General features: G+C 65.5%; 55 protein-coding genes (1 of these 55 cut by a window edge). 26 read left to right on the top strand and 29 right to left on the bottom strand.

What is annotated here, in order from left to right:
- Positions 1–265, top strand: a 265-nt coding sequence (locus IPU70_RS26440; protein ID WP_207466016.1) for an electron transfer flavoprotein subunit alpha/FixB family protein, incomplete at its 5' end; no start/stop codon positions are given.
- 87 nt (positions 266–352) lie between these two features.
- Here IPU70_RS26440 and IPU70_RS26435 read toward each other — a convergent pair.
- Complete coding sequence (locus tag IPU70_RS26435; protein WP_207472089.1) at positions 353–1,084, bottom strand: enoyl-CoA hydratase/isomerase family protein; 732 nt, start codon at positions 1,082–1,084, stop codon at positions 353–355.
- 79 nt (positions 1,085–1,163) lie between these two features.
- Between IPU70_RS26435 and IPU70_RS26430 the strand changes: the two genes are divergently transcribed.
- Entirely contained in the window at positions 1,164–1,898 is a 735-nt protein-coding gene (locus IPU70_RS26430; protein WP_207472088.1) for an IclR family transcriptional regulator, read from the top strand.
- Positions 1,899–1,906: 8 nt separating this feature from the next.
- Here the strand turns inward: IPU70_RS26430 and IPU70_RS26425 are convergent, their stop codons facing one another.
- Positions 1,907–2,710: an enoyl-CoA hydratase/isomerase family protein gene (locus IPU70_RS26425; RefSeq protein ID WP_207472077.1), complete on the bottom strand. Its 804-nt coding sequence runs from the start codon at positions 2,708–2,710 to the stop codon at positions 1,907–1,909.
- Positions 2,711–2,730: 20 nt separating this feature from the next.
- Positions 2,731–4,860, bottom strand: coding sequence for an acetate--CoA ligase family protein (locus IPU70_RS26420; RefSeq protein WP_207472075.1), 2,130 nt, complete (start codon positions 4,858–4,860; stop codon positions 2,731–2,733).
- 104 nt (positions 4,861–4,964) lie between these two features.
- Between IPU70_RS26420 and IPU70_RS26415 the strand changes: the two genes are divergently transcribed.
- Genes IPU70_RS26415 through IPU70_RS26405 form a run of 3 tightly spaced genes read left to right on the top strand, consistent with a single transcriptional unit; the run spans position 4,965 to position 8,129 of the window.
- Entirely contained in the window at positions 4,965–5,930 is a 966-nt protein-coding gene (locus tag IPU70_RS26415) for a tripartite tricarboxylate transporter substrate binding protein (protein ID WP_207472073.1), read from the top strand.
- Between the two features lie 12 nt (positions 5,931–5,942).
- Positions 5,943–7,100, top strand: a complete 1,158-nt coding sequence (locus tag IPU70_RS26410) for an acyl-CoA dehydrogenase family protein (RefSeq protein ID WP_207472071.1) — start codon at positions 5,943–5,945, stop codon at positions 7,098–7,100.
- A gap of 30 nt (positions 7,101–7,130) precedes the next feature.
- Positions 7,131–8,129: a tripartite tricarboxylate transporter substrate binding protein gene (locus tag IPU70_RS26405; protein ID WP_013395561.1), complete on the top strand. Its 999-nt coding sequence runs from the start codon at positions 7,131–7,133 to the stop codon at positions 8,127–8,129.
- Positions 8,130–8,218: 89 nt separating this feature from the next.
- Here IPU70_RS26405 and IPU70_RS26400 read toward each other — a convergent pair whose 3' ends face one another.
- The 4 genes from IPU70_RS26400 to IPU70_RS26385 are packed head-to-tail and all read right to left on the bottom strand — an operon-like array spanning position 8,219 to position 11,309.
- A complete protein-coding gene (locus IPU70_RS26400) occupies positions 8,219–9,373 on the bottom strand; it encodes a CaiB/BaiF CoA-transferase family protein (RefSeq protein WP_207472062.1) in 1,155 nt (384 codons plus the stop codon).
- A gap of 15 nt (positions 9,374–9,388) precedes the next feature.
- Positions 9,389–9,808, bottom strand: a complete 420-nt coding sequence (locus tag IPU70_RS26395) for a MaoC/PaaZ C-terminal domain-containing protein (RefSeq protein WP_207472058.1) — start codon at positions 9,806–9,808, stop codon at positions 9,389–9,391.
- A 10-nt stretch (positions 9,809–9,818) separates the two neighbouring features.
- Complete coding sequence (locus tag IPU70_RS26390; protein ID WP_207472052.1) at positions 9,819–10,262, bottom strand: MaoC family dehydratase N-terminal domain-containing protein; 444 nt, start codon at positions 10,260–10,262, stop codon at positions 9,819–9,821.
- Positions 10,263–10,304: 42 nt separating this feature from the next.
- Complete coding sequence (locus tag IPU70_RS26385) at positions 10,305–11,309, bottom strand: tripartite tricarboxylate transporter substrate binding protein (RefSeq protein ID WP_207472045.1); 1,005 nt, start codon at positions 11,307–11,309, stop codon at positions 10,305–10,307.
- A gap of 229 nt (positions 11,310–11,538) precedes the next feature.
- On the opposite strand from IPU70_RS26385, the gene IPU70_RS26380 reads away from it, so the two are divergent.
- The 6 genes from IPU70_RS26380 (at position 11,539) to IPU70_RS26355 (ending at position 17,647) form a co-directional block, all read left to right on the top strand.
- The gene (locus IPU70_RS26380) at positions 11,539–12,288 is read left to right on the top strand and encodes an SDR family NAD(P)-dependent oxidoreductase (protein ID WP_207472043.1); all 750 of its coding nucleotides are present in this window, start codon (positions 11,539–11,541) and stop codon (positions 12,286–12,288) included.
- Positions 12,281–13,456, top strand: a complete 1,176-nt coding sequence (locus tag IPU70_RS26375) for an acyl-CoA dehydrogenase family protein (RefSeq protein ID WP_013395555.1) — start codon at positions 12,281–12,283, stop codon at positions 13,454–13,456. The genes IPU70_RS26380 and IPU70_RS26375 overlap by 8 nt, the downstream gene beginning before the upstream one ends.
- Positions 13,453–13,953 carry a MaoC/PaaZ C-terminal domain-containing protein gene (locus tag IPU70_RS26370; protein ID WP_207472041.1) on the top strand — a complete coding sequence of 167 codons (501 nt, stop codon included), beginning with the start codon at positions 13,453–13,455 and terminating at the stop codon, positions 13,951–13,953. The genes IPU70_RS26375 and IPU70_RS26370 overlap by 4 nt, the downstream gene beginning before the upstream one ends.
- On the top strand, positions 13,950–16,082 hold the full coding sequence (locus tag IPU70_RS26365) for an acetate--CoA ligase family protein (protein WP_207472039.1): 2,133 nt from the start codon (positions 13,950–13,952) through the stop codon (positions 16,080–16,082). The genes IPU70_RS26370 and IPU70_RS26365 overlap by 4 nt, the downstream gene beginning before the upstream one ends.
- A complete protein-coding gene (locus IPU70_RS26360) occupies positions 16,076–16,846 on the top strand; it encodes a citryl-CoA lyase (RefSeq protein ID WP_013395552.1) in 771 nt (256 codons plus the stop codon). Before IPU70_RS26365 ends, IPU70_RS26360 begins: the two co-directional genes overlap by 7 nt.
- 132 nt (positions 16,847–16,978) lie before the next feature.
- Entirely contained in the window at positions 16,979–17,647 is a 669-nt protein-coding gene (locus IPU70_RS26355; protein WP_013395551.1) for a Crp/Fnr family transcriptional regulator, read from the top strand.
- Between the two features lie 22 nt (positions 17,648–17,669).
- On the opposite strand, the gene IPU70_RS26350 is transcribed toward IPU70_RS26355, so the two are convergent.
- From IPU70_RS26350 to IPU70_RS26280, 15 genes are all read right to left on the bottom strand, one after another.
- Entirely contained in the window at positions 17,670–18,035 is a 366-nt protein-coding gene (locus tag IPU70_RS26350; protein ID WP_207472038.1) for a DUF4286 family protein, read from the bottom strand.
- On the bottom strand, positions 18,032–19,708 hold the full coding sequence (locus IPU70_RS26345; protein WP_207472037.1) for an ATP-dependent acyl-CoA ligase: 1,677 nt from the start codon (positions 19,706–19,708) through the stop codon (positions 18,032–18,034). Before IPU70_RS26345 ends, IPU70_RS26350 begins: the two co-directional genes overlap by 4 nt.
- A 9-nt stretch (positions 19,709–19,717) precedes the next feature.
- Complete coding sequence (locus IPU70_RS26340) at positions 19,718–20,734, bottom strand: tripartite tricarboxylate transporter substrate binding protein (protein ID WP_207472036.1); 1,017 nt, start codon at positions 20,732–20,734, stop codon at positions 19,718–19,720.
- A gap of 12 nt (positions 20,735–20,746) precedes the next feature.
- Positions 20,747–21,160 carry a Zn-ribbon domain-containing OB-fold protein gene (locus IPU70_RS26335; protein WP_207472035.1) on the bottom strand — a complete coding sequence of 138 codons (414 nt, stop codon included), beginning with the start codon at positions 21,158–21,160 and terminating at the stop codon, positions 20,747–20,749.
- Positions 21,157–22,326, bottom strand: coding sequence for a thiolase domain-containing protein (locus IPU70_RS26330; RefSeq protein ID WP_207472034.1), 1,170 nt, complete (start codon positions 22,324–22,326; stop codon positions 21,157–21,159). Before IPU70_RS26330 ends, IPU70_RS26335 begins: the two co-directional genes overlap by 4 nt.
- A gap of 170 nt (positions 22,327–22,496) precedes the next feature.
- Positions 22,497–24,938: a TonB-dependent siderophore receptor gene (locus IPU70_RS26325; protein ID WP_207472033.1), complete on the bottom strand. Its 2,442-nt coding sequence runs from the start codon at positions 24,936–24,938 to the stop codon at positions 22,497–22,499.
- A 74-nt stretch (positions 24,939–25,012) separates the two neighbouring features.
- Complete coding sequence (locus tag IPU70_RS26320) at positions 25,013–25,999, bottom strand: FecR domain-containing protein (RefSeq protein WP_207472025.1); 987 nt, start codon at positions 25,997–25,999, stop codon at positions 25,013–25,015.
- A 25-nt stretch (positions 26,000–26,024) separates the two neighbouring features.
- Complete coding sequence (locus IPU70_RS26315; protein WP_371819096.1) at positions 26,025–26,528, bottom strand: sigma-70 family RNA polymerase sigma factor; 504 nt, start codon at positions 26,526–26,528, stop codon at positions 26,025–26,027.
- 108 nt (positions 26,529–26,636) lie between these two features.
- Positions 26,637–27,287, bottom strand: coding sequence for an HD domain-containing protein (locus IPU70_RS26310; RefSeq protein WP_207472021.1), 651 nt, complete (start codon positions 27,285–27,287; stop codon positions 26,637–26,639).
- 82 nt (positions 27,288–27,369) lie between these two features.
- Positions 27,370–28,701, bottom strand: coding sequence for a cytosine permease (locus IPU70_RS26305; RefSeq protein ID WP_207472019.1), 1,332 nt, complete (start codon positions 28,699–28,701; stop codon positions 27,370–27,372).
- Between the two features lie 138 nt (positions 28,702–28,839).
- A complete protein-coding gene (locus IPU70_RS26300; protein ID WP_207472017.1) occupies positions 28,840–29,829 on the bottom strand; it encodes a biotin-dependent carboxyltransferase family protein in 990 nt (329 codons plus the stop codon).
- The gene (locus IPU70_RS26295; protein ID WP_013395530.1) at positions 29,822–30,694 is read right to left on the bottom strand and encodes an allophanate hydrolase subunit 1; all 873 of its coding nucleotides are present in this window, start codon (positions 30,692–30,694) and stop codon (positions 29,822–29,824) included. The genes IPU70_RS26300 and IPU70_RS26295 overlap by 8 nt, the downstream gene beginning before the upstream one ends.
- Entirely contained in the window at positions 30,691–32,091 is a 1,401-nt protein-coding gene (locus IPU70_RS26290) for an acetyl-CoA carboxylase biotin carboxylase subunit (protein WP_207472016.1), read from the bottom strand. Before IPU70_RS26290 ends, IPU70_RS26295 begins: the two co-directional genes overlap by 4 nt.
- Positions 32,092–32,099: 8 nt before the next feature.
- On the bottom strand, positions 32,100–32,342 hold the full coding sequence (locus IPU70_RS26285; RefSeq protein ID WP_207472015.1) for an acetyl-CoA carboxylase: 243 nt from the start codon (positions 32,340–32,342) through the stop codon (positions 32,100–32,102).
- Between the two features lie 38 nt (positions 32,343–32,380).
- The gene (locus tag IPU70_RS26280; protein ID WP_207472014.1) at positions 32,381–33,157 is read right to left on the bottom strand and encodes a 5-oxoprolinase subunit PxpA; all 777 of its coding nucleotides are present in this window, start codon (positions 33,155–33,157) and stop codon (positions 32,381–32,383) included.
- Between the two features lie 262 nt (positions 33,158–33,419).
- Here IPU70_RS26280 and IPU70_RS26275 point away from each other — a divergent pair, with 262 nt between their 5' ends.
- Positions 33,420–34,331, top strand: a complete 912-nt coding sequence (locus IPU70_RS26275) for a LysR family transcriptional regulator (protein ID WP_207472013.1) — start codon at positions 33,420–33,422, stop codon at positions 34,329–34,331.
- A 13-nt stretch (positions 34,332–34,344) separates the two neighbouring features.
- Here the strand turns inward: IPU70_RS26275 and IPU70_RS26270 are convergent, their stop codons facing one another.
- From IPU70_RS26270 to IPU70_RS26240, 7 genes are read right to left on the bottom strand one after another with little or no spacing between them, the layout of a single operon-like run.
- The gene (locus tag IPU70_RS26270) at positions 34,345–35,505 is read right to left on the bottom strand and encodes an acyl-CoA dehydrogenase family protein (RefSeq protein WP_207472012.1); all 1,161 of its coding nucleotides are present in this window, start codon (positions 35,503–35,505) and stop codon (positions 34,345–34,347) included.
- A 17-nt stretch (positions 35,506–35,522) separates the two neighbouring features.
- On the bottom strand, positions 35,523–35,915 hold the full coding sequence (locus IPU70_RS26265) for a MaoC family dehydratase (RefSeq protein ID WP_207472004.1): 393 nt from the start codon (positions 35,913–35,915) through the stop codon (positions 35,523–35,525).
- Between the two features lie 8 nt (positions 35,916–35,923).
- Positions 35,924–36,319: a hypothetical protein gene (locus IPU70_RS26260; RefSeq protein ID WP_207472002.1), complete on the bottom strand. Its 396-nt coding sequence runs from the start codon at positions 36,317–36,319 to the stop codon at positions 35,924–35,926.
- Complete coding sequence (locus IPU70_RS26255) at positions 36,316–36,717, bottom strand: Zn-ribbon domain-containing OB-fold protein (protein ID WP_207472000.1); 402 nt, start codon at positions 36,715–36,717, stop codon at positions 36,316–36,318. The genes IPU70_RS26260 and IPU70_RS26255 overlap by 4 nt, the downstream gene beginning before the upstream one ends.
- 1 nt (position 36,718) lies before the next feature.
- Positions 36,719–37,870 (bottom strand): thiolase family protein, encoded by a 1,152-nt coding sequence (locus tag IPU70_RS26250; protein ID WP_207471998.1) that lies wholly within the window; start codon positions 37,868–37,870, stop codon positions 36,719–36,721.
- The gene (locus tag IPU70_RS26245; protein ID WP_207471996.1) at positions 37,867–38,676 is read right to left on the bottom strand and encodes an enoyl-CoA hydratase/isomerase family protein; all 810 of its coding nucleotides are present in this window, start codon (positions 38,674–38,676) and stop codon (positions 37,867–37,869) included. The genes IPU70_RS26250 and IPU70_RS26245 overlap by 4 nt, the downstream gene beginning before the upstream one ends.
- Positions 38,673–39,821, bottom strand: coding sequence for an acyl-CoA dehydrogenase family protein (locus tag IPU70_RS26240; protein ID WP_013395519.1), 1,149 nt, complete (start codon positions 39,819–39,821; stop codon positions 38,673–38,675). The genes IPU70_RS26245 and IPU70_RS26240 overlap by 4 nt, the downstream gene beginning before the upstream one ends.
- Positions 39,822–40,048: 227 nt before the next feature.
- Here IPU70_RS26240 and IPU70_RS26235 point away from each other — a divergent pair, with 227 nt between their 5' ends.
- The 14 genes from IPU70_RS26235 to IPU70_RS26170 form a co-directional block, all read left to right on the top strand.
- Positions 40,049–41,050 carry a tripartite tricarboxylate transporter substrate binding protein gene (locus tag IPU70_RS26235; protein ID WP_013395518.1) on the top strand — a complete coding sequence of 334 codons (1,002 nt, stop codon included), beginning with the start codon at positions 40,049–40,051 and terminating at the stop codon, positions 41,048–41,050.
- A 1-nt stretch (position 41,051) separates the two neighbouring features.
- Positions 41,052–43,193: an acetate--CoA ligase family protein gene (locus tag IPU70_RS26230; protein ID WP_207471995.1), complete on the top strand. Its 2,142-nt coding sequence runs from the start codon at positions 41,052–41,054 to the stop codon at positions 43,191–43,193.
- Positions 43,190–43,966 (top strand): enoyl-CoA hydratase/isomerase family protein, encoded by a 777-nt coding sequence (locus IPU70_RS26225; RefSeq protein ID WP_207471993.1) that lies wholly within the window; start codon positions 43,190–43,192, stop codon positions 43,964–43,966. Before IPU70_RS26230 ends, IPU70_RS26225 begins: the two co-directional genes overlap by 4 nt.
- Positions 43,967–44,051: 85 nt before the next feature.
- Positions 44,052–44,825 carry an IclR family transcriptional regulator gene (locus IPU70_RS26220; protein ID WP_013395515.1) on the top strand — a complete coding sequence of 258 codons (774 nt, stop codon included), beginning with the start codon at positions 44,052–44,054 and terminating at the stop codon, positions 44,823–44,825.
- Between the two features lie 249 nt (positions 44,826–45,074).
- Entirely contained in the window at positions 45,075–46,046 is a 972-nt protein-coding gene (locus IPU70_RS26215) for a thiamine pyrophosphate-dependent dehydrogenase E1 component subunit alpha (RefSeq protein ID WP_041656034.1), read from the top strand.
- Between the two features lies 1 nt (position 46,047).
- The gene (locus IPU70_RS26210; protein ID WP_013395513.1) at positions 46,048–47,022 is read left to right on the top strand and encodes an alpha-ketoacid dehydrogenase subunit beta; all 975 of its coding nucleotides are present in this window, start codon (positions 46,048–46,050) and stop codon (positions 47,020–47,022) included.
- Positions 47,023–47,036: 14 nt separating this feature from the next.
- On the top strand, positions 47,037–47,822 hold the full coding sequence (locus tag IPU70_RS26205) for an enoyl-CoA hydratase/isomerase family protein (RefSeq protein WP_207471989.1): 786 nt from the start codon (positions 47,037–47,039) through the stop codon (positions 47,820–47,822).
- Positions 47,823–47,825: 3 nt separating this feature from the next.
- Positions 47,826–49,058, top strand: coding sequence for a dihydrolipoamide acetyltransferase family protein (locus IPU70_RS26200; RefSeq protein ID WP_013395511.1), 1,233 nt, complete (start codon positions 47,826–47,828; stop codon positions 49,056–49,058).
- A gap of 5 nt (positions 49,059–49,063) precedes the next feature.
- On the top strand, positions 49,064–50,239 hold the full coding sequence (locus IPU70_RS26195; RefSeq protein ID WP_013395510.1) for an acyl-CoA dehydrogenase family protein: 1,176 nt from the start codon (positions 49,064–49,066) through the stop codon (positions 50,237–50,239).
- A 73-nt stretch (positions 50,240–50,312) separates the two neighbouring features.
- Positions 50,313–51,806, top strand: coding sequence for an AMP-binding protein (locus IPU70_RS26190; protein WP_207471987.1), 1,494 nt, complete (start codon positions 50,313–50,315; stop codon positions 51,804–51,806).
- Positions 51,807–51,849: 43 nt separating this feature from the next.
- Positions 51,850–53,208, top strand: a complete 1,359-nt coding sequence (locus tag IPU70_RS26185) for an MmgE/PrpD family protein (protein ID WP_207471979.1) — start codon at positions 51,850–51,852, stop codon at positions 53,206–53,208.
- Between the two features lie 72 nt (positions 53,209–53,280).
- A complete protein-coding gene (locus tag IPU70_RS26180; RefSeq protein WP_207471977.1) occupies positions 53,281–54,492 on the top strand; it encodes an ABC transporter substrate-binding protein in 1,212 nt (403 codons plus the stop codon).
- 65 nt (positions 54,493–54,557) lie between these two features.
- Positions 54,558–55,442 (top strand): branched-chain amino acid ABC transporter permease, encoded by an 885-nt coding sequence (locus IPU70_RS26175; protein ID WP_207471975.1) that lies wholly within the window; start codon positions 54,558–54,560, stop codon positions 55,440–55,442.
- Positions 55,443–55,447: 5 nt separating this feature from the next.
- Positions 55,448–55,968: the 5' portion of an ATP-binding cassette domain-containing protein gene (locus tag IPU70_RS26170; RefSeq protein ID WP_207471974.1), read on the top strand. 1,294 nt of this gene lie beyond the right edge of the window; 521 of the gene's 1,815 nt are visible here — the first part of the coding sequence; its start codon is at positions 55,448–55,450; the stop codon falls past the right edge of the window.

The raw sequence follows: 55,968 nt of genomic DNA, 5'->3' as shown, positions 1-55,968 counted from the left end.
GGCACTCGGCGCCTCGCGCGCCGCGGTTGACGCGGGCTATGCGCCTAACGACTGGCAAGTCGGTCAGACCGGCAAGATCGTCGCGCCGCAGCTGTATGTGGCGGTTGGTATCTCGGGTGCCATCCAGCACTTGGCCGGCATGAAGGACTCGAAGGTCATCGTCGCCATCAACAAGGATCCGGAAGCGCCGATTTTCGGCGTGGCCGATTATGGCCTGGTGGGCGATCTGTTCCAGGTCGTGCCTGAACTGACCGGCGCGCTGTAAGCGCCGGAATCCCGGCGCATCCTGGTCCCCGTCGTTGATGGCGCCGCGGCGGTGGGGAGCCTTTCCCCGCGCCGCCCGGCCTCGCGTTCACTGCGTGCGGGCATCGCCGCCTTTGGCCAGGATGGCCGTCATGTCTTGTTCGTAGCGATAGCCGTCGCGCAGGCTCATGTCCTCTATTGTGTTGAGCGTGTGCTTGGCCAGCCGCGTCGCGGCTGGTCGTTTCGACGCGATGCGGGAGGCCAGCTCGCGCGCAGCGGGCAGCAGGTCTGCGGCCGCCACGCAGGCTTCCACGATGCCCAGGCGGTACAACTCGGCGCCGGGTATGCGCTCGCCGGTAAGCATCATGCGCCGCGTGCGCGAATGCCCGAACAGCCGCATCGCGTGCCGTCCGCCACCCATGGCGCCGACGTCGATCTCGGGCAGGCCCAGGAGCGCTTCTTCCGAGGCGATCAGGATGTCGCACGATGCGGCGATGGCCAGGCCGGCGCCCAGTGCGGGGCCGTTGATGGCGGCGATGACCGGCTTGGCGCATTCCCGTATGGAGTGGAAGCACTCGCGCGTGCGCCGCGAATGCATGGTCAGGCCGCCCAGGCCGGCCGTGTTCTCGGCGCGCTGCTTGAGGTCGGCGCCCGCGCAAAAGATCTTGCCCGCGCCGGTCAGCACCACGACATGCACCTCGTCGAGGTCGGAGAGCTGGTCCATGGCCGTGGTCAGCTCATCATTGAGCTTGCGGCTGAGCGCGTTGACCGGAGGATTGTCCAAGGACAGCGTCGCAACGTGGTCCTGGATGTGCAGCTGCAATTGGGAGAATTGGTCCATCGGGAATGATCCTGATTGGTTGCGCATTATGATATGAGGCGCCCGCGACTTCCCTGCGGGCAGGTTTAGGAAACTTCAAATGGCTACCCTGATTCCGGCAACGAGCCGTACGTTGGCCGCCTTCGAGATATTTGCGCGCGAACGGCGCGAGCTGTCCAATTCGGAGATGGCGCGCCTGCTTTCCTTGCCCGACAGCAGTTGCTCGGATTTGCTCGGCACGATGCATGCGCTGGGCTACCTGATGCGCACGCCCCGCACGCGCCGCTTCTATCCCACCGCGCGGCTGTATGAGATCGCGCGCCAGATCGCGGAAAACGATCCCTTGGCCAAGTCGGCCAAGGAAGCCGTGCAGCAACTGGTCGAGAAAACCAACGAAAGCGCTTTTGTCGGCATGCTGGACCGTTCCGCCGTCAAGGTGGTGGCGGTGCTGCCTTGCCGGCGGCCGTTGCGCTACATCATGGAAGTCGGCGATCGCGCGGCGTTGCACGCCTCGGCCATAGGCAAGGCGCTGCTGGGTCAGCTCGACACGGACGAATTGCAGGCCCAGGTCAAGCAGCTCAAGCTGGAGGCCGTGACGCCGCATACGATCACCAGCGCGAAGAAGCTGATGACCGAGGTGGCGCAGGGGCGCAAGCAGGGCTGGTATGCCTCCGAGGGAGAGGGGGTCGAGGGCGTGACGGCCCTGGCCGTCGCGGGCGTCCTGGGCGAACTGCCGGTGGGGCTGTCGCTGGCAGGCCCCACCGACCGCGTCCACAAGCACCGCAAGGCCTACCTGCAGGCGTTGTTCGAGATACGCGACACCCTGTCGGGCTGAAGGCGTATTCATTGCCGCACGGGCCACTGGAAGGGCGGGCCCTTCTTATCGAAGAAGCGTTGCAGGGCCATGGCGTGGAAGTCGGCGCTCATTGCAACCCCTTGGCCGTCGCTTTCCAGCATGAGCATGGTTTGCAGGTCGCTGCGCAGGGATACGTTCAAGGCGCGCTTGGTGATGCTCAGGGCGACCGGTGAAGCCTGGGCAAGGCAGCGCGCGATGGCGCGCGCACGCTCGGGCAGGTCCTCGGCTGGCATCGTTTCCAACACCAATCCCAGCTCCCTGGCTTCCGTGGCGCCGAACTCGCGCGCCGAAAACAGCAGCTCCTTTGCGCGCTGCACCCCGACCAACCGGGGCAAGGTATAGAAGGTGCCAAAGTCGGCGACCGCGCCGAGGCGTCCGAAGGCCATGCAGAAGCGCGCGTCGTCGGCCGCCAGCACCAGGTCGCCGGTCAGCGCCAGGCCCAGGCCCGCGCCGTAGGCTACGCCCTGCACCGCGGAAATCACGGGCCGGTCGAAATCCAGCAGCGCCGAGACCAGGTCGTGTAGATCGACCAGCCTCTGGCGGCGGCCTTGCGCAGTCGCTTCACCGTCGGCGGCGCTGCTGCGCAGGGCCTTGAGGTCGCCGCCGGAGCAGAAGTTGCCGCCCGCGCCGGTCAGGATCAGGACCTTCAAATCACGGTCGTGACGGAGTTCGTGCACCAGTTTGCGCAGCGAGGTGCGCATGGCAATGTCGATGGCGTTCTTGGATTCCGGCCGGTTCAGCGTGATGGTGCCCACGCCGTCCTCGATTTCATATAGCAGGCCTTCGTACATGATGGTTGGTCCTTGTAGGGCTAGAGTCGTTCAGGGGTAGGGGAGGTCAAAAGCAGGGCGTCGAGCACCCAGGCGCCTTCGCCGGCGGGGCCGACCCAGACGGGGTTGAATTCGGCTTCCAGGATGTCGGGGCGGTCCGACACGAATTCGGCAAGCTGGATGACCAGGCGCACCAATGCATCGGTGTCCATCGGCGGGAGATTGCGGAATTGGCCCAGGTAGGCGCCATGCCGCAGGTCCGCCAGCATGTCATGCACATCGGCTGGCTGTATCGGCAAGACGCGGTGCGCGACGTCCTTGAGCAGCTCCACGAATATGCCGCCCAGCCCGATGGTGAGGACTCGGCCGTACATGGGATCGGTGCGGATCGCGATCAGCATTTCGCGCCCGGCGTCGTGCAGCATCTTCTCGACCAGCACGCCGTCGATGCGAGCGTCGGGACGTCGCGCCTGGACCTGGCTCACCATCCGCGTGTGGGCCTCGGCCGCTTGTCCTGGCGTGCGCACGTCCAGCCATACGCCGCCCACTTCGGTCTTGTGCAGGATCTGGGCGCTGACGATCTTCAGCGCCACCGGAAATCCCAACGCCTGCGCGGCGGCGGCAGTTTCTTCCGGGGAGCGGCACAGGCTGCCTTGTGGCACAGCAATGCCTGCTTCGCGCAGCATGGCTTTGGCGGCTGCCTCGGTGCAGGCCACGGCCGCGCCTGATCCTTCCCCCGAGGCCGCGGACATGGCGGGCGCTGCGGCCATCGCGCCTGGCAGCATGCGGCGCGGCGTCACTTTTCGTACCGCCGCCAATGCCGAACCTAGCGAAAGGAATGGCGCCAGACCGTGTTCTTCAAGCCGCAGAAAGCCGCTGCCCAGGCGACGGCTCATCCACACCGCAATGATGGGCCGGGACGCGCCGGCGGCGGCATCGATGATGGCCTGCGCGATGCCGTCGGTGAGCTCCCCATAGTCGGCCGGAATCGGCACGATGACCGCGCCCACATTGGGGTCCTGAGCCACCGTGCGCAGGCACGACGACAACCCTTCGATGCTGTTGAGCGCTTCGGCGGTCACGTCCACTGGATTGGCGATGGCCGCATATCCGGGCAGGCTCGCGCGCAGATGTTCGGTTGTTTCCGGCGCGAATTGCGCCAGGCGCAATCCCTGGAGTCCGATCTGGTCGGCGGCCATGGCGGCTGCGCCGCCCGAGAAGGTCACCACGGCCAGCTCGTCGGAAGTCGGAACGCTGCCGCTTGCGGCAAGGCGCGCCAGCGCGACCAGCTCGTCCATGTCGTGCGCCTCGATCGCGCCGAACTGCGCGAACATGGCGCTGTTGACTTCAGCCGTGCCTGCAATCGAGCCGGTGTGGGACTGAGCGGCGCGCACGCCATACTCGGAGCGGCCGATCTTGAGAATGATGACGGGCTTGCCGTGCGCGCGCGCCAGATCGAGAGCGGCGGCCAGGCGCTTGCCGTCCTTGATGCCCTCGAGCAGTACGGCGATGACGCCGATCTCGGGGTCGCGGGCCAGGTGAGCGATGAAATCCGGCGCGCCCAGATCGACTTCGTTGCCCGCGGACAGCCACAAGGCGGCGCCCGGACCGTACGACAGCCCCTGGACGATATTGCGTCCGGCCCCGCCGCCTTGGGTGACGATGCCGATGGTCCCCACGTTCTTGTCGGTCTTGAAGGCAGGGGAGATCGTCATGCCCATGCGGTCGCGGAAGTTCGACAGGCCAGGGCAATTCGGTCCGTAGACGCGCAACCCGGTCGACTCGCACAACGCCGCGATTTGTTGCTCCAGCGCCCGTCCTTCAGGGCCGGCCTCGCCGAAGCCGGAGGACATGACGATGGCATAGGGAATTCCGCGTGCGGCGCAATCGCGCAGCGCATCCATCACGTAGGCGGCGCGCAGGATGATCAGCGCCACGTCGATGTCGGCTTCCGGCAGGTCGGCAATCGACGGCCAGCAGCGGAACGGCCCGTCGCCGCGCATGGGCGGGTTCACGACGAAAAGCTCGCCCTCCATGCGCGAGTGCAAGGAGAGGTTCTCCAGCAGGCGGGCGCCTTCGCTGTTCGGCCTCTGCGATCCGAGCACCACGACCGCGTTGCGCGGTCGCACCAGCCTGGATAGATCGGGAAATCCACAATGCGACGCATGCATATTTACTCCGTAATTTCGTGGTAGTGTACGATCAGTCGTAATTAATTCTACAGCCTATCGAGGAAAATTACGATAATTCGTACTGATGAGGAGGGAGACCCGCCATGAAGCGATTTGCTGCCGCCGTATCCGTCTTGCTGTGCCTGGGCAGTGTGGCCACGCACGCGCAAAGTCCATCCACCTATCCCGCCAAGCCGGTGGCCCTGCTGGTCGGGTTCGGCGCCGGAGGCGGGACCGACCTGCTGGCCCGTTACTACGCCAAGTCCCTGGCCGACAAGCTGGGCCAACCCTTTGTGGTCGAGAACAAGACCGGGGCGGGAGGCGCGCTGGCGATCAATGCGGCCGTCAAGGCCCCTGCGGACGGCTACACCCTGTTGATGGGCACCACCGGCATCGCGGTGGACACCGCGCTGGGCAAGGCCAGCTACTCCTGGCAGCGCGATCTGGCGCCGGTCGCGATGCTGGGATATGCCAGCAATGTGCTGGTGGTGTCGCAAAAGTCCTCCATACACAGCGTGCAGGATCTGATCGCCGAGGCAGGGCGCCGCCACGTGACTTTCGGTTCGCCGGGCATCACCTCGTCGATGCACATGACGGGGGAATTGTTCAAGCAGATGGCCAAGGTGCGGATGACGCATGTGCCGTATCGCGCTGCGCCGCCCGCGGAACAAGCTTTGCTGGCGGGTGACGTCGACGTGCTGTTCGACAACATGGCGGGAGCCATGGCCTTTATCGAGGCGGGAAAGTTCCGTCCCATTGCCGTCAGCAGCGCGACGCGCAACGCCAGCCTGCCGGACGTGCCCACCATCGACGAGGCGGGGCTGAAGGGCTTTGAAACCACGGGCACCTTCTTCCTCATGGCGCCGGCGAAGACGCCGCCCGAAGTGATCGCCAGGCTGGCATCCAGCGTCGAGGAGATTTCGCGGGAACCGGAGACGCTGGCGTTCCTGGGCCGGCTTCAAATCACGGCGCTGCATGGCGGCAGCGAGGCCGTGTCCGCCTTCATGGAAGCCGAAGTGGCCAAGTGGACCAAGGTCGTGACAGCCCCGGATTTCGAGTCCGCCAAATAGGAGGCCGATGCCATGGACTTTTTGCTGGATTCCACGCAGCAGGCCTTGAAGGACTCGCTCGCACGATATCTGGAGGCCGAGGTCGCGCCGCTGGTCGAACGATACGAAGCGGCCAAGGAAGTCGTGCCGCGTTCCGTCGTGCGTGCCATGCGCGACTATGGGCTGATCGGCGGGCTGCTGCCCGAAGCGGACGGGGGCTTCGGCCTGCCCATGACCACCTATGGCACGCTGATCGCCGAAGTGGCCAGCACCTGGCCGTCGTTGCGCGGCATGCTCAGCGTCAGCAATCTGGCGGCGTCGGTGCTGGCGGGCGCGGGCAGCGCGGGCTTGCGGGAGAAATACCTGCCCGCCATCCTGGATGGACGGGCGATCTGCTGTTTTGCGTTGAGCGAACCAGGGATCGGCTCGGATGCCGCGAACGTGCAGACGCGGGTCGAGCGCATGCCGTCCGGCGGTTGGCGGATCAACGGCCGCAAGATCTACATTACCAACGGGCCGATCTGCGACCTGGGCATCGTCTTTGCGCGCAACGTGACCGGCGAGGGCGCCGGCGGCGTTTCGTGCCTGGTCTTCGAAAGCGGCATGCCGGGATTCTCCTGCAGCCCGATAGGGAAAATGGGCATGCATTGCTGCCCACTCGGCGAACTGCTGTTCGAGGATGTCGAGGTCCCGGCAGAGAACCTGATCGGAGAGCCCGGCCAGGCATTTTCGATCGCGAAGAAGTATCTCAACATCGGACGCTCCGTGGTGGCGTTCGCCGCGCTCGGGATCGCCGAGTCTTCGCTGCAGGCAGCCCTGCGCTTTGCGCGCGAACGAGAGCAGTTCGGGCGGCCCATAGGCGGGTTCCAGTTGGTGCAGCAAATGGTCGCCGACATGATGACGCAGGTAGAGACCTCGCGGCTGCTGGCCTACCGGTCGGCCGACGCGCTGGACCGCGGCCTGCCCGACAACGCCGTCCTGTGCGCGATGGCCAAGCGCCATGCCAGTGATGCGGCGCTGCGCGTGGCGGAGCTCGCTCTGCAAGTCCACGGCGGGGCTGGCTACACCTCCCTGTTTCCCGTGGAGAGACATTACCGCGATGCCAGGCATCTGAGCATCGGCGAAGGAACCAACCAGATCATTGGATTGCTGATCGCGCAAAGCGCCCTCGGCATCTCCGCGCTTCGCTAAGCGTTTTCGCTGTTTTCCCAAGGAAATGACATGTCCATGAATCCAGGCCGGCGCCGCGCCGCGTCCACCGTCCTATGCTCTCTGTTTGCTGGTTGGCTGTTCGCCGCTGGAGCGGCGCAGGCCGCGCCGGCTTATCCCGATAAGCCGGTACGGCTGATCGTGCCTTTCGCGGCCGGCGGATTTTCCGATGTGCTGACGCGGGTGGTCGGCGCCGCGTTGGCGCAGAAGTGGGGGCAGCCGGTGGTCGTGGAAAACCGCGCTGGCGCCAACGGTGTCATCGGCACCACCGCCGCGGCGCGCGCGGCGCCCGACGGCTACACCCTGCTGATTGCGCTGGATTCGCACGTCAGCAACAACTTCCTGGTGAAATCGCTGCCGTACGACACCATGAAGGACTTCTCTCCCATCGCCTTTCTGGGCACGGCGCCCATGGTGTTGATGGCCAACCCGGGGTTCGCAGCCAACAACGTCGCGGACGTGGTGCGGTTGGCCAAAGCCCAGCCGAACACGGTCAACTATGGCACCTTGGGTTCGGGCAGCCAGATCCACATGGCCGCGCGCATGCTGGAGACCGCGGCCGATGTCCAGATGACGCCGGTTCCGTACAAAGGCGGCGGCCCGGCCGTCAGCGACCTGATGGCCGGGCATATCCAGCTGCTGTTCGCCTCGGTGACCTCGGCGCTGCCCGTCATACAGCAACACCGCGCCAAGGCCTTGGCGGTGGTCTTTCCCAAGCGCCTGGCGGCTTTGCCGGATGTACCCACCATGGCCGAGCAGGGCTACCCCGGCGTGGAGAAAGTGGGGTTCTGGTTTGGCGTCATGGCGCCTGCCGGCACGCCTGCATCCATCATCGAGAAAGTGCAGGCCGACCTCGCGGACGTCGTGGCGCAGCCCGATGTGGCCAAGCGCCTGGCGGATATGGGGTTGCAGATGCAGCCCATGGGCCCGGCCGAGTTCGGCAACTTCGTGCAAGCGGAACTCGCCCGTTGGGCGGATCTGGTCAAGCGCGAGAACCTGTCGCCTCAGTAGCGCGTGGACTAAGTCCGATAAAAAGGGAGTGACATCGTCACTCCCTTTTTTTTGCCGCGCTACCTGGCTCGCGTCGGCGCCGCAGCGCGTCAAGCCGCTTCGGAGGCGAGCCACACGGCCGCAGGCCCTTGGCCGGTCAGCAGATCGAGGATGGCTTGGGTGTGCTGGCCGGCCCGGGGGACCGCTCCCGGCTGCGCGCGTGCGCCGTCGAAACGAGGCGCAGGCGCCGCTTGCAGGCAGCCGTCGCGCTCGAAGTAGGTGGCGCGCGCCAGGTTATGGGGATCGCGGGCTGCTTCGTCGGGGCTCAGGACGGGCATCACGCACGCGTCGCTGTCCTTGAAGACAGTCTGCCATTCGGCGCGGGAGCGGCCGGCGAACAGCGCTTGCAGGCGTTGTTTGCGTTCCGGCCAGCGGGCTTTGTCCCATTGCGGCGTAAACCCGGGATCGCCAGCCAGTCCCAGCCGTTCGAGCAGCAGGTCATAGAACTGCGGTTCGATGCAGCCGACCGTGATGTAGCCGCCGTCGGCGCAGCCATAGGACGCATAAAAGGGCGCGGCGTTGGGCAGGCTATGGTCGAGGTCATCGTTCACGATGCCCTTGCTGCGCGCCGCCAGCAAGAGCTGCATCGAATGCGCCGATCCGTCGCTGACCGCGGCGTCCACCACGCAGCCCTGGCCGGTGCGGCGCGCCTGCAGCACGCCACCGAGCAGTCCGACGGCCAGGTACAAGGCGCCGCCGGCGATGTCGCCCACCACGGAGAAGGGCGTGGCGGGCGCAGCCGCGGAAGTTCCCGCGTGCCACAACGCGCCGGACAGGGCGATGTAATTGGCGTCATGCCCGGCGAGATGCGCCATGGGGCCATGCTGGCCCCAGCCGGTCATGCGGCCGTAGACCAGCCGCGGATTGCGCGCCCGGCAGATGTCCGGTCCCAGTCCCAGGCGTTCGGCGACGCCGGGGCGCATGCCCTCGATGAACACGTCGGCATGCTCGATCAGGCTCAACAAGGTGTCGCGGCCGCCGGGCGTCTTGACGTCGAGCGCGATCGCCCGCTTGCCGCGCTGGATGCAATTCTCGTAGCCGATGCTGCCCGCCCGTCCGTCAGGCCGCTGGACCGAGATGACGTCCGCGCCCAGGTCGGCGAGGTGCATGGCGCAGAACGGGCCGGGCCCGATGCCCGCGAGTTCGACCACCCGCACGCCGCGCAGTACTCCATCCTTGCTTGATACGACATTTGCTTCTTGCATGTTGGTCTTGTCCGTTCAGTCCAGGTTGATGACGGCTTCGCCGACGATCTTGTTGACGCCGTGCTGATCGGCGCAGCTCAGCGTGACGCGCACGCGCTGTTCGCCGTCCTCCACCATCTTCTCGGCGACCCGCGCGCTGCACAACGGTTCGGCACCCAGCTGCATGATGCCGGTAAAGCGCATCGCCAGTCGGCGGATGCGCTGCTGCGGCACCCAATCGGTCAGCAGGCGGCCGACATAGGCCGCCGACAGCATGCCGTGCGCGAAGACGTCAGTCGCGCCGGCGCTGCGCGCGTAATCGAGGTCGATGTGCATCGGATGGTGGTCGGCCGAGGCGCCTGCATAAAGCGCCAGGGTCTTGCGGGAGATTGGCGGGATCTTCAGCGCGGGCAGGGAATCCCCCACGGCGATCGAGGCGTAGGCAGGAATGTCCATGGTGTCTCCTTCAGTCGTTGCGCTGGACGACGATGGCGCGCAGGTCGGCAATATGCCAGCCGTGCTGATTGGTCACGCGCGTATCCTTGACCAGGAAGTCGAGCGCGCCGCCTTTCTTCTGATAGACGTCGGCGACGGTCAGGTCGAAGGTCAGGGTATCTCCGGCGTACGCCATGGCGTGGTAGCTGAATTGCTGTTCGCCATGCAGGACCCGGCTTTCGTCCAGGCGGGTGAGGCGGGCCGTGCCTATCGAATCGAAGGCGTCGATCTCCAGGCAGAAAAGGAAGGTGGGTGGAACCGGCAGGCGCGGATGTCCGGCCGCCCGCGCCGCCTCTTCATCCAGGTACACCGGGTTGGTCTCGCCTATCGCCTTGGCGAAGAAGCGCAGGCGGCCGCGCTCCACCAGGATGCTGCGCGTGCCCAGCGACTGGCCGATAAGATTCCTGTCGAGCAAGATGTTCTCCTTTGGTTTGAATGCAGAGCCAACACGGCGCGGTCAGCTGGCCCTGGCGCCGGTGCGCTCGATGATGGCTTTCCACTTGATTCGTTCGCTGCGCACCAGTTCGTCGAACTTTTCGCCTCCCAGGTTCAGCGGCGTGCCGCCCATGGTGGAAAGCGAGGTGATCACCGCCGGATCCTGCAGCGCGCGCGCCACCTCCTCCTGCCAGCGGTCGATCATGGCCTTGGGCGTTCCAGCGGGGAAGAACAGGCCGATCCAGGACATCGACTCCGCCTTCGGATAGCCGGCCTCGGCGATGGTCGGGACGTCGGGCAGCAGGCTCAGCCGCGTGGCGCTGGTGACTGCCAGGGCGCGCAGCTTTCCGCTCTGAATGTGTCCCAGCGTGGTGGCTGGATAGTCGAACGAGGCATCGACCTGTCCGCCCAGCAAATCATTGATGGCCGGCGGGCTGCCGCGATAGGGCACGTTGACGTATTTGATTCCGGCCACGGTCTGGAACAGTTCGGCCTCCAGGTGGGTGGCGGTGCCATTGCCGGCATTGGCCATCGTGATGGTGCCGGGGTGTTCGTTCGCATAGGCCACCAGTTCCTTGACCGTGCGATAGGGACGGCCGGCATTGACCACCAGCACGTTGGGCAGCGCGATGACGCCATGCACGGCGACAAAGTCCTTTTCTGGATTGAAGCTGATGGATTGGTACAAGTACTGATTGGTGGCCTGAGTTCCCTGCGTGCCCATCAGCAGGGTGTAGCCGTCGGGCTTGGCCCGGGCGACGTGCTCGGCCGCAGGGTTGCCGCCTGCGCCCGGCCGGTTCTCGACCACCACGGGTTGGCCCAGTCCTTTCGATACCTTGCTGGCGATCAGGCGGCTTACCTGATCGGTGATGCCGCCGGCAGGACCCGCGGAAACAATGGTCATCGCGCGGGCGGGGTACGTATCGGCAGATGCGGACGCCGATGCCATCGATAGCCCCACCGCAAGCGCCAGCGCAATGCGCCGGATCGGGTGGGGAAGTTGATGGCCGGGATTGTGGTTTTGCATGGGTGTCTCCTCCAGTCTCTTGAAAAAAACGGTTGGAATGTACTCCGGCATTTCGTATAGTACTACGAGCAGGCGGAGTATTAGCTTTTTTTCCTGCCCTGTCCATAGCAGTTTCAAGGGACGGAAAAGACTTGCGCTCCGACTCATATCCGCGCGGCGCGACGCACGCAGCGCGATCGTTGATGGCCCTCTTTGGGTCACCTCTTTTTCCATTGAAGCTGGAGACTGTATGGATCTGAAACTGAAAGGCCGCGTGGCAATCGTCACGGGTTCGGCGCGCGGGATCGGAGCGGAGACCGCCCGTTTTCTCGCCACGGAAGGCATGGCCGTCGTGATCAGCGACCTGGACCAGGACGCCGCGCAAGCGATGGCCGGCGCCATCGAAGCCGAGGGCGGCCGGGCGGTAGGGGTGCGTTGCGACGTGCGCGAGCAGGAGCAGGTGCAGGCCATGGTGGCGGCCGGTTATGAGGCTTTCGGCCGCATCGACGTATTGGTCAACAATGCAGGCCTGGTGAAAGACCGCACACTGCTCAAGATGGACGAGGCCGATTGGGATTTGGTGATCGACGTCACGCTCAAAGGCGCGTTCCATTGCTGCCGCGCGGCGCTGCCGCACATGCACGAGAACGGGTGGGGACGCATCATCAACATCGCCTCGCGCGCGCTGTTCGGCAACCCCGGCCAGACCAACTATTCGAGCGCCAAGGCTGGCATCATAGGCATGACGCGGGCCTTGTCGCAGGAGCAGGCGCGCAAGGGCGTGACGGTGAACGCCATCGCGCCGGGCTTCATCGAGACCGACTACATCAAGAGCCTGCCGAACTACAGCACGATCCTGGAGAACGTGCAGGCCAAGAACCAGGTCCCGTTCGCGGGCCAGCCCTCGGACATAGCGGGCGCCGTGGCGTTCATGGCTTCGGAGCATGCCCGCTACATCACTGGCACCACGCTCTTCGTGACGGGAGGCCGCTATGGTTGAACTGGATCCGGACGGCCTTTCGAGCGAGCACGGTCTGTTGCGCGACAACATCCGCCGCTTCCTGAAAACGCGCGTCAACCCCATCATCAACCAACATGAAGCCGCCAAGACCTTTCCCTTCGAAGTACTGGGAGAACTGCGCGACTTCGGCTACCTCGGCGGCTATCTGCCTGAATCCTCGGGCGGCTTGGGTATCGATTACCTGACCTGGGCCATCATGATGGAGGAGGCGGGCTACTGCTGGCTTTCGCTGCGGGCGCTGATCAACGGCCTGAATATCGTGGGCGGCATTCTCGACGCCTATGGCACCGAGGAACAGAAGGAACGGTTTCTTCAGCCGCTGTTGCGCAATGAACGGCGCACCTACGTCTCGATTTCCGAGCCGGATGTGGGATCGAACGTGGCCGAAGTCAAAACGCGCGCGGACAAGCAGGGCGACCATTACGTACTGAACGGCAGCAAGCTGTGGGTGACCAATGGTATGTTCGCCGACTTCGGCATCGTCGTCGCGCGCACGTTCAGCGATACCTGCCAGGGCGGCCTGTCGCTGTTCCTCGTGGAGAAGGCCCATACGCGCTTCGATGCGCGTCCGGTGGACACCATGTTCGTGCGCAGCACCGGGACCGCGGCCTACACCTTCGACAATGCCCAGGTACCCGCGGCCAACCTGCTCGGCCAGGAAGGAGAAGGCCTGCGGCAGATTCTCATCGGGCTCAATTTCGGGCGTCTCAACGTGGCGATGGGGGCGGTGGGCGCGGCGCAATGCGCGCTGGACCTGTCCATCGACTACGCGCGCACCCGCAAGCAGTTCGGGCAGCCCATTGCAGCCTATCAACTGGTGCAGCGCCACATCGTCGAGATGACGATGAAGACGCAGGCGGCGCGCGCCTTGGGCTACCGCGCAGCGCGCGCCATGCAAGCGGGCCTGCCGGCGCGCGTCGAGGGCTCGGTGGCCAAGCTGTACGCGACCGAGGCCGCGCATCAGGTTGCCAATCACGCCCTGCAGGTGCACGGCGGCATTGGCTATGCCACCGACTATCCGATAGAACGGATTTTCCGCGATACGCGCGGGGGAATGATTCCGGAAGGAACCACCGAGATCCAGACGCTCATCATCGGGCGCGAAATCCTGGGCATTTCGGCATTGAAGACTGGAGAACGCGCATGAATGATTCCAATCCTCTGCAAGATATCGCGCAGACGGCAATCTATTGGGAAGACCTGCCGGCCGGCACCCGCTACCGGACGTCTTCGCGCACCATTACCGAGGCCGACGTGGTGGCCTTTGCCGCGCTGACCGGCGATTCCAACCGTCTGCACGTCGACGCCGAGTACGCCAAAGGGACCTTGTTCGGGCAGCGCATCGCGCACGGCATGCTGGTCGCATCCTACATGGCGGGGCTGACCTCGCGTTCTATTCCGTATCAGCTGACCGAGGCCGCGGTGCTCGGCGTGCTGGAGAACCGCCTCAAGTATCCCAAGCCGACCTTGATAGGCGACACGCTGCACGTCGAGATCGAGGTGATGGAGCAGAAGCCGACCAGCCGCCCCGACCGCGGCCTGATCAGCTTCCTGCGCAAGGGTGTCAACCAGCGTGGCGAAACCGTCTGCGAGATGGAGGCCGTTTGCCTGCTCAAGCGCCGGCCGTCGGAGGAACAGGCATGAGCGGGCCCGACATCCGATTCGCGGACTTGTCGCGGCTGGTGCTGCCGCAGTCCATCGTGCTGGTGGGAGCGTCCGAGAAGCCGGGCAGCATCGGCCAGCGTACCTTGGAGAACCTCATGGTTCATTCCGGCTGGCAGGGCCGGCTTTCCTTGGTCAACCCCGCCCGCCAGAGCATCGCGGGCCGGCCTTGCGCGCCTTCGGTGCGCGATCTGGACCAGCCGCACGACGTGGCCATTCTGGCCGTGCGCGCGGAACTGGTGCTGGACACGCTGCGCCAGTGCGGCGAGTGCGGAACGCGCTATGCCATCGTCTTCAGCTCGGGCTTTGGCGAGACGGGTGACGCGGGCCGCGCGCTGGAGGCCGAGATGCGGAAAATTGTTGCCGATACGGGCATGCGCATCTACGGACCGAATAGCCCTGGGCTGACTAACGTCAATGGAAGGTTGGGCATGAGTTTTTCCCCTGCATTCCGTACCGACCAACGGCCCGGGCCGATAGGCGTGGCCTCTCAGGGCGGGGGGCTGGGCCGCTCGTTCATCCAGGCGATGGACCGCGGCGTGGGCACGGGCCTGTGGTTTTCGGGGGGCAACGAGGCCGACCTGGAGGTCAGCGACTACATCCACTACATGGCGGACGCGCCCGACATCGAGGTCATCGTCAGTGTTCTGGAGGGCGTGCGGGACGGGCCGCGCTTCATGGCTGCGGCCTTGCACGCTGCCCGGCGCGGCAAACCCATTGTTGCGCTGAAGGTCGGCAAGTCTGACTACGGCATCAAGGCGACGCAGTCGCACACCGCGGCAATATCGGGCTCGGCGGAGATCAACAGCGCCGTCTTCAAGGAGGTTGGCGTCATCGAGGTCGATGACGTCGACCAGTTGATCGATACGGCCTCCATGTTGGTGCGCGGCAAGCCCACCGGCCGCGAACGCATTGCCGTGTACTGCTTTTCGGGCGGAACGGCGGCGTTGGCTTCGGACCAGATAGGCCTGGGCGGCCTGGTCATGTCGGAATTCACGCCGCAGACGCTGCAGACGCTGCGCACCATGCTGCCGGACTACGCCGCCATCGACAATCCGGTAGACGTGACCGCGGAGGTGCTGGTCGATCCGACGCTCACCTACTCGGCCTTGAAGGCGACGGCGGAGGATCCCAATACCGATCTGGTCGTCGTGCCCATTCCCGTGGAGTACGGGCAGACCACCACGCTGCTGGGCGAGAGCATGGCCCGGGTGCAGCGGGAAGTGAAGACGCCGATCGTGCCGATCTGGATGAGCGACCGGACCGGCGAAGGGCATAGGCACATGATAGAAGGCGGCTTGATGCCGATGCGTTCGGTGCGCAATGCCGTCAAGGCCATGCGGCGCTACATCGACTATGGAAATTGGAGGGCGGCGTTCGATGCCGCGTGGAATCCGCTGGGCCGGTCGCGTCCGGCGGCCGCGACGGCCACGCTGAGCGAGGTGGACGCCAAGGCCTTGCTGGGGCGGGCCGGCCTGCCGGTGCCGCGCGGAGAAGTCGCCCGCACGCCTGACGAGGCCGCGCGCGCGTTCGAGGTCTTGCGGTGCGACGGCGTGGTCATGAAGGTGATCAGCTCGACCATCACGCACAAAACCGACGTCGGCGGCGTGCAGCTGGGTGTGCGGTCGCCGGACGCGGCGCGCGCCGCGCATACGCGGATATGCGAACAGGTGGCCCAGGCGCACCCGGATCATGCCAATCAAGGCGTGCTGGTCGAAGCCATGCTGCCGGGGAGGTTCGTCGAGGTCGTGGTCGGCATCCATCGGGATCCGGTTTTCGGCCATGTTTGCACGTTCGGCTTGGGCGGCGTCAGTATCGAGTTGTTCAAGGACGTCAGCCGCCGGCTGCTGCCGCTGACGTCCCAGGCTGCGCGGGCCATGATCGCCGAAACCCGCTGCAGCCAGCTGCTGAATGGATATCGCGGCCAGGAACCGTATGACGTGGATGCGCTGGTCGAGGCCCTGGTGAAAATGAGCGATTTCGTCGCCGGGCATGCCGACAGGATCGAGGAGCTGGAAATCAACCCCCTGGCCGTGCGGCCTCGCGGGCAGGGCGTGATGGCGCTGGATGCAGTGCTGAGCTTTGACGCAACGGAGAAGAAGACATGGTGAAGACGGATATAGGCTACACCACGGTGGATGCCATCGTGGTGCGCGGACGCGACCTGTCCAAGGAGATCATCGGCAAGTTCGATTTCATCGACATGATCTACCACACGACCTTCGCGCGCATGCCCAGCGCGCGTGAAAAGACCATGGTGACCGCCATACTGGTCACCACGGCGGACCATGGCATCACGCCCAGTTCGCTGGCGGCGCGCCTGACCTACGCGGGCGCGCCCGAGGCCATGCAGGCCGCCGTCGCGGCGGGGTTGCTGGGCGCGGGCAGCGTGTTCCTGGGCACCATGCAGAACGCCGCCGAGATGTTGATCGAGGCGGGGCGCGAGCTGGGTCCGGACGCAAGCGACGGCGCGGTGCGCGACGCGGCGAGAGCGCTGATCCAGCGCTACAAGCAGGAGCGGCGGCCCTTGTACGGCGTGGGCCATCCCATCCACGTCAATGGCGACCCGAGGGTGGCGACGCTGCGCGAGCTGTCGCGCGCCAATGATTACTACGGCGTGCATTGGCGTCTGATGGACGCGATCAGCGAGGTCCTGATCCAGGAGAAGGGCAAGAAGCTGCCCTTGAACGCGGTGGGCGCGATCGCCTCGATCGTTGCCGACATGGAACTGGATCCGATGGTGGCGCGGGGTCTGGCCCTGGTGGGCCGCTCGGCTGGCTTGCTGGCGCATCTGGTCGAAGAGAAGACGCAGCCGATCGGCAGGGCAGCCTGGGAACTTGTGCTGCAGGACGACCCGCGCAACGAAGTGCCTTGACGGGTCGGGCGGCCGGCCCTGGCCGGCCGCCGCGTGACTTCTCCGGGAAAGCGATGATGCGGCAGATCCATCCCTCGTGGAAAAACCTGTGTTGCGCGCTCTAGAATGAGCCTCGAGCAGGAGGAGGCGAGGATGTGGGATACCGCGTTGGACGGGCTTTCCGAGGCCCAGCGGCAGCATATCGGGGAATGCATGACGCGGCGTGAACTGGCTCCCCGGACGGTGCTGCTGCGGCAGGGATCCAAGGCCGGATGCATCAGTGTGATCGTCAGCGGGCGGATGCGCAGCGTCCAGGTCGCCCGCGATGGCAGGGAATCCAGCAACGTGTTCGGCAGGAACGCCATGCTGGGCGTGATATCGACCATGCTCGACGAACCGGCCTTTGCGTCGCTGGAAACCCTGGACCGGACGGTGGTGGCGCAGCTCGATCGCGCCAACCTGCTGCGCCTGATGGAAACAATGCCGCGCCTATCGCTGAACATCGCCATGACCTTGGCGCGCTTTGGCGCCACCAGCGTGCAGCGCCGCTATCGCGCCGAAGAGCAGACGCCGCTGCAGCTTGCCCAGGTCCTGTGCGAACTGGCCACGCTCGACGGCGCGGGACCGCGTGGCGAAATCCATGGCCTGACCCAGCAGGACCTGGCCGCCATGGTGCATGCTTCGCGCAGCTGGGTGGCCACCAAGCTCGGCCATCTGGAAGCGCTGGGCCTGCTGGATTACCGGCGCGCCATCATCGTCATTCCGGATCTGGACGCGCTGGCCAGCTACAGCCGCGGGCTATGGCAGCCTCCGCGGCGCTGAAAGCCGCCTGGGGCGGTGGGCGCTAGCAGGCGTAAACGATGCCGCCGGCAGGCCCCGCCGTGAACACAGGCGTGGCCGCCGTAAACGCATAGACGATGCGGTGCTCGTCCAGCGCGTCGCACATGCGCATGGCGGGCGTGCCGGCGCGCGACAGCAGATCATCCAGCGTGCCTTGCAGGTCCTCGGTTTCGATCTCCAGTATGGTCATGTAGCGCCAAGACTGGGGATACCGCTTCGCCTGCGCATGCGACCACGCATAGCGCTGGCCGGACACGAAGCCAGGCACGCGCATGACGTCCGGCATGTGCGTGTTCATATACCAATCGTCGAATTCCTCTTCCCGTCCTTCGACGGGGTTGGTGAAGACCACTAGTTTGTGCCTGGTCATGGTTCCTGCCTCTCGATTGCGGCGGGGAGCGGCCGCTGGCTGTCCCACAGGTTTTGCAGGTTGGATTCGGCGCGCGCGCGCAGTTTGTACTTCTCGACTTTGTTGGTCAGCGTCAGGGGCAGCTCGGCGACGAACTCGACAAAGCGCGGAACCATGAACTTGCTCATGTTTTCCTGGCAGTACCTGACCAGTTCATCGGCTGCCAGCGCCTGGCCGTCGCGCAGGATGACCGAGGCCGCGACCTCGTCTTCGGTGAATTCGGAGCGCACCGGATAGACTGCCGCCTGGCGTATGGCCGGGTGGGCCTGGAGGATGCTCTCCACTTCGTAGGCCGAGATGTTCTCGCCCCGGCGCCGGATCGCGTCTTTCTTGCGGTCGGTGAAATGCAGGTAGCCGTCGGCATCGATGCGGCCGCGGTCGCCGGTATGGAACCAGCCATTGCGGTGCGCGGCGATCGTGGCCTCGGGCATCTTGTAATAGCCCAGCGGCGTTGCCCAGGGCTGTTCGACGCGCAACAGGATTTCGCCGGAGGCTCCGGCGGGGACATCGAAATCGTCATCGTCGACGACCCGCAGCCGGACGTTGTCGCGTGCAAGGCCCACGCTGAAGATCTTTTCAGCAGGCGCGTCCAGGGGACTCCAGGTGGCGGCGCAGTAGTCGCTGAGCGCGTAGCCATTGAGCACCTTGATGCCGAAGCGTCGTTCGAAATCGTGAACAAAGGGCGGTGGCGGCGCCAGCGAGCAGACCCGGACCTGGTGTTCTGGATCGCGCCCGTCGGGCGGTTGGGCATACAGGAAGTTACCGACCGCGCCGATGGCGTTGAAGCGGGTGGCGCCGGCTGCGCGCACCTCATCCCAGAAGCGGCTGGCGGAAAAACGCCGGGCCAGCGCGATGGCGCTGCCCGCCATGAGCGCGGTGGTCATGCCCAGCAGCAGTGCATTGGCGTGGAACAGCGGCAGGAAAACATAGTCGACGTCGTCGGGCCGGAAATGGCGATAGCGTATGTTCTGTTCGCCCCAGAAGTGGGCGCAGGCATGCGTGATCATGATGGCCTTGGACGGGCCGGTGGTGCCTGACGTGTAGAGCAGGTAGGCGAGGTCGTCGAAGCGCACGGACGAATCAGGCGCTTCATCGCAGGCCGCATCGGCCGCAAAGGCATGGATCGAGGCGGCGGCCGCCAGCCGTTGCGCGGCCGCGCCAGCGTGGCCGACGATGAAAATGCGCTTCAGGCGAGGCAAGTCGGCAATGATGTCGCAAAGCGACCCGGCCAGGCTGTCCGACACGACGATCGCCGAACAGTCGGCATGGTCCAGGTAGTAGCGCAGCAGTTGGCCTTTCGCGGCGGTATTGATCGGCACCGATACGGCGCCCAGTTTGCCTAGCGCGGCGTAGCAGAAGACCTGGGCGGCGCAGTTTTCCAGCATCACCGCGACATGGTCGCGATGGGCGATACCCTGGGCCTGCAGCGCCTGAGCGATGCCATTGCTGCGGCGGTGCAGGTCCATATAGGTATGGAGGCTGCCGTCCGCCATGTCGCGCAGGAAAATGTCGGAACCGTTGGCCGCCGCGCGCCTGGCGATGATGTGGCCGGTGGTCCAGTGCCGCATGTCGCCGAGCGCGGCGCGGACGTCAATGGCGGAGGCAGGAGGGGTGATGCGCCGTGAATGCTCCATGATTCTGGTTCAGCCTTGTTTGGGTTTGATGAATCCCGCCTCGCGCAGCAGCGCCGACCAGCGCGCCTGTTCGGCGGCAGCTTCGGCCGGCCAGGCGTCGGGCCCCATGAAGGAAGGCTCCACGCCCTGTTCGCGGGCGAACTCGCGGAACTCGGCGCTCGTGGTGACGGCGCGCATGCCATCGGCCAGCGCGGCAATGGCTGCCTGCGGCGTGCCGCTACGCACGAACGCGGCGTTCCACGACACGAAGCCGAATCCCGTGGCGCCGGCTTCGGCCAGCGTGGGAATTTCCGGCACGGCCAGGGAGCGCGTCGGGCCGCTGACTCCCAGCGCGTTGAGCTTGCCGGCGCGCACCATCGGCGCAACGCCAGCGATGGCCGCGGCAACGGCGTCCACGTGACCGGCCGCGGCATCCGTTATGGCCTGGGAGGTGCTGGTGTAGGGAACGATGTTGAAACGCACGCCAGTGGTTGATTTCAGCGCGGTCGCGACCGCCATGGCCGCGGACCCGGAAATGGCGATATCCACGCTGCCGCCTTGGCGCCGGTTCAAATCGATCAGCTCGCGCAGGCTGGTGAATGGCGCATGCTTGCTGGCCGCAAACAGCCACATGGCGCTGGAGCAGCGCGCGACCGGTTGGAAGTCGCGCAGCGGCACATAGGGCGCAGAGTCCAGCATCTCGGTGTTGTAGAGAAACGGCGGGCCGGTGAACAGCACGGTGTGGCCGTCGGCGGGGGCCTGCAACACGGCCCGGGTGCCTACGACGCCGTCGGCGCCGGCCTTGTTCTCGACTATTACAGTGACCCCCCACAGGCCGGTAAGCTTGGCGGCGATGAAACGCGCCACCGCATCGGCCGCGGTGCCGGCCGTGTACGGCACCAGCAGCGTGAGGCGCTGCGCGGGAAAAACGGTTTTCTGAGCAAGGGCGCCGCGGCCCAGCATCAGCGCCGGGATGGCGGCCAGCAGCGCGCGGCGGGTACTGTTGGGCCGGTGCGAGGCGTCTTGGCCGATGGATTGGATTTTCATGCGGCGTCTCCTTCAGTCAGGCATGACGGTGAATACAGGGGCGCAGCGTCCCTCGGGAGCGGGCCGGAATGCGGCACGCACGTCCATGCCGATGCGCAGGCGGTCGAGATCGCAGTCAACGATATTGGTGAGCAACAGCGGTCCTTCTGCCAATTGCACGTAGGCGATGGCGTACGGCTGCGTTGCGGCGCGCATGATGCTGAAGGAATACAGGGTGCCGCTGCCCTGCGCGTCGATCCAATCCAGCGAGGCCGAGCCGCACAGCGGGCAGATGCCGCGCGGATACCAATGACATTGCCCGCAGGCGGGGCAGCGCGGCAGCACGAAGCGGCCTTGTGCCGCGGCTTCCCAGAACGGCAGGGTTTCCGGGTTGGCCTGCGCGTAGGGATCCTGCTCCAGGTTCTTGGCGTGGTTTTCCATGTTCATTCGCGCTCCAGGATGACGGTGGCATGCGAGTGGCCTATGCCGAAAACCAGGCCGGGGCCGGCGGCCAGGGCCAAATCGCAGTTGGGGACTTGTACGGCGGGATGGGCTTCGCCGCGCAGTTGGCGCACGGCTTCGATGGCCTTGGTGATGCCGCCGCGATTAGCCGGGTGGTTGTTGCAGAGTCCGCCGCCGTCGGTGTTCCAAGGCAGCCGTCCGACACCCGATATCAGGTTGCCGTCGGCGACAAAGCGCCCGCCTGCGCCTTTTTCGCAGAAGCCCAGGTCTTCGAGCTGCATGATCACCATGATGGTGAAGTTGTCGTACACCGACGCATACTTGATGTCGCGCGGCGTAATTCCCGCCTCGGAAAAGGCCGCCGGGCCCGAGCGCGTTGCGCCCGTGTGGAGCATGTCGGCGTGGTGGCCGCCGTTGTTGGTGCGTATGGTTTCGCCGCAGCCCAGCACCCGGATGCGCGGACGGGAAAGGCTGCGCGCCACCTCGGGCGCGGCCAGCACCAGCGCGCCGCCGCCATCGGTGATGACGCAGCAGTCCAGCCGGCGCAGTGGATCCGCGATCATGGGGGAGGCCAGCACGTCGTCGACGCTATACACCTTGCGCAGCAACGCGTGCGGGTTGTGCTGCGCGTGATGCGAAGCCGCGACCTTGACCCAGGCCAGTTGCTCGGGAGTGGTGCCGTACTCATGCATGTGGCGGCGCGCGAAATTGCCGTAGATGCCTGCGACGGTCCAGCGGTAGGGAGCTTCCCAGGCCGCCGCGGGGCGGTCTGGTCCTAGTTGACGCGCTTCCGTGCCGGTTGCCTGGCCTGCGCTGCGCGGCTTGCCCGCGAGCGTGATGAGCGCCACGCGGCATTTCCCGCTGGCAATAGCCTGCGCGGCGTGGCCGATCAGCGCCAGATACGATCCGCCACCGATTTCGGTGCCGTCGACGTGGCGCAACCGCAGATTCATATGATCGACAAGCATGGCGGGGCTCACGCCTGCGTCGCCGGCACAGAAGTAGCCGTCCACGTCGGCCAGGCTCAGGCCGGCATCGGCCAGCGCGCCCAGCGCGCATTCGGCATGCAGTTGCGCCACGGAATGTTGGGGGGCGTGGCGCAGAGGATGTTCGTAGGCGCCGACGATGTAGGCTTTGCCGCGTATGCTCAAGATGGTCTCCGATGGCCGTGGTTCCTGCAGGGAGGACGGGTCGGAGACAATCTACGAGGGTTTGCAGTGGGCTGTCTGTTTACTTCTTGACAGAGTGCCGCGGCGGGACTCGGCGCGGCTGGGGGGTGGACGCATCGGTTGGTCGCCTCACGCGACAAGGCGTTGCAGGTTTACCATCGATAACTCACGGACCCGATCACCCGCCTCGGTTCTCCATAAAAGCACCCATAGGTGCAGTTTCCGATGTAGGTCTTGTCCGCCAGGTTGGTGCCGTTGAGCGCCAGGCGCCAGGGGCCGGTGCTGTAGCTGATCATGGCGTCGAACAGCGTGAAGGCGGGCACGTCGGCGTTGGTCTGGCTGCGCGTGCTGCCCACATAGCGCATGCCGGCGCCTGCCTTCAGGCCGGGCAGCCCGAAACGGCTGAAGCTGTAGTCGGCCCAGACCGAGAGCTGGTTGTACGGGACGCCGGGAGTGCGTTGCCCTTCCAACTCAGGCTGCAAGGGGCTGGAGCGCGTGGTCCGGGCGTCGGTATAGGCGTAGGCGGCGATGAGGTTGAGGTCGCGGGTGAGGGCCGAGCGGACTTCGAACTCGAATCCGCGCGAGCGGACTTCGCCCGCCTGCACCGAATACGTCATCGTCGGATCGGAAGGATCGGCGACCAGCTGGTTCTTGCGGGTGATCTGGTAAAGGGCCGCCGACACCAGGGTGCTGGAGCCTGGCGGCTGGTAGCGCAGGCCGGCCTCGTATTGCTGGCCAGTGGTCGGCTTGAAGCGGCCGCCGGTGCGATCGTTGCCTTCGGTGGGTTCGAAGGACTCGCTGTAGCTCAGGAAGGGCGCAAGGCCATTGGGGGCGAGATAGACCAATCCGGCCCGCCCGGTGAAGGCCTTGCTCTTCTCGTTGTCGGCGGTCTTTTCGCCCGTGAAGAAGTTGCTCGAGTCGAACCGTACCCAATCCTGGCGTCCGCCGAGCAGCACCACCCACTGGTCCGCGATTTTCATCTGGTCCTGGAAGTACAGGCCCAGCCGGTTGGTATCGCTTTTCCAGGAATAGGGGTTTTGCGTTTCGACGCCGCCTATCGGCAAGCCATAGACAGGGTCGTAGAGGTCGATGTTGCCGAGCTCGCGCTGATAGCGCTCGGATTCGTGGTGGGCCACGGAATAGTCGAGACCGGCAAGAAAGGTGTGTTCCACCGGGCCCGTGCGCAGCTGGTACTGCAGCGATGTGTCCGAGACGACGCCTGAAGAGCGGTCCCAACGCGGCGCTGCGCCCCGATAGGCGGTAGTGCGGCCGTCGTCCTGCAGGCCGCTGATCCAGGCCGAGCGGTACTCGTTGCTGGCATGCATGTAGCGCAGGCTGTTGCGCAGCTTCATCTGGTCGTTGAATGCATGTTCGAACAGATAGCCGACCGAGTAGCGCTCCAGGTCGAACTTGTCGTAGCCAGGCTCGCCGGTGAATCTGTCGCGCGGAATCTTGCCGTTGGGGTTGGGCAGTATGGTGCCGCTTTCGGGCAGGCCGTAGACGTAGCCGGTGCGGTCCTTCTGGTAGTCGGCGAGCAGCGTCAGCGTCGTGGCGGCGCTAGGCCGCCAGGTCAGCGCGGGCGCCACAAAGGCCCGGCGATCCGGAACGTGGTCGATGAAGGTGTCGGCGTCGCGGCCCAGGAAGGTCAGTCGGTACGACCAGACGCCGGCTTCGTCCAGCGGTCCGCCGAAATCGCCGGACACCTGCTTGCGGTCGAAGCTGCCGGTTTCGACATTCAGCTCGCGCAGCGCCGTGGCGGTCGGCCGCTTGCTGATGGTGTTGATGATGCCGCCGGGCGCCGCCGCGCCGTAAAGCACCGAAGACGCGCCCTTGAGCACTTCGATGCGTTCCAGGCCATAGGGCTCCTGCTGGCCGTTGAAGATGTTGACGGTGTACTTGGTGCCGTCGCGGTACTGGTTGCCGTTGCCGTCGAGCTGGAAGCCGCGGACGAGCAGCGTGTCCGAGGTGCGATCCAGCCCTTCCGAGCGGTTGACCCCGGCGACGTAGCCCAGCGCGTCTTGCAGGTTCTGCGGCTTGAGCATTTCGATTTCCTCGGCGCCGACGACGGTGATGGATTGCGGCGTCTCCATCAGCGGCGTGTCGGTCTTGGTGCCGGTGGCGCTGCGCGTGGCCGCGTAGCCGTAGAAGGGGCCTGCGGCGGTTTCATGCGCGCCGACTACCTCGACGGCAGAAAGCACCTGGGCGCCGCTGGGCCGTAGCACATAGCCGCCGCTGGGCCGCGCGGTGGCCTCGAAACCGGTGCCTGCCAGCAATGCCTGCAAGCCGCCCTGCGCCGTGTAGCGGCCCTGGATTCCCTTGCTTTGGAGGCCGTTGGTCTGCTCGGTCGAGAAGGACAGCATCAGGCCGGACTCACGGCCGTAGCGGTTGAGCGCGGCCGTCAACGGACCGGCGGGGATGTCGTAGTAGCGTTGTTCCTCCGCGGCCTGCGCTTGCGCCATGGGGGCGCCTATGGCAAGCGGGGCGATGGCGGCGCAACCCGGCAGGCCGCGCATGGCGATGCTGGCCAGGGCGTGCAGGCGCAGGCGCCTGGCCACCGGAATGGAAGTCGTTGGTGTCGGGCGGTTCAAACCCATATGCAGTTCCCCGGAGCAAGAATGAAGGCAATGTGTGGTCCTACTCTTCTTGCCCCGCGAAAATCGAAAAGGGATCAACCGCTGCGATTCTTTCCGGCCGGACGGGACCGGACGGTCACCCAATAGCGGGTGAGGTAGCTCAGGCTGACGGGCAGGGTGTCGGCGAGCATGTCCAGGACGCGGTCGGTGTCGGCGGTGGGATAGGTGCCCGTGACCTTGAGATGGGCCACTGTTTCGTCCCAGGTCAGGCGTCCGGCGCGATAGCGTGCAAGTTCGGCCAGGAATGCCGGCAGAGGCATGTCCTGGGCGACGATGATGCCTTGCGTCCAGGCCAGCGTGTCTTCGTTGGCGAAGCCCACCGCGCTAGCGGCATGGCGTCCGAGCCTGCCTTGCTGTCCGGCCTGTAAAAGAGCTGGCGCGCCGCTGGCTGGAGCCAGTTCCACGGCGCCTTCGAATACGGCGACCAGGCTTTCCGCGCTGCTGCGTCCGTCCAGGTCGCGTACGGAAAAGCGCGTGCCCAGGGCGCGGATGCTGCCTTGGCCGGTGTGCACGATGAAGGGACGAGGGCCGCCCGCCGCTGGATCCGGCGCGGTGGTGACCAGTAGCTCGCCGCTGATGAGGCGCAACGCGCGCGCTGTCTGCGAAAACTGGATATCGATGGCGGTGCCGGCGTTGAGCGCGACCTGGGTGCCGTCGGGAAGCACACGGTTCAGAAGCTCGCCCGTGCCGGTCCGGTTATCGGACGTCCAGCGCCGCCAGGTACGCTGTTCGTCCAGCATCGAGCCCGCGCCGCCGGCAAAGACGGCAAGCGCCAGCGCCTTGACGAGCCTGCGCCGCGCGAGGGAGCCGGGCGCGCTGAGGGCCGCTCGGGCCAAGGGGGCGGGCACGCCCTGCAATTTGGCTTGAAAGCCTTCGACATGCTGCCATGCCCGTTCGTGTTCGGGATCCGCCGCGCGCCATTCCCGCCAGCGCCGAAGCGTGTCAGAGGCTACGCTGTCCGCCTGAAGTTCGACCAGCCATTGCGCTGCCTGAAGACGGACGCTGGCGGCGATGGGGGTCATGGGCCGGGTTCCTTGCAACTCGGGGTCACGCGAAGCAGCAGTGCGCCAAAGCCTTGGCGATGTAGCGCTTGACCGTGGGAACCGACACCCCGAGTTCGATCGCGATCTCGCTTTGGCGCTTGCCGTCGATCTGGGACAGCAGAAATGCTTGCCTCACCAGCCGGGGCAGGGCGTCGAGCAGGCGATCGATCTCGAGCAGGGTTTCGAACAGGATTGCCTGGGTTTCCGGCGATGGCGTCTGCGGTTCCGGCAGAAGCGCCAGCGCTTCCAGGTAAGCCTGCTCGATGCGCTGGCGGCGGCGCAGATTCAGGACCAGCCCGTGCGCGATAGTGGTCAGCAGCGCGCGCGGCTCGCGTATTTCGGGCAAGGCATCCTTGGCAAGCAGGCGCACGAACGTGTCATGCGCCAGGTCGGCGGCGCTGCCGGCATCGCCGAGCTTGCGCCGCAGCCAGCCTTTCAGCCAACCGCCGTGGTCAATGTACAGACCTTCAATGTTCTGCTGCGGTAACGCGAATTTGTTGGCCGGCACGGCAAGTCCCCCACCGCGCATCGGGCCTGGATTCGGCCGGCATCAGTGTTTATGAGAATAATTCTTATTATATAACATGAGCACTTGCCGATCGATGAGAGCGCTGCGTCAGGCCGACCAATCCGCCACGAAATCGTCGCGGAACCGCCGTATCCAGTCCATGCGGGACCGGGCCAGCAAGCGGCCGCCTTCGGTCTGCATCGAGGCGGCGATGCGCGCGAGCTTCACTTCGATGTGATCCAGGGCATAGGCGCCGTCGTCCAGTTCCCGTTGCGTTCCGAGAGGATCGGCGGGATGGGCCAGGGCGCGTCCGAGTTGCCCGCCGACATGGAACATGCGGGCCAGTCCCACCGGGCCGAGCGCGTCCAGGCGGTCGGCATCCTGCACGATGCGGGCCTCGATGGTCCGGGGCGGGATGTTGGCGGAGTAGCTGTGGGCCTCGATGGCGTGGTGGACGCCTTCGAGCCGGGCTGGCGGATAGCCGATGGCCTGCAGTTCGCGCACGGCCTGGCCGGCGGCCATGGACGAGGCACGGGCCCGGTCGGGATGGTTCTTGGGCAGGTTGACCAGGTCATGCAGGTAGCTGGCGGCCATGACGACCATGGCGTCGGCTTCGGGATGGTGCGCCAGCATGCCGTGGGCGGCCTTCCAGACGCGTTCCAGGTGGCTCAGGTCATGGGCGCCGTCGCCGGTATCCGCGCTCTGGGCTATCTGTATGAGTTGCGGCCGCAAGGCCGCCAAATCTTCGCGCAGGTTCATTGCTTTCCATCAGTTCCGGGACTGGCGGAAAGTGTACACAGGGCGGTTCCAAGCCGCGCCGGGACGCGGCCCTGGAGTGGCGTCAGCCGCCCTGCGCCTGCATCCGTCCCGCCGCCGTGGAGCAGATCCGGTACACCAGCGCCGACACCACGAAGCTGGCGGGCGCGGCCAAGGTGGCCGCGAAACCGGCCGTGTGCATCAGCGCCAGGCCGCAGATAGCGCCGGCGAACCATCCTGCCAGGCCGGCGCGGTTGAATGCCGCGCCGCCGCCATGCTGCGGCGCGGATTCCGCGTTGCCCAGGATGTGTACCAGTGCCACCGCCACCCACGACACCACGAAGATGCCCTGGTAGGCCAGCGCCTGGAGCAGATAAGAGAACACGTCCAGCAGCATCAGCGCGTAGGTCACCGCGCCCACGATGACGGCCCACATCGCCTTGGGCCAGCGCATGCCCGGCCAGCGCGCGAAGAACGCCTGCATGTTGATGGTGGCCAGGTAGTAGTTGGCGGTATTGATGCGGGTTTGCGTGATCCAGACGAACAGCAGTCCGCCCAGCCCCATCAGTTTCAGGAGCGCAAGCACCACCGACACTTCCGACAGCGCGGCGTCGCTGGGGATGGTGCTGACCAGATAGATGCCGGCGACGCCGTTGAGCAGGAAGGTCACCAGGTAGAACGGCATGCCGAAGTTGTAACGGCTGTGGTAGGTCTGGTCCTCGCGCTTGCCGAAGCGGGCATAGTCGAAGGTGAACATCATCAGCACCCACACGCCCATGTAGTAGACGAAGGCGTCCCACCAGCCGCCGGGGACCGGGCCTTCGGGCGGTCCGAATGACAGCCAGGCGTCGCTGTAGCCGTATTCCTGCGTCGCCATCACGACGGCCAGCAACAGGCCCAGCAGATAGAACGGAAGCAGTACGCCGTTGAACTTGTCCAGCCAGCGCTGCACGCTACCGAAAATCAGCAACACGCTGTAGATGACCACCACCAGCGCCACCAGCCAATACGGCACGGCAGGGTAGAGATGATGCGCGGCGACCGACATCACCGCGCCTTCGAACACCGCGTAGTAGATGGCGGTGGCGAAGAAGATCAGCGTGGCCAGCGCCGCACCCGAGGTGCCGAACAGCCGGCGCGAGAACAGCGCCACCGACAGGCCGGTGCGGATGGCGTAGCGGCTGATGACGCCGTTGATCAGCCCGTAGCTGATCACGGACAGCACCATGCCGATGATGGCGTTGCGGGCGCCGTACTTCAGCGCCAGCGTCGCGCCGACGACGATATAGAACACGGCGCTGCACACGGCCCACCAGGCCATGGTGAGCGCGTAGCGGGGCATGCGGTCGCCGTCGGCGACGGCGTGCAGCGAGTTGTCCGTCTCATCGGACGGTTTGCGTGGGGTCAGATTGGCCATGTCGGATCTCCTGGCGGGATCGGATGCTGCGGTTCGACTGCGGAACGGGCGCGCGTCGCCCTCCGGCCTTGCCAGGGGGCAAGGCCGGGATGCTGGAAAAACCTGGAAGTTGGGCGCGGACCGGCCGCGCCCCTGGGGTCAGCCGCTAAGCGCCTGGTGCAGGCGCTCGAAGCGGGCGCGATAGTCGCGCCGCGCGGCGACGGCCTGTTCCAGCGTCACCCTTTCGAACTGGGCGCTCTGGTTGGGCTGCATCTGGCCGACCTTGTCCAGGTCGGCGCTGATGACGGTGCCTATCATGGCGTAGCCGCCGCCGGACACCGCGTCGCGGTGCAGGATGATGGGCTCCACGCCTGCCGGCACCTGGATCGAGCCGATGGGATAGCAGGCGTCGACGATATTCGATGGATCCGCGCCCGCGCCGAAGGGCTGCTCGCGGGTGCGAAAGCGCAGCGGGCGGCCTTGCTTGTAGCGGTAGCCGATGCGGTCGGCCTCCGAGGTCACGGTCCAGGCGTCTTCATAGAAGGTGGCGGCGGACTCGGATTCCAGGCGGTGGTCGTAAAGGCCGGGCAGCACGCGCAGCGTCTGCGACTTGGGCGGGGCCACGGCCAGCGCGGCGGGCAGTTCGCGGCCGACGCGCGTGCGGATGGAGGCCGGCCCCACCGCCAGCCGGTCGCCGGCCTGCAGCTTGCGGCCTTCGTGGCCGCCGATGGCGCCCAGCGCATAGGTCGAGCGGCTGCCCAGCACCACCGGCACGTCGATGCCGCCGGCCACGGCCAGGCAGGCGCGGGCGCCGGCCTGCACGAAGTCGAAGGACAGCCGGCTGCCGGCCTGCACCGCCAGCGCCACATTGCAGGCCTGGGTCACGCCATTGATCTTGGGGATCATGCTGGCGCCCGTGACGGCGATGACGGCGGCGCGGTGAAACAGCAGTTCGGGGCCGAGCAGGGTGCATTCCAGTACGGCGGCGTCGGCAGCGTTGCCCACCAGCAGGTTGGCCGCCGCCAGCGCGTACTGGTCGAGCGCGCCCGACGGCGGAATGCCCAGGTGGTAGTGGCCTAGTCGGCCCGTGTCCTGCACCGACGTGGCCAGGCCGGGCTTGATGACTTCGATGATGGAATCGTTAGGCATGGAGCGTCTCCAGCAGTTGGGCGTTGCAGGCATCGGGCGCGCGCTGGAACTCGGCCAGCGAGAACGACACGGGCCGGATGCGCAACTCGAAGCTGCCGGCCTCGACCTGCGCGGTGGCGTGGTCGTACTCGTCGCGGGTGATGGGCTTGAACTTCACAATGTCGCCCGGACGGAAGAACACCATGGAATCACGCAGATGCGCCTGGCGCTGGGCCGGCTCGAAGATCGGCGCGGGCGTGACGCCGAACATCTGGTAGCCGCCCGCGCCGCGCACCGAGTAGATGCAGCCGAAGCAGCCGCCATGCCCCACCGTGTGCTTGGGAGTGTCGGTGCGGGGGCGCAGGTATTTCGGAACCTGCAGCTGGCGCTCGCGCTCCACCATCTGGTACATGAAGGGCAGGCCGGCCACGAAGCCCACCATGGATACGAACCAGGGCGAGCCGGAGTGGGCGTCAATGAAGCCTTGCACCGAGTCGTGGCCGTTGATGCGCGCCGCGTACTCAAGATCCGTTGATTCAGGATCCTGATGCCTTTCGCGAAACCGCATCAGTGTCTCGTGAGTCCAGGGATCGTTGTAGTACACCGGTACTTCGATGATGCGGGTCGCCAGCGTCAGGTTGGCCAGGTCCATGCCGGCCTCCAGTTCGCGCAGCAGGCCCAGCAGGGCGTCCGGGGCGATGCGGTCGGGGTCGTAGCGCACCTGGTAGGACGCGTTGGCCGGGCAGATCTCGGTGACGCCGTCGACTGCGCGTTCGCGCAGCGCCCGCGTGATCGCCATGCCCTTGAAAAAAGACTCCAGCGACATGTCCTCACTGATTTCGACGAAGATGAATTCGTCGCCGCCGTGGGTGTAGCGCAAGCTCATTGCCTATCCTCCCGATCCCTTTGCATCCAGGCTTCAAGATAGTTGGTGTGGTAGCGGCCGGCCAGCACGTCCGCATCCTCCAGCAGTTCGCGGTGCAGGGCCAGCGTCGAATGCACGCCGACCAGTTCGACTTCGTCCAGCGCGCGCGCCATGCGCGCCAACGCCGCCGCGCGGCTTTCGTCCCAGACGATCAGTTTTGCCAGCAGCGAGTCATAGTAGGGCGGCACGGTGCAGCCGGGATACAGCATCGAGTCCACGCGCACGCCGGGTCCGCCGGGCCAGCGCACATGCTCCACCCGGCCCGGGCTAGGGGCGAAATTGCGAGTGGGGTCTTCGGCATTGATGCGGCATTCGATCGCTGCGCCGCGGATGGCGATGTCCTGCTGACGCCAGCGCAAGGGCTCGCCATCGGCGATGCGCAGCATTTCGCGCACCAGGTCCACGCCGGTAATGGCTTCGGTGATGGGATGCTCGACCTGGATGCGGGTGTTCATCTCTATGAAAAAAAACTCGCCCGCGCCGCGACTGTCGTCGTACAGGTATTCCAGCGTGCCCGCGCCGCGGTAGCCGACCGAGCGCGCCAGCTGCGCCGCCGATTCGCACAGCTTCTGGCGGGTGGCGGGGTCCAGGGCGGGCGAGGGCGCTTCTTCCAGCACCTTCTGCCGGCGCCGTTGCAGTGAGCATTCGCGTTCGTACAGGTGCACGGCATTGCCGCCGTCGCCCAGGACCTGCACTTCGATGTGGCGGGCGCGCGGCAGATAGCGCTCCAGGTAGACGCCGGCCTCGCCAAATGCTGCCTGCGCCTCGGCCTGGGCCTGCGGCATCTGCGCGCGCAGCTCGGCCTCGTCGCGCACGACGCGGATACCGCGTCCGCCGCCGCCAGCGGCCGCCTTGATCATTAGCGGGTAGCCGATAAGCGCCGCATGGGTCAGGGCCTCGTCCAGTGACGACAACACGCCGGCGCTGCCCGGCACGGTGGGTACGCCGGCCGCCTGCGCGCAGGCGCGCGCCGCAGCCTTGTCGCCCATGGTGCGGATGGTGGCGGCGTCCGGCCCGACGAAGATCAGGCCGGCGTCGCTCACGGCCTGCGCGAATGCCGCGTTCTCCGACAGGAAGCCGTAGCCGGGATGCACCGCCTGGACGCCGGTGCTGCGTGCGGCGTCCAGCAACGCTTCGGTATTGAGATAGCTGCGCGTCGCGTGCGAGGGGCCGATGAGCACCGCTTCGTCGGCCATGCGCGTGGCCAGCGCGTCGCGGTCCGCTTCGCTGTAGACGGCCACGGTGCGCATGCCCAGCTCGCGCGCGGCGCGGATGATGCGCAGCGCGATTTCGCCGCGGTTGGCCACCAGCACCTTATGGATGTTGCGGGGGCGGTATGGGATAGTGAGGTCGGACATGGCGTGGCCTATCCCTCGATGCGCAGCAGGGGCTGCCCGGCTTCCACCGGTTCGCCGTCTTCCACCAGGATCTCGGCCACCACGCCGCCGGTGGGCGTTTCGATCTGGTTGAACTGCTTCATGACCTCGACGATGCCGATCACGGCGCCGGCCGCTACCGTGGCGCCCGCTTCCACGAAGGGCGCTGCGCCGGGGCTGGGACGGCGATAGAAGGTTCCGGGCAGGGGGCTGGGAATATCGTGCAACGGCATGGTTTTCTCCTTGGAATATTGTTCGGGTGGCTTGCGGTTCAGGGGCCGGTCACGCTGGGAGGCGCGATCCGGATGCCGTGGGTCTCCAGCTTTTCGCGGGTGGCGCGCACCAGGGACAAGGCGCCGGGCGTGTCGCTGTGTATGCAGACGGAGTCGAAATCGATGGCGATGTCCTGGCCTTCGACCGTGCGCACGCGCCCCTCGGTGCAGGCGCGCAGCACTTTTCCGGCGACCTGGGCGGGATCCAGCGGCTGCGTGTAGCGGGTGAAGACGATGGAGCCGCTGGCGTCGTAGTCGCGGTCGGCGTAGAACTCGCGCACCACGGGCTGGTTCAGCTCCCGCGCCAGGCGGTAGGTGACCGAGCTTTCCATGCAGTACAGCGCCAAGGTGGGCTCCAGTTCCTGCAGCGTTTCGATCAGACGCCGCGACAGGGTTTCGTCGCGGGCCGCCTGCATGTACAGCGCGCCATGCGGCTTGATGTGTTGCAGCCGCAAACCGTGCAGCCGCGCGAATTCGCGCAGGGCGCCCAGCTGATAGACGATGTCATGCACCAGCGCTTCGGCGCTTTCGCGCATGTCCCGCCGGCCGAAACCCACCAGGTCGCGAAAGCCCGGGTGGGCGCCGATGCAGACGCCGTGCTCGCGGGCCTGCAGCACCGTGCGGTTCATGATCCGCGGATCGCCGGCATGGAATCCCGTGGCGATGTTGGCCGAACTGATCAAGGGCATGATCGCCTCGTCCACGCCGTCCCCGATGGTCCACGGGCCGAAGCCTTCGCCCATGTCCGAGTTGAGGTCGATGCTGCGCTTGCTCATTGCGGGTGGCTCCTTCGCGTTGCTCGCCGCATTCGACGCGGCGTGTGACGTGAACATTAGCCAAGCCAACAAGGGATAAAAAGATCTTTTTATTGATCCATCAGTATCTGTTTTTCAGATAAATATCTACCCGGTTGCCACGGATGTCTGAACAGGTTTCCTATGAAAATTAAGGGATATCCCTGATCTGAGGGATCATATTTGGGGAAGAATTTGCAGATATTCTGAAGCTGAGATATCGATTTAATAGATAAGGTCAGCCATGTCGATTACCCTACGCCAGCTCAAATACTTCATCGCAGCGGCCGAACTCGGCCAGATTTCGCAGGCGGCGATCCAGTTGGCGATATCGCAGTCCGCGATCACCAGCGCCATCCGCGAACTGGAGGAAACGGTGGGCACGGCGCTGTTCCTGCGCGGCGCGCACGGCGTGACGCTGACCCATAGCGGCCGCACCTTTCTTAACCACGCCTACAACATCCTGTCCTCGGTCGACGAAGCCTTGCGCATGCCGGCGGCGGCGGAAGAGGTTTCGGGCCGCCTGTTGCTGGCGGCGTCCTACACGGTGATCGGCTACTTCCTGCCGTATCACCTGCAGCGGCTGTCGCAGCTATATCCGCGCCTGGAGATCCAGCTGCACGAACTGAACCGCAGCGCCATCGAGGAAGGCCTGATCGCAAACCGCTATGACATGGCGGTGCTGCTGACTTCCAACGTCGCCAATCCTGACCTGGCGGTGGAGCACTTCTTCGGTTCGCCGCGGCGCCTGTGGCTGCCGGCCAGGCATCCGCTGCTGGCGGCGGATGCAGTGACGCTGGAGGACGTGTCGCGCGAGCCCTTCATCATGCTGACCGTGGACGAGGCCGCCTACACCGCCTTGCGCTACTGGAACGAAACGCCGTTCAAGCCCGACGTGCGGCTGCGCACCTCGTCGGTCGAAGCGGTGCGCAGCATGGTGGCCAACGGCAGCGGCGTGGCGCTGCTGTCGGACATGGTCTACCGGCCCTGGTCGCTGGAAGGCCGCCGCATCGAGACGGTCCAGCTCAAGGACCCGATTCCGCCCATGAACGTGGGGCTGGCCTGGCGCCGGGGAGCGGAAATCTCGCCCGCCATGCAGGCGGTGCGGGATTACTTCCGGCATGCCTACACCGCGCAGAGGGGCGGAGCGGGCTGAGAACACGCTGGCGCTATGCGCGTTTGCCGGGATGTATACCCATGGTCTTCGCGATGACCTCCAGCATGATCTCGTTGGCGCCGCCGCCGATGGCCGTCTGCCGCAAGTCGCGATAGGCGCGCGAAATCCAGTTCTCGTTCATGACCCCTTGGCCCCCCCAGAATTGCAGGCATTCGTTCGGGATCTTCATGGACAGCTTACCCGCGTAGTATTTGGCCATGGAGGCGAACTGGGCGATATCCTGGCCATCCATGTATAGATCGATGGCCCGGTACAGCAGTGAACGCAGGGCCTGAATCTCGGTCTGCATCTCGGCCAACTTGTGGTACACGACCTGATTGGACAGGATCGTGCCGCCAAATACCTGCCTTTGACCCGCATATTCGATGGTTTCTTCGATGGCCCGCTCCATCGAGCGCATGCTGCGCGCCGCCACGAACATGCGTTCTTCCTGGAACTGCTCCATCTGGTAGATGAAGCCCATGTTCTCTTCGCCGATGCAGTTGCTCGCCGGCACCCGCACGTCGTCGAAGAACAATTCGGCGGTATCCGAGGCGCGCAGGACCAGCTTGTCCAGCTTGCGCGAGACGCTGACGCCGGGCGATTTCAACGGCACGATGATGAGCGACTTGTTCTTGTGCGGCCCGCCTTCTTGCGAGGTGTTGCACAGCAGGCAGATCCAGTCGCCCTGGACGCCGTTGGTGATCCACATCTTCGATCCGTTGATGATGTAGTCGTCGCCGTCGCGCCGCGCCCAGGTCTTGATCCGCGACACGTCCGATCCCGCCGATGCCTCGCTCACGCCGATGCAACCGACCAGGTCGCCCGCGATGGTCGGCGCCAGGTATTCACGTTTGAGCGCATCGCTGCCATGGTGCGCCAGGGCAGGGGTGCACATCGTGCTCTGCACGCCGATGGCCGAGGTCAGCCCGCTGGACCGGACTTCGCCCAGGGTCTCGGCGAAGACCATTTCGTAGCTGAAGTCCAGCTCCATGCCGCCATACTCCGCGGCCTTGCCTATGCCCAGCAGGCCCGCGGAACCAAATGCCTTCATGACGCGGTGGGCGGGAAATATCTGCTCGGCCTCCCATTCGTCCAGATGCGGATCGAGATATTCGGCGATGATTCGGCGGGTGGTCCGTTCGAGTTCGCGATGTTCGTGGGTGAAGTGCATGGCAGTTCCCGGTTGGTTCAGTTGGCGGTCGGCGCGTCGGCGCCGGCGAGCGTTACCTGACCGGCGATCAGCGCGACGCCGTCGGCATCCTTGACCCACACGTCATAGTGGCCCGGCGCATCGGCGAGGCGTTCGCCGCCGGCGGTGATGAGGCTGCCGGCGTGCAGCGGCCTGAGAAAGCGGATGTCCAGATCGAAGCGTTCCAGGGCGCCGGCGCCAAAGGTGCGCGCCAGCGATTGCCAGATCAGGTTGACCGACAGCGTGCCGTGGGCGATGGTGCCACCCATGGGTGTGGCGGCAGCGAACGCCGGGTCTACGTGCAGGGGATTGAAGTCGTTGGTCAGTTCGGCGTAGAGATCGATGTCCGCCTGCGTGACCGTCATGGAGACTGCTTCAAGGGTAGGCGTCATGGCGTGTCCTAGGCTGCCCAGATCAGGTTCATGCGGCCGGTATATAGGGGTTGTCGCGCAGCGCCCTCGCCGGCGACTTCCAACTGGAGATAGCGGCGTTCGCCCCGCATTTCCTTGCTTACGCAGCGTACCGTGGAGCGGATCCGCTCGCCGGCTTGCGGCAGACCGAGGACGGATAGCGCCTGCCGCGCATGAATGTTGCCGGGCGGGCGCGGCGTGACCACGTTCAGGTAGGCGCGCATCATCAGCGCGACGGCCAGGCCGGCCTGCCGGGCAGGCGCGTCCCGCGCATGCGAGCCGAACAGGCGTTCCCAGAGCGCCAGCAGCCTGGCGTCCAGCGGTTCTTCCCAATCGCCCAGCATCGTGCCGGGAGTGAAGCTGTCATAGGTATACAGCGTGCTCATGGCATCTCCGGTTCAGCGATCGGCAGCAGGTAGTCGCCGCGGGGCTCGAATCCGATCCGCACCCTCTGGCCGATGGCGAGCGGCGGGTTGGCGCCGCCGCGCGTGTTGACCATCAGCCGGAATCCCTCGTCCAGGTCGACCAGGGCGATCACATAGGGCGTTTCGGTCTTGAAGGCCGGCGTCGGGGCGCGATGTACCGTGGTGTGGCTGAGTACGGTGCCCATGCCGGCGGACTCGTTCCAGTCCAGCTGCAGTCCGTGGCAATGGGTGCAGACACTGCGCGGAATGCGCTGCACCGCGCCGCAATCGGCGCAGGTCTGGTAGCGCAGTTTGCCGTTGCGGCAGCCATCCCAGAAGGGCCGGGTTTCGGCGGTGGGGCGTATCGAGGGTTTTTCCATGTCAGGCGGCTCCCAGGACAAGTGAGCAGTGGGCGGACAGGATGCCGCCGTCCCCGTGCACGAAGGCCAGTCTGGCGCCATCCACCTGGCGCTCTTCGGCCTGGCCGCGCAGCTGGTGGACGGCTTCCACCGCGTGGAACATGCCTCCGGCCGCGCCGGAGTGACCATAGGACAGCAAGCCTCCGTGCGTATTGCAAGGCAACGCGCCGCCCAGGCCCAGCTCGCCTTGCAAGGCGGCGGGGCCTGCTTCGCCGCGAGCGAAGAAGCCAATGGATTCCAGTTCGACCAGCAAGGTGATGGTGAACGAGTCATAGATGAGCGCGACATCGATATCGGCCGGCTTCAGCCCCGCCGCCGCGAACGCACGCGCCGACGAGGCCTTGCAGCCGAAGTCGACGAGGCTGGGAGCGGACACAATGTGTTCGTGCGTATGGCCCTGGCCCGCCCCAAGGATCTCGATGGCGGGGCGCAGGCCATCGCTGCGGGGGCGGCGGCTGATCACCAGCGCCGCGCCGCCGTCGGAAACCAGGCAGCAGTCGAGCATGCGCAGCGGCGTACTGATTTCGCGGGAGTTCAATACGTCGTCGATGGAAATCGGTTCACACTTGTGCGCCTTGGGGTGCCGCCCGGCATGGCGGCGGTGCTCCACCGCGATGGCTGCAAGATGTTCGGACGTCACATCGTAGTCATGCATGTAGCGCTGCGCGACCAGCGCATAGGAGGCCGGCACGCTGATGCCGAAGGGCCTCTCGAACTGGGGGTGGCCGACTTCGGCCAACGCCGCCACTGCGCCGTCGCGAGACAGCCCCGTCAGGCGGTTGTCGCCCGCCACGACCAAAACATGGTTGCACTGGCCGCTGGCCACCAGCGCAGCGGCCTGCATGACCATGATGCAGGCGCTGGCTCCGCCTGCCTGTATGGCGGTGCAGAAATTCGGACTCAATCCGGCGTATTCGCAGAACACGGAGCTCAGCATCAGGTGGGGTTCGGTAAACGAGTAGGCGCACAGCACGCCGTCGATATCGCCGGCCTCCAGGCCAGCATCGCGTATCGCGCCAAATGCCGCTTCCGCGTGCAGGCCCATGCAGCTGGAGCCGGGCAGCTCGCCGACCCGGGTATCGCAGGCGCCGGTGATGTAGGCGTTCATGCTCATGCGGCGCCGTCCTTGCCGGGCTTGGCGGGCCACCTGAACGCGAGGGGCTGCTTGTCCAGAAAGCGTGCCACGGCGTCGTCATGATAGGTCGTGTGCAAGGCCAACGCCTGCGCATGGGCTTCCAGTTCCGCCAGCGTGTTCTGGTCGAGGTTGAAGGAGCGGTTGAGGATGTTCTTGGACATGCCTAGCGCCTCGGTCGAGGCGCTATGGAAGCGGGCGGCAAGCGCCAATGCTTCGTCCAGCAAGGACGGCGCTTGGACGATACCGTACAGAATGCCGAGTGTGCGCGCTTCATCGGCATCCACTTCGCGCGCCGAGAACACCAGTTCCTTGGCGCGCTGCAGCCCGACGATGCGCGGCAGCAGGAAAAAGCCGCCCAGGTCGGGCACCAGGCCGATGCGTCCGAACACGGCGCAGAAACGCGCTGCGGGGGTGCCGAGTATGAAATCGCAGGCCAGCGCCAGATTAAAACCGGCGCCGAAGGCGGGGCCGTCTACCGCTGCGATGACGGGTTTTTCCAGGTTGACCAGTTCGTGGAACCAGGTGTGCAGGCGGCGTATGCGGTCCCGGTCCTTGTAGACCGGGCGCTTGGCTTCGGACAGCGATTTCAGGTCGCCGCCCGCGCAGAACACGCCTTGGGCGCCTGTTATTACCACCGCCTTCACGGCATCGTCGTCGCGCGCTTCGAGGACGGCTTCAGCCAGGCTTTGGCGCACATCGAGGTCGAAGGCATTGCGCCGTTCGGGGCGGTTAAGGGTGATGATGAGCGTCGCGCCGCGGCGCTCGCGCAGGACGAAGTCGTTCATGGCTTGAACCCCAGGCTGTTGGCGATGATGTTCTTCTGGATTTCGCTGGTGCCCTCGCCGATGATGTAGACGAGAGCGTCGCGGTGGATGCGGCCCACCGGGTATTCGCGCATGATGCCGGCGCCGCCGAATATGCGGATGGCCTGTTCGCTGACCGACACGGCGGTTTCACTGGCGACCAGCTTGACGCGCGCGGCCGTGGCGGCGTCCAGGGTTCCCTGGTCGACCCGCCAGGCGCCGTAGTAGACCAGCCAGCGGGCCGCCTCGATCTGCGCTGACATCTCGGCGAGCTTGTGGCCGATGGCCTGGTACTGGCCGATGCGCTTGCCAGCCACCAGCCGGTCGTTGGCGTAGGCGGTGGCGGCGTCGAAGGCGGCGCGCGCCATGCCCAATGCGTTGGCCGCCACGCCTACGCGGTTTTCGCTGAGCGATTCCAGGATCAGCGGATACGTGCCTTCGGTCTCGCCCAGCAGGCAGTCGTCGGGCACGAAGGCGTCGTCGATGTGGATCAACGCCGTTTCCGAGGCGCGTATCCCTTCCTTCTTGAGCTTGGAAATATCGAAGCCCGGATTGGGCAGCTCGACGATGAAGAGGCTGATCGATTCCGGGCGGAGCTCGGGGCTGGTGCGTGCGGCCACCAGCAGGAAGTCGGCGAAGGGCGCATTGGTGATGTACAGCTTGCTGCCGTGCAGGCGCCAGCCGCCTTCGACGCGTTCGGCCCGCGTCTTCATGGCGCGCACGTTGGAGCCACCGTCGGGTTCGCTCAGGCCGAATCCGGCCACTTTTCGTCCCGCCAGCGCCGGTGCCAGGAAGCGGGCCTTCTGCGCGGGCGTGCCGGCCTTCCAGATGGGCCAGATGCCTAGATGGGTATGCGCCGACCAGGTCGAGGCGAACCCCTGGGACAGATAGCTCAGCTCTTCGCGCACGATGCAATCGCTGACCTTGTCCAGGCCGCTGCCGCCATCGGCTTCCGGGTAGCGCACGCCCAGCAGGCCCAGGTCGCCCCAGCGCTGGAATACGTGCTTGGGGAAGGCTTCCTGTTCTTCCGCGTCGAAGACCAGGGAGGAGAGTTCGTCCTGGCAAAGACGCCGCACTGTGTCGCGGACGGCTTCGTGCTCGGTGGAAAAGGCAAAGCTCAAGCTCACGGATAGGCTCCTTTTGTCTCTGCGGGTGACGCCCGCTATCATCAATCTCGGGCGGCTAAATATTCGTTATAGAGAAAAATATTCTCGTTAAAAAATATAATAGCCAGCGTTCGTTGATGCGTCAATCATTGGGGTGTTCGGTTTTGTCCTTGACAAGCCAAAGGGTCAATCCTAGACTTTATTCGCTATAAAGATAAATATTCGCTATAAAGAATAAAGGAGACAATATGAAGACCGGAAGACCTCTGCTTCAATCCTCATTCTCATCGCGGGTGGCCAGCGCCGCCGTGGCTGCCTTTATGGCCCTGGGCTCAGGTGCGGCGGCCTCCGAGCCTGCTTACCCGTCCAAGCCGATCGAGGTGATCGTGGCCTCTTCGGCCGGCGGCATTCTGGACACTATCGCGCGCACTGCCGCGCACGGAATCGAGCGCCTGGGCCAGCCCGCGGTGGTCAAGAACCTGCCGGGCGGCGGCGGCACCATCGGTACGCAGGCGGTGGCCCGCGCGCCGGGTGACGGCTACACCCTGGGGGCGGTGGCGACCAGCCACGCAATCAACCCCAGCATGTACGCCAAGCTGCAGTACGACACGGCGCGCGGCTTCAGCAACATTACGCAGATGGTGGAGCTGACCAACTTCCTGGTCGCCAATCCGTCGATTCCAGCGTCCAATCTGAAGGAATTCATCGCGCTGGCGAAGGCCAAGCCGAGTACCCTGACCTACGGGTCCGCAGGGGTCGGGCAATCCAACCATCTGTCCGGTGAATTGCTGCAACAGGCGGCTGGCATCAAGCTGGTGCATGTGCCCTACCGGGGCAGCGCCCAGGCACTGACGGACCTGCTCGGCGGTTCGCTGTCGGTCATGTTCGTCGACGCGCTTTCGGCCGAACCCTATGTAAAGTCGGGGAAGCTGAAGCTGATCGCCATTACCGGCCTGGAGCGGTCGCCAGCCTATCCAGACTATCCCACGCTGAATGAGTCGGGCTTGCCGGGATTCAACGGCAACACCTGGCTGGGCCTGGTTGCCCCGGCCGGCGTGCCCAAGGGTATCGTCGAAAAGCTGCAGGGAGCGGTGCGCGCGGAGTTCGAAGATCCCGTGGTGCGCAAGCGTCTGCTGGGGCAGGGCGTCATTCCGGTCGCCTCTGCGCCGCAGGCTTTCAGCGAGTTCCTGGACAGCGAGATGAAGCGCTGGGCCCAGGTCATCAAGACGGCAGGCATCGATGCGAACTGAAATGACGGATGACGTGACTATCGCCGGCGGCGCCGCGACCGCCATGCCGCTGGCGCCGGAGGGGGCCGCGCGTGCGGCAGCCGTGTTGGAGGCGCGCAGCGTGGCCATCGTGGGGGCTTCCGCCGACCCGGGCAAGATCGCGGGCCGCCCCTTGGCCTACATGTTGTCGCGCGGCTTCGTGGGCAAGCTGTTTCCGGTCAACCCTACGCGCGACCAGGTGCAGGGCCTCAAGAGCTATCCCTCGCTGGCCGCGATAGGCGAGCCCGTGGATCTGGCCATTGTCGGTACGCCGGCGGCGCTGGTCGAGGATGTGATCCGCGAGGGTGTGGCAGCGGGCGTCAAGGCGTTCGTGGTGTTCTCGTCGGGCTTTTCCGAAACGGGCGAGGAGGGCGCCGCGCTGCAGCAACGGCTGGGCGAACTTGCGCGCGGCAAAGGCGTCACGGTGCTCGGCCCCAACTGCCTGGGCGTGGCCAATAGCGCCACCGGACTCATCGCTTCCTTTACCACCGCGCTGGAGGAGACGCCGATCAAGCAGGGCGGTTTCGCCTTCGTCAGCCAGAGCGGGGCGCTGGGCGCATATTGGATGGATATCTGCCTGCGGTCGGGCTTGGGATTCAGCAAATGGATCACGACCGGCAATGAGTGCGATATGGATGCGGCCGCGGCCGTTGCGTATCTGGCCGACGATCCGCAGACGCGCGTCATCGGCCTCTACGTCGAAGACATCAGGGATGCCGAGGCGTTCCGGCGGGCTCTGCTGCGCGCCGCGGCCGCTGGCAAGCCTGTCATCGCGATCAAGGCCGGCCGCTCGCGCGCGGGCGCTGCGGCGGCCGCTTCGCATACAGGCGCACTGGCCGGCGATGACACGCTGTATGACGCCTGCCTGCGCCAGCACGGCGCCTTGCGCGTGGATTCGCTGGGCCAGATGATGGACGTGGCCCGGCTGTTCCTGTTCGATAGCGTGCCGCAAGGCAAGCGCCTGGCTGTCATGTCCGTGTCGGGGGGGGCGGGCGTGCTCATCGCCGATGAAGCCGAACGCTGGGGGCTCGAACTGCCCGCCCTGGCACCGCAGACAGCTGAGGCGCTGGCGCCGGTGCTGCCTTCCTTCGTCAAGGCGGCCAATCCGCTGGATCTGACGGGTAATGTCGTGCAGGACACGGCCAGTATTTCGCGGGCGCTGGAAGCCGTGGCGCGCGATCCGGGCAACGACGCCATCGTGCTGTTCGTCGGCCTGATGCACAGCATCGCGACGGCGTTCACCGACGCCATCGCCCAGGCTCGCCAGCGTACCCATCGGCCCATCTTCGTGATCTGGATCGGCGCCAAGGAAGAGTCGGTGACTGTGCTGGAGCAGGCGCGAATCCCCGTGTTCCGCGATATCCCGCCAGCGGTCGCGGCCCTGGGCGCCGCGGTGCGCCTGAACGGGCTGCGCCACGCGGCGCTGACGGCGCCTGCGCTGCCGGAACGCCCATGCGCCATGGCGCCGGCCGGTCAGACCATATTCCTGGCGGAGTGCGATAGCAAGAGACTGTTGCGCGAACTCGGTGTTGTCGGCATTCCCGACGGCGTGCTGGTGGACGGCGCCCTGCCCAATGGGCTGCCCGCGCCTTTGTCCTATCCGGTCGTCGCCAAGCTGCAGGCCAATGAGGTGCTGCACAAGAGCGACATAGGCGGCGTGGTGCTGGGAATCTCCGACGATGAGCAGTTGCGCGAGGCGCTGCTGCGCCTGCGCGGAATCGCGCGCGACCGGGGCATCAAGGCGATGGGCATCCTGCTCGAATCCATGCAGCGTTTCGATCATGAATTGCTGTTGGGGCTGCGCCGCGATGCCAGATTCGGCCCCGTGCTGACCTTGGGCCGTGGCGGCGTCGAGGTGGAACTGGACCCCGACGTGGCCAGCCGCCTGTTGCCGCTGGATCCGTCGCGAATCCAGGAGATGATCGAGAGCTTGCGTTCGGCCAGGTTGCTGCAAGGATTCCGCGGCCGCGGCGCGGTCGACCTGCCCGCCCTGGCGCGACAGATCGCGAGCTTGTGCGAGGTATTCCTGATGCGGCCAGACCTCGCCGAGATCGAGATCAATCCGCTGGCAGTGAGCGGTGGCCAGGCCTGGGTGCTCGATGCCGTGGTGAGCAGATTCGAATGACGGACGCCGCGCACTTTGTCCAGTTTCACGATGCCGACGGCGTACGCACGCTCATATTGAACCGGGCCGCCAAGGCCAACGCCTTGAACGTGGAGATGCTCGCCGTCTTGCGGCGCGCGGTCGAAAGCGCGCAGCAAGACGGCATCGGCCTGATCGTTCTGCGCAGCGCCTCGCCTTACCTGTTCTGCGCCGGCGGCGATATCGAGGAGTTCGTCCGCAGTCCGGCGTTGCTGGAGGCGCAGGGCCAGGGCTTGCGCGAACTCATGGCGGCCATGGCGCGCTGCCCGGTGCCCATCCTGGCGCTAGCCCGGGGCAAGGCCGCTGGCGCCGGCGTCATTCTGCTGGCGATGACCGATATCGTCATCGCTGCGGCCGATCTGACGCTCGCGTGTCCGGAAATCGCCTTCAACATGTATCCCGTCATGGTCCAGGCCGCGCTGGAAACCAAGATCAGCGCCGCGCGGGCCAGGCAACTGTGTCTTAGCGGCCAGCTACTGGAGGCGGCGCCCGCGCGCGAGCTGGGACTGGTAACCGATGTGCTCCCGGTCGAGGATTTCGAGCGGTTTGCCGCTGACCGCCTGGCGTTCTACCTGGCGCGCCGGGAAGCCTTGTCGATAGCCCGCAATGCGCGCCTGCTGCTGGAGCCGCCCGATCCCGGCATCGACCGTATCGAGGCGCTGGAGCCGCTCATGCACGAGAACTTCAGCCGGCCTGGCGTGCAGGAAAAGATACGCGCCTATCTTGCCGGCATGCGCGCCAAGCGCGCCGATTGACAGGGGCCGGTCTGGTTTGTGTGGGCAGGGGCTCTGTGTCACAATTTTTGCTCTTTTCTATCCAGAGAAATTCTCTGTCTTCAGAATGACGACCGAACAACCGGAAAAACTCGTGGGCGCCCTCGTGGGCGGGTTGCGCGTCCTGCGTTACCTGAGCGCGGCGCCCTCGGGCGTCGGGGTCACCCGGGTGGCGCGCGATCTTCAGCTCAATTCCAGTACTTGCTACAACTTCCTCAAGACGTTGGTGTATGAAGGCCTGGTGACCTTCGATGAAGCCACCAAGACGTACTCCATCGCCCTGGGATTGGTCGAGCTGGCCAAGGGCGTGCTGGAGCAGGGATCCTACGTGCGACTGGTCCACCCGCATTTGCGTGACATCGCGCGCGGCCACGGCGTCACGGCGACGCTCTGGCAGCGCACTTCGAACGAACGCGTGGTGCTCGTGGACCGCGCCGACACCGACAGTTCCGTGCGAGTGCACATGAGCGTGGGCCAACGTTTGCCCATGTACATCGCGGCGCTGGGCCGTTGCATGGCGGCCCATTCAGGCCTGGACGACCAGGAATTGCGGCAGCGTTTCGATAACCTGAGGTGGGATGACAAGCCCCCTTTCCAGGAATATCTGGAAGGCGTTCGGGAAGCGCGCGACAAGGGTTATGCGGTGGACGCCGGCAACTATGTGAAGGGCGTGAGCACCGTTTCCGCCGCCGTGCTCGACGAGTTCGGCAAACCGGCCATGGCCATCAGCGCGGTCGGTTTCAGCGCGCAGGTTTCGGGCGACGCCCTGGAACGCCTGGGCGCGGACCTGCGCGACCGCGCCGTGCTGATCACGCGCGCCTTGTCCGGCGGCCGCGCCTGACTCTCTGATCTTCTGAATCTCTGCCCTCGATAAGTCCCTGCTCCTTGACCGCAAGGGGCAGGGCGGCTGCCGTCCGTCCGGGCGCGACCAAGACTCCCTGAAAAACCTGATTGACGTTCGCGAGAACCTTTGCTTATGATTCATCTAACCGTACGGTTAGTAAATTAACCGACTGATAACTTATATGTAACGAAGCGGCGGCCAGCACGCCGCGTCGAACCAGAGAACGGTTGTTACGAGGAGGCAATGGTGGCTAGCGCCAACAAAGAGCAGTTGCTGGACGCGTACCGGCGCATGTTGCGCATCCGATTGGCGGAACTGAGGCTGGGACGCTTGTTCGCGGATGGGGAAGTCCCCGGCTTCATCCACCTGAGCATCGGCCAGGAAGCCGTTGCTGCCGCGATGGGCATGGTGCTGCGGCCAGACGATACCGTCGCCTCGACCCATCGCGGGCATGGGCACGCGTTAGCCAAGGGCATCGACATCGAAGAGTTCTTCCTGGAACTGATGGCGCGCGAGGAAGGCATCTGCAAGGGCCGCGGCGGCTCCATGCACGTGGCCAACTTGTCCATCGGCATGCTGGGCGCCAATGCCATTGTTGGCGCCAGCATACCGATAGCCCTGGGCAGCGCGTTGGCTCATCAGGTCAGGAAAAAGGACTCCCTGGCGGTGGCCTTTTTCGGTGACGGCGCCATGGCTGAAGGCGTGCTGCACGAAAGCCTCAACCTGGCCGCGCTGTGGCGTCTGCCGCTGCTGTTTCTCTGCGAAAACAACGGCTGGGCCGAGTTCTCCCCCACCCATAAGCAGTTCGTCGCACCGCTGGACAAGCTGTCGGCCGCGTTTTCCATTCCGCACGAAAAAATCGATGGCAACGACGTGCTGCGGGTCGCCGAGGCCGCAAGCGCTGCCGTGGCCAGCATACGCGCCGGCGAAGGCCCGCGGGTACTGGAATGCATCACCCACCGCTGGCGTGGCCATTACGAAGGCGATCCCCAGAAGTACCGCCCTTCGGAAGAGATCGAAGGCTTGGGCGAGCACGATCCGGTGGCGCGCTTCGAAGCGGCGCTGGACAAGAAAGGGGTGACCAAGGCGCAGCGTGAACAGGTTTTCGACGAGGTCCAGGCTCAGGTCGAGCGAGCGGTGGAGCGCGCGCGGCTGGGCCGCCAACCGATCTGGCACGCGGCCTGCAACGATGTCTACACCCCTATCGAGGCAAACTGAGATGGCTGAACTACGTTTTGCCCATGCCATCAACCGCGCGTTGGCCGAGTGCATGGAGGAAGATCCCACGGTGTTCCTGTTCGGCGAAGACATAGCCGAAGCCGGCGGTCCGTTCGGCGTGACCCGCGGGCTGCATGCCCGATTCGGTCCGGACCGCATCCGCGACACGCCGATCTCCGAAGCCACCATGGCCAATGCGGCCGTGGGGGCGGCATTGTCCGGCTTGAAGCCGGTGCTTGAAATCATGTTCATGGATTTCATGACACTGACCATGGACGCGCTGGTCAATCAGGCTGCCAAGGCCCGCTTCATGTTCGGCGGACAGGCCAGCGTGCCCTTGGTGGTGCGCACACCGCACGGCGGCGGCATCAGCGCCGGCCCGCAGCATTCCCAATGCCTGGAAGCGTGGTTCGCCCATATCCCTGGATTGAAGGTGGTGTGCCCCAGCAACCCCGCCGACGCCTATGGCCTGCTGAAGTCGGCGATCCGCGACCCGGACCCGGTGGTGTTCGTGGAGAACAAGGCCTTGTACGCCCTCAAGGGCGAAGTGGCGGACAACGCCGGGCCAATACCGCTAGGCCAGGCGCGTGTGGCGCGCCCGGGCCGCGACCTGACCATAGTCAGTTACGGCGCGACCGTGCACAAGGCATTGCGGGCCGCCGAGGTCCTGGCAGCCGACGGAATCGAGGCCGAGGTGCTGGACTTGCGCAGTATCCAACCCTGGGACGAGCAGGCGGTGTTGGCCTCGATCAAGTCCACCCATCGGCTGCTTATCGTGCACGAAGCGGTCGAGGCATTCGGCGTGGGCGCAGAGATTGCCGCGCGCATGGCCGATATTGGCTTCGACGAGCTCGACGCGCCTATCGTCCGCGTCGCGGCCCCCTTTGTTCCGGTGCCCTTCGCGCCGGCGCTCGAAGAACAGTATCAGCCCCAAGAGGCCGATGTCATCGCCGCGGCGCGCAAGCTTTGCGCCTGATCCCTGGAGACAGCATGAACGAACCCAGCATTCTTACCGACGTCCGCAACCGCGTGGGCATCATCACGATAAACCGCCCCACGGTGCATAACGCGCTGGATATTCCGACTTTGATTGAACTGGAACGGACATTCGCCGCATTGGAGGCCCGCGAAGATTGCCGCGTCATCGTCATTACCGGCGCGGGGGAAAAATCGTTCGTGGCCGGGGGCGATCTGGCGGACCTGAACTCGCGCCAGGGCCTGGCGCACTACCAGGAGTTTGCCGAAGATATCCATCGCGTATTCCGGCGCATCGAAATCAGCGACAAACCCACGATCGCCGCGGTCAATGGCTGGGCGCTCGGCGGCGGCACCGAACTGTTGCTGGCGATGGACCTGCGCATCCTGGCCGACAGCGCCATGATTGCGCTGACGGAGATCAACCTGGGCCTGTTTCCCGGCGCGGGCGGCACGCAGCGCATCATCCGGCAAGTCGCGCCTTGCCTGGCGAAGGAATTCATGTTTACCGGCGGGCGCATCAGCGCAGACGAAGCGGTGCGCATCGGCCTGGCCAATCGCGCGGTGCCGAAGGACCAACTTATGGCGCAGGTCCTGGCGCTGGCGGAACAGATCGCAGGAAAGTCGCCGCTGGTGCTCAAGCTGCTCAAGCGCACCCTGCGCGATGGCGCCGATATGCCGCTGGCCAATGCGCTGGCGCACGAGCAGGCCATGATAGGTCTGGTGCTGGACACGCGCGATGCCCATGAAGGCGTCGGCGCGTTCCTTGAAAAGCGCGAAGCGCGCTTCGCGGGGCAATAGCCCATGGGCGCGCTGAATGACCTTCTGATGCCTAAGCTCGGCCTGACCATGACCGAGGGCATGCTGATCGAATGGAGCGTGGCCGCCGGCGACCAGGTAAAAGCCGGCGATCCGCTGTTCGTGGTGGAAACGGATAAGGTCGCCAGCGAAATCGCGGCCGAGGCGGATGGTTTGATCGGCGAGATCCTCGTGCCGGCCGGTGTAACGGTACCGGTGGGCGCCGTGGTCGCGCGTTGGACCGGACCGGGCCAGAAGTCGGACCTGGAGTCAGATGCAGCAGGCGGGGACGGGACAACCTCCGCCTCTGCGCCCATGCTGGCGGCGCAGACGCCGGTACAACCCGCTACGGCCGCTGGCGGTCGGATCGTGGCCACGCCGCTGGCCCGGCGCCTGGCCCGCGAACTGGACGTGGATCTGGCGAAAGTTGGCGGTACCGGGCCGGGCGGGCGCATCAAGGCTGCGGACGTGCGTCAGGCGGGCGAACCGGGGCAGGCCGCACAGGTCGAGAATGCCGCTGAACAAGCTGTTCCTGTCATGGACGGCGGACAGCGCATCGTCGCCAGCGGACTGGTGCAGTCCATGGCCCGGCGCATGACGCAGGCCAAGCAGGTTCCGCACTTCTATCTATCGGCCGAAGCCGAGGTCAGCGAACTGCTGGCCTTGCGCGGCCGCTTGAATGGCCAGCCCGATGCGCCCAGGCTGACGCTGAACCACTTCGTCATTGCCGCCGTGGCGCGGGCGCTTGCGGCCTTGCCGCAACAGAACCGCATCTGGAACGACGACCACATCGTGCAGTTCCAGGACATCGACATAGGCGTGGCGGTCACTACCGAACGCGGCCTGATGGCGCCGGTGTTGCATGGCCTGGCAGGCGCTACCTTGGATGGCATCGCGCGGCAGTCGGACGCGTTGCTGGAGCGCGTGCGATCGGGAAATGCCACCCGCAACGACATGAGCGGCGGGGCCATTTCAATTTCCAACGCCGGCATGTTCAACGTCACATACATGACGCCCATCATCAATCCGCCCCAGTCGGCGATCTTGGGCGTGGGCAGCATCCGCGAGGTGTTCCGGCCCGACGCGCAAGGCGCGCCGGCCTTGCGGCGCGAAATGGGCCTTGTGCTGGCGGCGGACCACCGGCTGCACGATGGCGCCGGCGCGCTGAAATTCCTCAACTACGTCATCGAGTTGCTGCAGGACCCGTACCGGCTGCTGCGCACCCCTATTCAAGGATAGATCAAATGGACTTTTCGCTTTCGGACGAGCAGAAACTGATCGTCGAGACCGCGCGCCGCATCGGTGAAACGTATGGCGTGGATTACTGGTATGAGCAGGACCGCAAGAATGCCTTCCCCCAGGCGTGCTGGCAGGCCATCTGCGAAGCCGGTCTGGCGGGCGCGGCCCTGCCCGAGGAACATGGCGGATCGGGCCTGGGCATGGTGGAGCTGGCGCTCATTGTGGAGGAGCTTTCCGCAGGCGGCGGTGGTTCGACGCTGGGCCAGCTGTTCATGATAAATCCTATCTTTGGCGGCGTGCCGATCTCCAAGTTCGGCAGCGAGCAGATGAAGCGGGAGCTGTTGCCCGGGCTGACCAGCGGCAAGATCAACTTCTGCATGGCGCTCACCGAACCCGACGCCGGCACCAACACGCTGGCAATGAAGAGTTTCGCCGCGGCGCAGCCTGATGGCAGCTGGCGGTTGGACGGACGCAAGATCTGGATCACCGCCGTCGACGCCGCGCAAAAGATGCTGGTTGTGGCGCGCACTGCCAAACCGGTCGAAGGGGCGCGCCCCACCGATGGCATTTCCATGTTCATCATCGACGTCGAACGCGAGGGCCTGACCTATTCGGCCATCGAGAAGGTAGGAACCCAGACGCTCAGCGCCTGCTCGGTGTTCTTTGACAATGTGCGCATCGAACCGCATGAACTGGTGGGCACGCTCGACAAGGGCTTTCGCGAACTGCTGGATGTGCTTAACACCGAACGCATCGTCACGACCGCCAGTCTGGTGGGCGCGGGTCGGCTGGCGGAACGTCTGGCGGTGCAGTATGCGAACGATCGCAAGGTGTTTGGCGGAAAGCCCATCAGCGCATACCAAGGCTTGCAGTTTCCGCTGGCGCAATCGCATGCGGAACTGCAGTGCGCCCGCCTCATGAACTTGAACGCAGCCTCGCTGTGCGATCAGGGATTGCCCTATGGCACCGAGGCGAACATTGCCAAGCTGATAGGATCGCAAGCCGCCAGCCATGCCATCGAGCGCAGCATGCAGACCATGGGAGGCATGGGCTACGCGCGCGAATTCCATGTTGAGCGCCTGTGGCGCGACGCGCGACTGTTCAAGTTTGCGCCGGTGTCGGAAGAAATGATCCTGAACTACATCGCCATACACGACCTCGGCATGCCGAAGTCATACTGAAGCGCCAGAATCGAGACGCGGGACCGGCTCAGGTCGTCACCCGCGCCGAGCCGCCATCCAAGGGAGACCCACCATGTTCAATCTGAGCGCAGCCATCGCCTTCCACGCCCGGCGCGCGCCCGATCGTGCCGCCATCATCTATCGCGACGTAGCGGTCAGCTACGCCGATTTCCACGAACGCATCCGCCTGGCGGCTGCGCTGCTCCAGTCACATGGCATCGGCCGCGGCGATGTGGTCGCGCTCTTCATGAAGAACAGCGCCGCCTTCCTGGAACTGGCGTTCGCCGCCAGCTATCTGGGCGCGATATTCCTGCCGGTCAACTACCGTCTGGCGGCGCCCGAGGCCGGCTACATCCTTGGCGACGCCCGCGCCAAGCTGCTGTTCGTGGACGAGGAGTTCGCAGAGGTGGCGGCGCTCGAAGTGCCCAAGGTGGTGCTCGACGCCGCTGCGCAGGCCGACTCGCGCCGTCTCGGCAAGCCTGGACTGGCCGTTCCGGAGCCGGCGGCCACGGCGCAGGATGATCTGCTGCGGCTGATGTACACGTCCGGCACGACCTCGCGGCCGAAGGGCGTGATGCACACCTACGGCAACATCCACTGGAAGTCGATCGATCATGTGATCGCGCTGGGCCTGACGCATCAGGAACGTCTGCTGGTGGTGGGGCCGCTCTACCACGTCGGGGCCTTCGATCTGCCTGGCATCGCGGTGTTGTGGGTAGGTGGCACGCTCTGCGTCCATCGCGAATTCGATCCGGAAGCGGTACTTGCATCCATTGAACGCCACCGGCTGACTTGCGGGTGGATGGCGCCCGTCATGCTGAGTCGCGTGCTGGCCGTACAGAACCCTGGACGGTACGCCCTGGACACCTTTGGCTGGTGTATTGCTGGCGGCGAGAAAACGCCCGAATCCCGCATACGCGACTTCACTCGCGTGTTCACGCGCGGCCGTTTCATCGACGGCTTCGGTATGACGGAAACGTGCAGCGGCGACACCCTCATGGAGCCAGGCCGCGAAATCGAGAAGATCGGCTCCACCGGGCGCGCGCTGCCGCACGTCGAGATCCGTATCGCCGATGACGAAGGCCGCTGGTTGCCCGCTGGCGAGAAGGGGGAGATCTGCGTGCGCGGGCCCAAGGTCACCAAGGGCTATTGGAACGCACCCGAGAAAACCGCCGAAGCTTTCTTCGGCGACTGGCTGCGTAGCGGGGACGTGGGTTACCTGGATGAGGAAGGATTCCTGTTCGTCACCGACCGGACCAAGGACATGATCCTGACCGGTGCGGAGAACGTGGCTTCCAGCGAAGTCGAGGCAGTGCTTTACGAAATGCCCCAGATCGCCGAAGCGGCGGTCATCGGCGTGCACGACGAGCAATGGGGCGAACGCATCACGGCTGTGGTGGTGCTCAACCCGGGCCAGACATTGACGTTGGAAGAGCTGGCCGGCTATTGCCGCAAGCGCGTGGCCAATTTCAAGGTGCCGCGGGAGCTGAAAGTGGTGGAGGAACTGCCGCGCAATCCTTCGGGAAAGGTTCTCAAGCGGGTACTGCGGGACCGCTACAACGCCTGATGCCGCCACGGCGGGAACAGCACAGGAACACAAGGGGAAAAAAATGAATCTGGCCAGAAAATTCGCGACGTTCTCGACGAGCCTTGCCGTCGGAAACCTGCCGGAGCCAGTGGTTGAAAAGGCCCGCGCCTGCGTACTCAATGGCTACGGCATTGCATTGGGCTCGCACCCCACGCCGTTCTTTGGCGTGGCCGAACAGGCCGTCCTGGCCATGGATGGCGTGCGCCCCGGCGGCGCCACGCTGCTGGGCAGCGGCCGTCGCAGCACCGTCGCCGGAGCGGCGCTGGCCAATGCCGCGCTGTTCCACGGGCGGGCCCAGGAAGACACCTGCGGTGTGGCGCATTTCGGCGCCATCCTGCTGCCGCTCCTGACCGCATTGGTGGAGCAGGGCGAGGGCGCCATGGAGGACTTCTTGCCGGCGCTGGTGGCGGGCTACGAGGTCGGCGGCGCGCTGGAGTCGGCCTATTCGGCCCGCACGACGGCAGTGGGCCTGCGCGCTTCGCCGCTGTACGGCACGATCGCCGCCGCGGCCGCGGTTGCCCGGCTGTGGCGGCTGTCCGTGGATCGGACCGCCGCCGCCCTGTCCAACGCGGCCTCGTTCACGGGCGGCATCCTGCAGTCCTTCGGCGACGGCACCGATGAATGGCGCTATCAGGTTGGAATGGCCGGGCGCAACGGGCTGGCCGCGGCGGCGCTGGCGGTCCATGGTTCCACATCCGCGGACGGAGCCTTCGAGGGTGCGTCCGGCTTCGCCCGGGCCTTTGTCAGGACGGAGTGCGACGTCGACGCCATTGCCGGCCGTTTTGGCAAGGATTGGTCACTGCTCAAGGTGACTTTCAAACCATACCCTGTCTGCGCGCTCAACCAGACGCCGGTGCGCGCCAGCCTGCGGCTGCGCGACCTGCTGGGTGCGCGCGCAGGCGCGCTCAAGGCCTTGCGCGTGTATCTGAACCCCACCGTCGTGGGCTACGCGGGCATGGACAAGGAGGGGCCGTTCCGAAGTATTTCGGGGACGCTGATGAGCACGCAGTTCTGCGTCGCGACGACCTTGCTGCACGGGACCCCGACCATCGCGCGCATGGCTGAATTCGATGATGCGGCCGTCGCGGGCCTGATCTCGCGGATCCGGCTGCACGCCGATGACTCACTCGGCCTGCTGGCCTGCCGTATCGAGGCGGAGCTGGAGGGCGAGGGCGAACTGCTGGCGGTGCGGATGGACACGGATCACACGGAATACAGCTATGACCGGACGCGGGTGTCGGCGCTGATCCGCGGCATTGGCGAGGAAACCGGCGTGGCGCAGCGCGCCTATGACCATATCGAACGATTCGCGGCTGCGCTGCCGGATGCGGACCTGGACGATGTCCTCGCCGCTTTCAAAGAGATCCAGACGGCCCGCTGAGAGGCCGGCGGATGGCGCTCCGCGACCTCGGAGCGCGTCACTACAACGTGCAAGAACCTAGGAGGAGACAACATGTCCTGGTACAGGAAATCCACGCCTGCGTGGCTGGCGGTCGCAGTGGCGGCATTGGTTTCGGGAACCGCGTTGGCGGCCGATACGGTCAAGATCGGCATGACGTCGGCCCTGACCGGCCCCTATAGCGAATTCGGCGAGGGCAACCGCCGCGCCGTCGAGCTTGCGGTCGAGCAATGGAACGCGAAGGGCGGCATCAACGGCAAGAAAATCGAGATCGCGATGCTGCTGGACGATCAGTTGAATCCGGACCGCGCGGTGCAGAACATGCGCGCCATCCTGGACAACAAGGAAATCGTCGGCATCATCGGCCCGGCGGGCAGCGGTCCGACGCTAGCCGTGATCGACATGGCCCAGGCCGACGGCCGGCCCTACATGAATCCGATCGCGCAGACACCTGTCGTGACCTACGCGGGCGAGAAGACCGGGGAGAAGCCGCGGCCCAACGTGTTCTCGTTCGCGCTGCAGAACGACATCGAGGCCGTGGCGATGGGCGAATACCTGGCCAAGCGCTTCAAGCGCATCGGCATCGTGCATGAAAGCACCGCCTACGGCGTGACGGGCGTTGACTACCTGTCCGCCGCCATAGGCAAGAACGGTGGCGCCAAGCCTGTCGCGACCGATTCCTACAACCAGGGCGCTCAGGACATGACCGCGCAGGTTGCGCGCCTGAAGCGCGCCAACGTCGACGCGATCGCCGCCATCGGCCTGGGCAAGGACCTGGCCGTCCTGCGCCGGACCATGGCCAGGCTGAACGTGAACGTGCCGCTGGTGGCATCCAATGGCGCCTTGGGACAACCCTACCAGGAAGGCGCGGGTGAACTGACGCTGGGCACCTTGGGCACGATGATCGGCGCGTTTGGAAATCCCATGCGTCCGGCAGCGGCGGAGTTCGCCAAGGCCTATAAGGCGAAGTACGGCGCCGACCGCTGGTGGGGCAACGATCCCGAGAATCCGCAGCTGTTCATGGCGATCTCGGTGTCCAACGGCTACGACGCCGCGAACGTGCTGTTCGAAGGCATCAGGATGGCCAACTCGACCGACCCCAAGGCCATCATCGCGGCGATCGAATCGATCAAGGACTTCCAGGGCGTCAACACCACCTACAACTTCTCGAAGGAACGCCATCACGGCATCGAGACGGACGGCGTCAAGGTGTTCGAGTACGTCAAGAAGGACGACAAGGTCCGGCTGCAGCCGGTCGCCCAGTAATCGGCGCGGCGACCGTCCGGCGCGGTGACGCCGGACGGTCGCCCGCCTGCATGGATGAGGGTGATATGGATTTCTTTATCCAAATGATCGTGTCGGGACTGAGCGTCGGCGCTGCCTATGCGCTGATCGGTCTGGGCCTGAACCTGACGTTCTGGACCACGCGCGTGCTCAATTTCGGACAGGGTTCGGTGCTGATGGCCGGCGCGATGCTGACGGCCGTCATGGTCGGCGCCGGCGTCAACGTGTTCCTGGCCGTGGGCGTGTCGTTGCTGGCAACGGCCTTCATCCTGTGGGTGGTCGAGGTCGTCGGCGTGCGGCCTACGCGGCGCGTCGCCGGCAGCATGGGATGGGTGGTATCCACGCTTGGAATAGGCATATTCCTGCAAGGAGTGGCGAGCTGGCTGTTCGGCACCCAGGCCGTGGCGTTTCCGGACGTGCTCTTCAGCAGCACGGATACGGTGGAGTTCATGGGCGCCTATATCTCCCTGCAATACATCGCCGTTTTCGTCATCAGTGTGATGATCGTCGGCCTGATGGAACTGTTCCTGCGCCATTCCATCTGGGGCTACGGCGTGCGGGCGGTCGCCCATGACCGCGACCTGGCGTCGCTGATGGGCATACCGGTCTACCGCGTGGTCGTCTTCTCTTTTCTCGTGAGCGGCGTGCTGGCGGGCATCGCCGGCATCCTGGTGTCGCAAGTGTCGGGCACGGTGGATCCGAACTTCGGCCTGCATCTGCTGATCCTGGCGTTCGTTGCGGCCGTCATGGGCGGCATGGGCAGCGCGTCCGGCTCGCTAGTGGGCGGGTTGATCCTGGGCATCCTGGAAAAGCTGGTGGGCGGCTATGTCTCGCCCGCCGCGGCCGAGGTCGTGGCCTTCGTGCTCTTGATAGGCGTGTTGACGATCCGGCCGCAGGGCCTGTTTGGCAAGCGCGAAACGGTGAAGGTGTGAGGACGATGAAACAGCTAGGAAAAATCCTGTCGAACTCCTGGACGCTTGGTGCGCTGGCCGTGGCGCTGGCGGTGGGCGCCGACCATGTCGCCACCGGCACGGTCCAGATGTGGAGCTTCGTCATCATCAATATCCTGCTCGCACAGGGCATCAATCTGCTGACCGGCATCAGCGGGCAGATTTCGCTGGGCCACGCCGGATTCTTCGCCATCGGCGCCTATGCCAGCGCCATCGCGATGAAATCCTGGGGGGTGCCGTTCCCCGTGGCGCTGGTACTGGCCACCTTTGGCGCTGCGGCGGTCGGCTTGCTACTTGCGGGCCCTGCGGGCCGAGTGCGCGAGTTCTATCTGGCGATGATGTCGCTGGGCTTCGGCCTGATCGTCTATGAACTGGCGCGCGAGTTGCGCGGCGTGACGGGAGGGGTGATGGGCATGCGCGGCATTCCGTCGTCGCAGATAGGAACCTTGCAGATCTTCGGTTGGAGCATCGACACCGTTGCGTACTTCCGCATTCTGCTGGTGGTGTT

The organism is Achromobacter sp. SD115 (assembly GCF_017355315.1).
Taxonomy (GTDB): domain Bacteria; phylum Pseudomonadota; class Gammaproteobacteria; order Burkholderiales; family Burkholderiaceae_B; genus Achromobacter; species Achromobacter xylosoxidans_B.
Note: the sequence above shows the minus strand (reverse complement) of the source record. Positions and strands in the feature narration are given on the sequence as shown.

Bases quoted from the DNA above. Each gene is read 5' to 3' on its own strand.
- IPU70_RS26435 (WP_207472089.1), bottom strand. From the start codon at position 1,084: ATGGACCAATTCTCCCAATTGCAGCTGCACATCCAGGACCACGTTGCG.
- IPU70_RS26430 (WP_207472088.1), top strand. From the start codon at position 1,164: ATGGCTACCCTGATTCCGGCAACGAGCCGTACGTTGGCCGCCTTCGAG.
- IPU70_RS26425 (WP_207472077.1), bottom strand. From the start codon at position 2,710: ATGTACGAAGGCCTGCTATATGAAATCGAGGACGGCGTGGGCACCATC.
- IPU70_RS26420 (WP_207472075.1), bottom strand. From the start codon at position 4,860: ATGCATGCGTCGCATTGTGGATTTCCCGATCTATCCAGGCTGGTGCGA.
- IPU70_RS26415 (WP_207472073.1), top strand. From the start codon at position 4,965: ATGAAGCGATTTGCTGCCGCCGTATCCGTCTTGCTGTGCCTGGGCAGT.
- IPU70_RS26410 (WP_207472071.1), top strand. From the start codon at position 5,943: ATGGACTTTTTGCTGGATTCCACGCAGCAGGCCTTGAAGGACTCGCTC.
- IPU70_RS26405 (WP_013395561.1), top strand. From the start codon at position 7,131: ATGTCCATGAATCCAGGCCGGCGCCGCGCCGCGTCCACCGTCCTATGC.
- IPU70_RS26400 (WP_207472062.1), bottom strand. From the start codon at position 9,373: ATGCAAGAAGCAAATGTCGTATCAAGCAAGGATGGAGTACTGCGCGGC.
- IPU70_RS26395 (WP_207472058.1), bottom strand. From the start codon at position 9,808: ATGGACATTCCTGCCTACGCCTCGATCGCCGTGGGGGATTCCCTGCCC.
- IPU70_RS26385 (WP_207472045.1), bottom strand. From the start codon at position 11,309: ATGCAAAACCACAATCCCGGCCATCAACTTCCCCACCCGATCCGGCGC.
- IPU70_RS26380 (WP_207472043.1), top strand. From the start codon at position 11,539: ATGGATCTGAAACTGAAAGGCCGCGTGGCAATCGTCACGGGTTCGGCG.
- IPU70_RS26375 (WP_013395555.1), top strand. From the start codon at position 12,281: ATGGTTGAACTGGATCCGGACGGCCTTTCGAGCGAGCACGGTCTGTTG.
- IPU70_RS26370 (WP_207472041.1), top strand. From the start codon at position 13,453: ATGAATGATTCCAATCCTCTGCAAGATATCGCGCAGACGGCAATCTAT.
- IPU70_RS26365 (WP_207472039.1), top strand. From the start codon at position 13,950: ATGAGCGGGCCCGACATCCGATTCGCGGACTTGTCGCGGCTGGTGCTG.
- IPU70_RS26360 (WP_013395552.1), top strand. From the start codon at position 16,076: ATGGTGAAGACGGATATAGGCTACACCACGGTGGATGCCATCGTGGTG.
- IPU70_RS26355 (WP_013395551.1), top strand. From the start codon at position 16,979: ATGTGGGATACCGCGTTGGACGGGCTTTCCGAGGCCCAGCGGCAGCAT.
- IPU70_RS26350 (WP_207472038.1), bottom strand. From the start codon at position 18,035: ATGACCAGGCACAAACTAGTGGTCTTCACCAACCCCGTCGAAGGACGG.
- IPU70_RS26345 (WP_207472037.1), bottom strand. From the start codon at position 19,708: ATGGAGCATTCACGGCGCATCACCCCTCCTGCCTCCGCCATTGACGTC.
- IPU70_RS26340 (WP_207472036.1), bottom strand. From the start codon at position 20,734: ATGAAAATCCAATCCATCGGCCAAGACGCCTCGCACCGGCCCAACAGT.
- IPU70_RS26335 (WP_207472035.1), bottom strand. From the start codon at position 21,160: ATGAACATGGAAAACCACGCCAAGAACCTGGAGCAGGATCCCTACGCG.
- IPU70_RS26325 (WP_207472033.1), bottom strand. From the start codon at position 24,938: ATGGGTTTGAACCGCCCGACACCAACGACTTCCATTCCGGTGGCCAGG.
- IPU70_RS26320 (WP_207472025.1), bottom strand. From the start codon at position 25,999: ATGACCCCCATCGCCGCCAGCGTCCGTCTTCAGGCAGCGCAATGGCTG.
- IPU70_RS26310 (WP_207472021.1), bottom strand. From the start codon at position 27,287: ATGAACCTGCGCGAAGATTTGGCGGCCTTGCGGCCGCAACTCATACAG.
- IPU70_RS26305 (WP_207472019.1), bottom strand. From the start codon at position 28,701: ATGGCCAATCTGACCCCACGCAAACCGTCCGATGAGACGGACAACTCG.
- IPU70_RS26300 (WP_207472017.1), bottom strand. From the start codon at position 29,829: ATGCCTAACGATTCCATCATCGAAGTCATCAAGCCCGGCCTGGCCACG.
- IPU70_RS26295 (WP_013395530.1), bottom strand. From the start codon at position 30,694: ATGAGCTTGCGCTACACCCACGGCGGCGACGAATTCATCTTCGTCGAA.
- IPU70_RS26290 (WP_207472016.1), bottom strand. From the start codon at position 32,091: ATGTCCGACCTCACTATCCCATACCGCCCCCGCAACATCCATAAGGTG.
- IPU70_RS26285 (WP_207472015.1), bottom strand. From the start codon at position 32,342: ATGCCGTTGCACGATATTCCCAGCCCCCTGCCCGGAACCTTCTATCGC.
- IPU70_RS26280 (WP_207472014.1), bottom strand. From the start codon at position 33,157: ATGAGCAAGCGCAGCATCGACCTCAACTCGGACATGGGCGAAGGCTTC.
- IPU70_RS26275 (WP_207472013.1), top strand. From the start codon at position 33,420: ATGTCGATTACCCTACGCCAGCTCAAATACTTCATCGCAGCGGCCGAA.
- IPU70_RS26270 (WP_207472012.1), bottom strand. From the start codon at position 35,505: ATGCACTTCACCCACGAACATCGCGAACTCGAACGGACCACCCGCCGA.
- IPU70_RS26265 (WP_207472004.1), bottom strand. From the start codon at position 35,915: ATGACGCCTACCCTTGAAGCAGTCTCCATGACGGTCACGCAGGCGGAC.
- IPU70_RS26260 (WP_207472002.1), bottom strand. From the start codon at position 36,319: ATGAGCACGCTGTATACCTATGACAGCTTCACTCCCGGCACGATGCTG.
- IPU70_RS26255 (WP_207472000.1), bottom strand. From the start codon at position 36,717: ATGGAAAAACCCTCGATACGCCCCACCGCCGAAACCCGGCCCTTCTGG.
- IPU70_RS26250 (WP_207471998.1), bottom strand. From the start codon at position 37,870: ATGAGCATGAACGCCTACATCACCGGCGCCTGCGATACCCGGGTCGGC.
- IPU70_RS26245 (WP_207471996.1), bottom strand. From the start codon at position 38,676: ATGAACGACTTCGTCCTGCGCGAGCGCCGCGGCGCGACGCTCATCATC.
- IPU70_RS26235 (WP_013395518.1), top strand. From the start codon at position 40,049: ATGAAGACCGGAAGACCTCTGCTTCAATCCTCATTCTCATCGCGGGTG.
- IPU70_RS26230 (WP_207471995.1), top strand. From the start codon at position 41,052: ATGACGGATGACGTGACTATCGCCGGCGGCGCCGCGACCGCCATGCCG.
- IPU70_RS26225 (WP_207471993.1), top strand. From the start codon at position 43,190: ATGACGGACGCCGCGCACTTTGTCCAGTTTCACGATGCCGACGGCGTA.
- IPU70_RS26220 (WP_013395515.1), top strand. From the start codon at position 44,052: ATGACGACCGAACAACCGGAAAAACTCGTGGGCGCCCTCGTGGGCGGG.
- IPU70_RS26210 (WP_013395513.1), top strand. From the start codon at position 46,048: ATGGCTGAACTACGTTTTGCCCATGCCATCAACCGCGCGTTGGCCGAG.
- IPU70_RS26205 (WP_207471989.1), top strand. From the start codon at position 47,037: ATGAACGAACCCAGCATTCTTACCGACGTCCGCAACCGCGTGGGCATC.
- IPU70_RS26200 (WP_013395511.1), top strand. From the start codon at position 47,826: ATGGGCGCGCTGAATGACCTTCTGATGCCTAAGCTCGGCCTGACCATG.
- IPU70_RS26195 (WP_013395510.1), top strand. From the start codon at position 49,064: ATGGACTTTTCGCTTTCGGACGAGCAGAAACTGATCGTCGAGACCGCG.
- IPU70_RS26190 (WP_207471987.1), top strand. From the start codon at position 50,313: ATGTTCAATCTGAGCGCAGCCATCGCCTTCCACGCCCGGCGCGCGCCC.
- IPU70_RS26185 (WP_207471979.1), top strand. From the start codon at position 51,850: ATGAATCTGGCCAGAAAATTCGCGACGTTCTCGACGAGCCTTGCCGTC.
- IPU70_RS26180 (WP_207471977.1), top strand. From the start codon at position 53,281: ATGTCCTGGTACAGGAAATCCACGCCTGCGTGGCTGGCGGTCGCAGTG.
- IPU70_RS26175 (WP_207471975.1), top strand. From the start codon at position 54,558: ATGGATTTCTTTATCCAAATGATCGTGTCGGGACTGAGCGTCGGCGCT.